A 57,671-nucleotide genomic window follows, 5' to 3' on the forward strand; every position below is an offset into this window, starting at 1 on the left:
TTCTTTCCGCAATGGGAACAAACTACATTCTGACTCTTACATTTCTCTTTTTAGCTTCCCTGAAAAGAAAAAAGTACTTAGCTTCGGCCAGCTTCGCCTGGCTGATTGCTTCCGGGGATGGATCAAAGCTCTTTTCCACTAGCGATTTCTGGTTGTTCCAATCTGTTTTCAATCTGTTCAGCTGCTCCAAAAGCTTCTCATCAAACTCGCTTCGAAGCCATCCTTTCCTGCGAAAAAACATAAATTCCGCCTCCGTACTTAAACTTCTCTTCTGCCTTCTAATGCTTTTGATAGCGTTACTTCATCAGCATACTCTAAGTCTCCGCCCACTGGCAGGCCATGGGCAATCCGGGTAGCCTTTATGCCGGATGGCTTAATCAGGCGGGAGATATACATGGCTGTTGCTTCCCCTTCGATATTAGGATTGGTGGCAAGAATAATTTCCTGTACTGTTTCATCCTGAAGCCTTTTCAATAAATCAGGAATATTGATATCTTCCGGCCCTATTCCATCCATCGGTGAAATGGCTCCGTGAAGGACATGATAAAGTCCGTTATATTCCTTCATCTTTTCCATGGCAATAACATCTTTCGGATCCTGGACCACACAGATTACTGACCGGTCGCGTCTCTGGTCCTCACAAATATAACACGGGTCCTGATCAGTGATATGGCCGCAGACAGAGCAGTAAGATAAATTTCTTTTCGCATTGACAAGCGCCTTGGCAAAATCCAGCACAGTATCTTCTTTCATACTTAAAACAAAAAACGCCAGACGCGCAGCCGTTTTTGGGCCGATTCCGGGCAATTTCATAAAGCTGTCAATCAGCTTTGATATTGGTTCAGGATAGTGCATGTATAATTCCTCCTATATGAAAAGGAAAAGCGCCGCGAGCATGACGGACTGATGAAGATTCCCATCAGTCTATGTTCGCTGGCGCTCAGCCTGTCCGTTCTTTCGTGCATAACTCTATTATAGATAAAACATGCAAGAAAGCACTCGTTCAGGACGTTTTATTAAAACATTCCCGGCAGGTTCATTCCTTTAGTAAATTGGCCCATTGTGTCGTTTGTTAAGTCATCCGCTTTTTTCAGTGCATCGTTCGTTGCCGCCAGAACAAGGTCCTGAAGCATATCAATATCTTCCGGATCAACAACTTCTTCTTTGATGTTTACTTCTAATACTTGTTTATGTCCGGATACAATGACAGTCACCATTCCGCCGCCAGCTGTTCCTTCAATTCTTTTTTCGCCAAGCTCTTCCTGTGCCTGAGCCATCTTCTTTTGCATTTTCTGCATTTGTTTCATCATATTTTGCATATTTCCCATTCCACCGCGCATTTTACATACCTCCAGCTATTTTCTATTCTTTAATTTCAATTAGTTCAGCGCCAAATAATTTGACCGCTTCAGCCACATGGGGCTCTTCCTCATTTCTGCCGAAGCCCTCACCAGACTCATCTCCGTCACGCTGGCTGCGCAGGAAATCCTCCCTGACACTTTGCCATTGTTCATCCGGAATGCCAACCAGCTGCAATCTCTTGCCTAATAGCTCAAACATGACATTCGCCAGTGTATCCAGGAATTTCGCATTATCCATGGCCATCTGACAGTGGATTTCATATTTGAACTTTACGATAAGAGCTGTTTCGGATGCGGCAACAGGTTCTGCTTCATTGAGAAGCGCTGCCTGAGAGCGCATCTGGTTTTGAACAAGCAGATTCAGCATTTCACCCCAGCGGCTTTTTACAGCCACCAGGTCGTTTTTCGTTGCCTGCTTCAGGACTTCATTCACTTTTCCTACTGGTGCCTGGAATCCTTTACGTGAACTTCTCTGCGGTTTTTTCTGTACAGCAGGAGCTCCATCATCTTTTACCGCTATGCCGTTTTTCTTTAATTCCGCCAGCTCATGCTGAAGCTGTTCAATTTTTTGCATCAGCGGCTTGATGTCTGCAGACTGTCCTGATTTCTCTCGCTGTTCAAGCTGGCACAGCTTCACAATCGCCACCTCCAGGAAAATCCTCGGATGGTTGGTCCATCGCATTTCCTGCTGGGCTTTGTTCAGCACCTCAATCAGTTCATAGAGCTCTTCCGGCTCCACTTCCTGGGCAAGCTGCTGGAATTCTTCATCAAGCATGACTCTTTCCAATGATTCCTCCAGCCTTGGAGCTGCTTTATATAAGAGCATATCCCGGTAATACAGGATAAAGTCTTCTATAAAACGGGCTGGATCTTTCCCCTGAAAAAGGAGCTCTTCCAGAAATCCCAGCCCGGATGCGGCATCCCTGTCTTTAACCGCTCTTGCCAGCTTATTCAGAAACCCTTGTGACACAGCACCTGTTACAGACAGGGCATCTTCAACTGTAACACGATCCTGGCTGAAGGAAATTGCCTGGTCAAGCAAGCTAAGGGCATCACGCATACCGCCTTCTGCGGCTCTCGCAATGATCTGCAGTGCCTGGTCCTCATATGCTGCACCTGTTTCATCCGCAATCAGCTTCATTCTCCCTGTTATCGCCTGAGCCGTAATCCGTTTAAAATCGAATCGCTGGCACCGGGAAATTATCGTCAATGGAATTTTATGAGGCTCTGTAGTGGCTAAAATAAATATGACATGCTTAGGCGGCTCTTCAAGCGTCTTTAACAGGGCATTGAAAGCGCCAATGGAAAGCATATGTACCTCATCGACGATGTAAACCTTATACTTTACAGCGTTCGGGGCATATTTCACTTTGTCCCTGATATCCCTGATTTCTTCTACACCATTATTGGATGCAGCATCAATTTCAATGACATCAGGAATAGAACCGTCTGTAATGCCTCTGCAGGCAGCACACTCATTGCACGGTTCAGTAACCGGAGCCTTCTCGCAGTTAACAGCCTTTGCGAGAATTTTAGCTGCACTTGTTTTACCTGTTCCGCGGGGGCCGGAAAACAGATAGGCGTGTGATATCTTCTCCTGAAGCAGGGCGTTTTGCAAAGTCTTTGTCACATGTTCCTGTCCGACGACATCGATAAACTGCTGCGGACGCCAAACACGATATAAAGCTTGATAACTCACTGACACGCCCCCTTCCTATGTATAGTCCTTTATCTATTATAACGTATCTATTTTCCTTTTTACAAAACCTAGAGCGAAATAAATTACAACAAAAAACCCATCCTGCAAAAGGATGAGTTTTATTTACAATATAAACTGCCGTGCACCTTCCGTCGACTGACGCCCATAGGCGTTACTTAAGCAGTTAGCTCGGCCCAGGCAACCCTGCGGCACATGGGAGCTTCCACTTAATGCTGCTTCCTTCCGGACCTGACATGATTCATGGATTCCCATTGCGCAGGACCCGGGCGTCAACACCACTTACTTAAGGCAGGCCCTACAGGACATCAGCCTCGGGAAGGGATTCAGCCTCGCTAGAGCGGATTGCGAGTACAGGGCACCGCTACCTCCCCGCCTAGCACGGCAAAGTTGATACCATATTTAGTTGCGTCTTTGTCCGACGCATTTATAAGTATACTAACATTTAGGTGAAAAAGCAATGCCTAACCATTGTCAATTCCTGTATCAAGTTCCATCTGCAGCAATTGCCTTCTTTTTTTCTCTTCTTTCTTGCGCTTTCGCAACCCTCTGAAAAAGCTCGAAAGCATCTCGCCGCATTCTTCTTCCAACACCCCTGGCACAACTTCACTCTGGTGATTGAACCGCTCATCCTGCAATAGATTCATAAGCGTCCCGGCACAGCCTCCCTTTGGATCCTTAGCCCCATACACCACCTTTTTGATGCGCGAGAGAATAATGGATCCCGAACACATCGGACAAGGCTCTAAGGTAACATAAAGAACAGCATTCTCCAGCCGCCAGGTTCCGAGGTTTTTGCATGCCTGATCAATGGCAAGCAGTTCTGCATGCGCAATCGCAGTCTGATTCACTTCTCTCAGATTATGTGCCCGGGCAATGATTTCCCCTTCCAGAACAATGACTGCCCCAATTGGAACTTCTTCCAGACCTTCCGCCAGCTTTGCTTCTTTAATGGCCTCCTGCATATACAGTTCATCTTCAGTGAATGATGCTTGCCTCATTATATCTTCATTCCTTCTCTTAACATCTGTGTAAAAGCCGCCCCTTTTACAAAAAATAACCTTAAAGGAGCGATACCATGAAAAATCCGCAAGCCTATAGACCGGCTCTTATCATTATTGACATGATTAACGACTTTAATTTCCACCATGGAAGGATCCTTGCTGACAAAGCTTTGAATATCGCAAAACCCATCAATACATTAAAGACCGCTTTCTATGAGCAGGATCTCCCTGTCATTTATGTGAATGATCATTATAATCTCTGGCAGGCTGATCTGGATACAATTACGACTCATTGCCGCAATCCTATCAGTGCACCTATCCTTCATGAGATGCACCCATCGCCGGATGATTATTTTTTAATAAAACCTAAGCATTCCGCCTTTTATGGCACTGCCTTAAATACCCTTCTGCACCAGCTCGGCGTCAATATGCTTGTCATGACAGGCATCGCTGGCAATATCTGTGTCCTATTTTCGGCCAATGATGCCTATATGAGAGAATATAATTTACATATACCGCATGACTGCACCGCTTCTAATGATGACCACGATAATGAAAATACCTTAAAGATGATGGAAAAAGTATTAAAGGCCAATATATCTTCTTTCTCTGAAAACAATTATAACATTTCTTCTATGTTTCCTTCATAAAATGGCAGTAGTGTTCTAAGACGTGTTTTTCAGGGAGGGAGATAGATTGCAGATTCATGTGGTTCAGCAAAACCAGTCTTTGTTCGGCATTGCCCAGGCATATGGAACGACGGTTGAAGATCTGATAGAGGCAAATGAAATTCCCAATCCAAATAATCTGGTGATCGGCCAGACACTTGTTATTCCGATAATAGGACGCTTTTATTGGGTTCAGCCCGGAGACAGCCTTTACTCAATTTCAAGAAGGTTCGGCATTTCTTATCAGCAGCTCGCATCTGTCAATGGGATTTCGGTGAGCCAGCCGCTGCAGGTGGGGTTCCGCCTTTATATCCCGCCACGCCCGAAAACGAACGCAGAGTTCAATGCCTATGTGGAGCCAAGAGGCGATACAGTCGCCCCTGAACTGGTAGAAAGCGCAAGAGAGGCTGCGCCTTATTTGACCTATCTGGCACCTTTCAGTTTCCAGGCCCTTCGAGATGGTTCTTTGAAGGAGCCGCTTCTGAATGATTTCCCGGCCATAGCGAGAGCCAATAATAATGTATTGATGATGGTTATTACCAATCAGGAAAACGATCAGTTCAGTGATGAACTCGGCAGGATATTGTTAAATGATATGGCGATTCAGAATAAATTCCTGGATAACATTACAGCCACAGCAAAAAAATATGACTTCAGGGATATTCATTTTGATTTCGAGTTTCTGCGCCCCGCTGACCGGGAAGCCTATAACAATTTTCTCAGAAAAGCGAAGGCAAGATTCGAGCAGGAAGGCTGGCTGATTTCTACAGCATTGGCTCCGAAAACAAGTGCAGAACAGCAAGGCCTCTGGTATGAGGCCCATGATTATAAAGCCCATGGGGAGATTGTTGATTTTGTCGTGATCATGACCTATGAATGGGGCTACAGTGGAGGCCCTGCAATGGCTGTTTCCCCGATTGGCCCAGTGCGGCAGGTTTTAGAATATGCCATTAGTGAGATGCCTTCTTCCAAAATTATGATGGGCCAGAACCTATATGGTTATGACTGGACGCTTCCTTTTGTTCAGGGCACCACTGCAAGAGCAGTCAGCCCGCAGCAGGCCATACAAATCGCTGCAGAAAATAATGCAGCCATTCAATATGATTACCAGGCGCAGGCGCCATTTTTCAATTACACAGCACCTGACGGCAAAAGGCACGAGGTCTGGTTTGAGGATGCCCGCTCCATCCAGGCCAAATTTGATTTAATCAAGGAACTGAAGCTGCGGGGAATGAGCTACTGGAAACTTGGCCTTTCTTTCCCGCAAAATTGGCTTCTGATTACAGAAAACTTCAACGTGACAAAAAGAGCTTGATCTCTCAGCAGCTGCCGCTTACAGGCAGCTTTTTTATTTTTCAGACTATATGCTCTTATTTTCTTATTTCCAGCTTAAATTCCATATCCCATCCACTCCATACTGTGATAAAATAAGCTTTGTGTCATTTTGGAACGTACCTATAAATGGTTTCTATAGATAAATAAGCAATGCAGGAGGACGATCAATATGGGGGGAATACCTTTTATTACAGTAGAGGGGCCGATTGGCGTTGGGAAAACATCTCTCGCTAAAGCGATTTCTGAAAAATTTCAGTATGCACTCTTAAAAGAAATTGTTGATGAAAATCCTTTTTTGGGTAAATTCTATGAAAACATTGAGGAATGGAGCTTTCAGACTGAAATGTTTTTCCTCTGCAACCGCTACAAACAGCTGGTTGATATCAACAATCACTACCTTGCTCAAAAAAAGCCTGTTGTGGCTGATTATCATATTTTCAAGAATCTTATTTTTGCCCAGCGCACATTAAATCAGAATGAGTATCAGAAGTATTTGAAGATCTATGACATTCTGACAGGTGATATGCCAAAGCCGAATGTCATTATCTATCTCAATGCAAGCCTTGAAACACTGCTCGATCGAATCGAGCTGCGGGGCCGTGAAATTGAAAAGAATATCAGTCCATTATATCTCGAGCAATTATCCCTTGATTATGAAACGGCTATGAATGAGTTCGAGAGGCAGCACCCGGATATTCCAGTGATCCGTTTCAATGGAGATCAGCTGGATTTTGTGAAAAATGAATCAGACTTAATGCATATATTCGATACATTGTCGACATCATTAAAAAAGAGGAGCATACACTTATGAATCTAAGGCAAAAATACGAGATTCCTTCGAACGCAGTGATCACGATTGCCGGAACCGTCGGAGTCGGAAAATCAACGATGACCAATGCGCTTGCGGACGCACTGGGGTTCCGAACCTCTTTCGAAAAGGTTGATACGAACCCTTACCTGGATAAATTCTATGCAGATTTCAACCGCTGGAGCTTCCACCTGCAGGTATACTTCCTGGCGGAACGGTTCAAGGACCAGAAGCGCATCTTCGAATATGGCGGCGGCTTTGTTCAGGACCGATCCATTTATGAAGACACCGGCATATTTGCGAGAATGCATTATGAAAAAGGCACCATGTCAAAGGTAGATTACGAAACTTACACCAGCTTATTTGATGCGATGGTGATGACACCTTATTTCCCGCACCCTGATTTGCTTATTTATCTGGAAGGATCCCTTGATGATATTCTTTCCCGCATCCAGGAGCGCGGCCGTCCGATGGAGCAGCAGACACCTATTTCCTACTGGGAAGAAATGCACCAGCGCTATGAAAATTGGATTAACAGCTTTAACGCATGCCCGGTCCTGCGCCTGAATATCAATGACTATGACATCATTCAGAATGAGCAATCCATTGAGCCGATTGTAGAGCGCATTTCTTACTTTTTAAGACAAACTCAATTATTAAAAAAATAACCGCCATTTAGGCGGTTTTTTGCTGTTTGATTAATGGCCCCGAGTACTTAGCAGAAATGAGAATCGCTGACGAAATTCTTTCCCCGGTCCTCCAAAAAATATTTTTATCTGTCAATTTCAACAGAATGAAATTATATAACAAAAAAACCGCTGATCATCAGCGGTTTTATGTATCTCCAATTTTTATGCGCGTGTTAGATGTCAATTAAAATGGAGGAGGAAAGGGGATTCGAACCCCTGCGCGGTTTGACCCGCCTGTCGGTTTTCAAGACCGATCCCTTCAGCCAGACTTGGGTATTCCTCCGCATCGACAAGAAATACTATATCATTTCTAAATAGGCATGTCAACATTATTTTTATAAAAAAAAGAGCGGATCAAAACCCGCTCTTCAATTAAGGCTTTATAACTTCGCGATTGCCCATATACGGACGCAATACCTCCGGAATGATGACACTTCCGTCAGCCTGCTGATAATTTTCTAGAATAGCTGCCACCGTGCGGCCGATCGCAAGGCCAGATCCATTCAGTGTGTGCACATGCTCCGGCTTGCCTTTTGCCTCGCGGCGGAAGCGGATATTTGCACGTCTTGCCTGGAATCCTTCAAAGTTACTGCAAGAAGATATTTCTCTATACGTGTTATAGCTTGGAATCCAAACTTCGATATCGTATTTCTTCGCAGCTGTGAATCCAAGATCGCCCGTACACATGCTCATCACACGGTATGGAAGGCCAAGCATCTGAAGGACTTTTTCCGCGTGTCCTGTCAGCTTTTCAAGTTCCTCATAAGACTCTTCTGGCTTAACAAATTTCACAAGCTCGACTTTGTTAAACTGGTGCTGGCGGATAAGCCCGCGAGTGTCACGGCCGGCAGAACCCGCTTCAGAACGGAAGCATGCACTAAATGCCGCATAGTTTATCGGAAGCTCGTCTGCATTCAGAATCTCTTCCCTATGCATATTGGTGACAGGCACCTCAGCGGTTGGAATCAGAAAATAATCTTCGCTTTCAATTAGGAATGCATCTTCCTCGAATTTCGGAAGCTGTCCTGTTCCTGTCATGCTTGCACGGTTAACCATGTACGGAGGAAGAACCTCCTTATAGCCATGCTCGTCTGTGTGCAAATCAAGCATGAAGTTGAATAAGGCTCGCTCAAGGCGGGCACCAAGGCCTTTGTAGAATACAAAGCGGCTGCCTGTTACTTTGCTCGCACGTTCGAAATCAAGGAGATCAAGATCTGTCGCAACATCCCAGTGCGGCTTTGGCTCGAAATCAAATTCACGGACTTCTCCCCATTTGCGGATTTCCACATTATCATCTTCTGTTTCGCCGACAGGCACACTTTCATGCGGAATGTTCGGAATGCTCAGCAGCAATTGGTCCAATTCTTCCTCGACTGTACGGAGCTCCTCATCCAATGCCTTGATTTTATCGCCGACTTCTCTCATTTCAGCGATTAAATGGTCTGCATCCTGCTTTTCGCGCTTTAAGGCAGCCACCTGCTGGGATACTTCATTTCTTTTGCTCTTCAGCTGTTCTGCTTCTACAATTAGCTCACGTCTTTTTACATCCAGATCTTCGAATTTTCCAAGATCGGTTAAATCTTCGCCACGGTGCTGAAGCTTGTTTTTCACTTCTTCAAAATTGGTTCTTAAAAACTTAATGTCCAGCATTTTTTAGTACCTCCTGAAAATAGTTTAAAACACAAAAAACTCCCGTCCCCAAAAAAGGGACGAGAGTTACCCGCGTTGCCACCCTAGTTGAAAGCATGAGCTTTCCACCTTAAATCCATAACGGTTTTAACCGAAAGCATTTACTTTTCCCGAGTAGTACCGGGTGTTCCATGCTTTGCTCGAGGATGGATTCACAGGGTTTATTCACCGGTTTCCACCAGCCACCGGCTCTCTTTTAGAACAAAGTCCTGTTACTAGTTCCTCTCATTGCTTTTCAGCTATAAGAATTTTGTAATTCATAATGTACTACAATTATGTTCCATTTGCAACCAAAATATTCAAATTGTTAATTGCTTGGACTCTTTGATCATTTCAACGAAATAGCCTGTCAGGCGATGGTCATCCGTTAGTTCCGGATGGAATGAGCATCCGAGGAATCTGCCTTCGCGCGCCGCCACAATCCGGCCATTGTGCTTGGCCAGGATTTCAACATTCTCTCCAGCCTCCACAATATGCGGTGCACGAATGAATACAGCTGCAAAATCTTCTGCCACTCCGGCAATATCAACATCCGCCTCGAAGCTTTCGCGCTGGCGGCCAAATGAATTTCTTTCCACCTGGACGTCCATCACACCGATATGCGGTTCATCATAGCCAATGATATTATTCGCAAGAAGAATTAAGCCTGCACATGTCCCGAACATCGGCTTTCCTGATTGCGCAAACTCCTTAAGGCTGTCCATAAAATCATATTTATCAATCAAGCGTCTCATGGTCGTGCTTTCGCCGCCAGGCAAGATAAGCCCGTCTACCTCGTCAAGCTGCTCTTTGCGTTTGATGACTACAGCTTCGGCGCCGGATGCTTCTACAGAAAGAACATGCTCTCTGACCGCGCCCTGCAGCCCTAATACTCCAACCTTTATCATGTTCAATTCTCCTTACCAGCCGCGCTCCTGCATACGAGCTTCAGGAGCCAATGAAGAAATTTCAATTCCCTTCATCGGTGTGCCTAGTTCTTTTGAAAGTTCAGCAATTAATTTGTAGTCCTGGTAATGTGTAGTTGCTTCCACAATGGCACGTGCAAATTTCGCAGGGTTTTCAGATTTGAAGATGCCTGATCCTACGAACACTCCATCAGCACCAAGCTCCATCATTAGAGCTGCATCTGCAGGTGTTGCAACGCCGCCTGCTGCGAAGTTTACGACTGGAAGGCGTCCAAGGCTCTTGATTTCCAAAAGAAGCTCATATGGCGCTCCCAGAAGCTTAGCTTCTGTCATTAATTCATCTTCGTTCATGCCGACAACCTTGCGCACCTGTGCATTCACCTTGCGGATATGGCGGACAGCTTCAACGATGTTTCCAGTTCCAGGCTCACCCTTTGTGCGAAGCATGGAAGCACCTTCACCAATACGGCGTGCTGCTTCGCCTAAGTCACGGCATCCGCAAACGAATGGAACTGTGTAGTCTCTTTTATTAAGATGGTATTCTTCATCAGCAGGAGTTAAAACTTCACTCTCATCTATGTAATCGACACCCATCGCTTCAAGCAGACGAGCTTCTACAATATGGCCGATACGCGCTTTTGCCATTACCGGGATTGAAACTGCACCCATTACTTCTTCCATAATACGCGGATCTGCCATGCGTGCCACACCGCCGGCTGCACGGATATCAGAAGGAACGCGTTCAAGTGCCATAACTGCTACTGCACCAGCTTCTTCTGCGATTTTTGCCTGCTCGGCGTTAACAACGTCCATAATAACGCCGCCTTTTTGCATTTCTGCCATTCCCCGTTTAACACGATCTGTACCTGTCTTCATGTTTATCCCCCTTCGTAAATACCATCTGCTTTGGATGGGTTAAATATTATGATAAAAATCATTTTTCAAAAAAAGGAAAATAGATTATTTTACTAGGAATTTTCCCTATTGAAAATATGCAATGAAAAAGGGCTCCTGTCAAGACAGGAAAGCCCTTTTTCTTAAAACCAACCTTTTACAGTTGAGGAAACACTTCCCCAAACATCCCCGAAGAAACCTCCGATGCTGCGCATAGTCAGCACGAACCAGTTTGCTTTTTCAACACTTTCAGCGGCTACGACATCCACTTGAATATTGCCTTTGCCTTTATCGGACAAGAACTCAATCTTCCCGTCCTCTTTCGATTCAATCGTTAGATAGCCGATTTTTTCTCCTTTTTTAATAGGAGCTGTCAATTCGCCGTTTTCATTTAATTTCTCTTTATCAAGAACAAGAACAGGCTTATAGTTTTCTTTTTCCCCGTTTCTTACAACCATTTCGATTGCATCTTTAGAAGAAATCTTTACTTTGTCCTCTTTGCCTTTTGTAACAGGCACTGTTTTCTGGCCTTTCACCTGATAGTTGGCAGGAACGATTTCTTCTTTCGTGAAGTTGCTGAAACCAAAGTCGAACATTTTTTTTGTTTCATCGAATCTGGATTTGTAAGTAGCCTGACCATTCGCACCTTTAGCGTTCATGACAACACTGATGTAGCGGTTGCCATCTCTCATGGCTGTACCGGTAAAGCAGTATCCGGCAAAGTCAGTCGTACCTGTTTTAAGGCCATCTGCACCTTCATAGCCATATACTAGCTCTGGAAGCATCCAGTTCCAGTTTTCCATTTTAATTTCATCATCTGTACCCTCTCTGAACGTCTTTCTAGGGGTACTTGCTGTTTCCAATACTTCAGGGAATCGGTTAATCAATTCCTTGGCCAGCATCGCTGTATCTTTTGCTGACATCACGTTTTCTTCTTCAGGGCCTCCTGCAGGAGGAGATCCCTTTAAATCACGGTTGTTTAAACCGCTGGAATTGACAAATTTATAATCCTTTAATCCAAGCTCTGCAGCTTTTTCGTTCATCATTTTAACAAAGTTTGTCTCAGAACCGGCAATCGTTTCTGCAATTGCGATGGTTGCACCATTTGCAGAGTAGATCGCCATTGCTTCATACAATTCACGGATATTGTATTTTCCGTCTCTTCTTAGTGGGACATTTGATAAATTGCGATCCTGTGAAACTTTCCACACATATTCACTTACTGCATATTCCTGGTCCCACTTCACTTTGCCTTCTTCAACGGCTTCAAGAAGCAGGTATTCTGTCATCATTTTAGTCATACTGGCAATGCCCAGTACTTTATCCGCATTTTTTTGATATAAAATTTTTCCGGTCTCTGCATCTACTAAAATAGCAGCATCTGCATTAATGTTTAAGATATCTTCTGCATGAGCTTTATGTATACCAGGTAAAAGACCTAATATCATGACCAAGGCAAGGAATCCAGCGATAGACTTACGGTAAAATGTTTTCTTCAATTTACTGCCCTCCAACGTTTTAATACACTTTTGTTATTTTATCATAACTCTGGTGCAAAGAATAGATAGAGTAATTACCTATTCCTGCCTGCCCCGTGGCATGATTGTCCCATAGTTATGCATTAGTATTTTCCTAGGTTTGATCCCAGGATATTTTAGGATAAAATGACTCTGTTAAACTGGCTATGATTTCCGCTGCAGGATGCTAAAAAACTGCCATCATCTTTATCAGAGACGAAAAAAAAGCAGAAAAGGTTTCCCTCTTCTGCTTTGTATTGATTATAGTGAGTAGTTTGGCGCCTCTTTTGTGATCTGCACATCATGAGGATGACTTTCTCTTAGGCCTGCACCAGTCATTTTAATAAATTGGGCATTTTCACGGAGGTCGTGAAGATCCTTTGTTCCGCAATAGCCCATTCCAGAACGGATACCGCCGACAAGCTGGTAGATGGTATCGGCTAAAGGCCCTTTATAAGCAATGCGCCCTTCGATTCCCTCTGGAACAAACTTTTTATTATCTTCCTGGAAGTAACGGTCTTTTGAACCTTTTTCCATGGCTGCAACAGAACCCATTCCTCTGTATACCTTGAATCGGCGTCCCTGGAAAATTTCCGTTTCGCCAGGGCTTTCAGAAACTCCTGCAAGAAGGCTTCCAAGCATAACGGCATGTCCGCCTGCTGCCAATGCTTTCACGATATCTCCTGAATATTTGATTCCGCCATCGGCGATGATTGATTTGCCATGCTTGCGTGCTTCTGTTGCACAATCATATACAGCTGTAATTTGCGGTACACCTACACCTGCAACAACACGTGTTGTACAAATGGATCCAGGCCCGATTCCCACTTTCACGATATCTGCGCCTGCTTCAATCAAATCCTTTGTCGCTTCAGCTGTTGCCACGTTACCGGCAATAATGGCCAGGTCCGGATAAGCGTTCCGGATTTCGCGTACGGTATCAAGCACCCCTTTTGAATGTCCATGTGCTGTATCCACTACGATGACATCTACATGTGATTTAACTAGCATTTCAACACGCTTCATCGTGTCGCCGGTTACGCCGACCGCTGCACCTGCCAGCAGGCGTCCGCGCTCATCTTTTGCCGAGTTTGGAAACTCAATTACTTTTTCAATATCCTTAATGGTAATTAAACCTTTTAAAACACCTTCATCATCCACTAGCGGCAATTTTTCAATTTTATGCTGCTGCAGAATTTTTTCTGCCTCATCCAAAGTGGTACCAACTGGAGCTGTTACAAGATTTTCTTTTGTCATCACATCGGAAATTTTTATCGAATAGTCCTGAATGAATCGGAGGTCACGGTTAGTCAGAATGCCGACAAGCTTTTGTTCCTCATTATTATTAACGATTGGCACACCGGAAATCCGGTACTTGCCCATTAAATGCTCTGCGTCAAATACCTGCTGTTCTGGAGTTAGAAAGAATGGGTCAGTAATAACGCCGCTTTCTGAACGCTTTACTTTATCCACCTGATCAGCCTGCTGTTCAATGGACATGTTCTTATGGATAACCCCCAAACCGCCCTGGCGAGCCATAGCGATCGCCATTTCAGCTTCAGTTACCGTATCCATTCCGGCACTGATTACTGGAATGTTGAGTGCAATCTTTTCAGTCAAATTTACTTTAAGGCTGACATCACGAGGAAGCACCTCTGATTTCGATGGAACCAGTAAAACATCATCAAAAGTTAAACCTTCTTTTGCAAACTTAGTTTCCCACATCTTTTTTGACCTCCTGGACTCGAAAATATTATTAGTAGGTTATCAATTGGACAAAATACTGTCAAGGACGGATTAATATGTTGGATTTTTCAAAAGATTCGGAGGTTTCACTGTGATACATTCATTTGACCTTAAAAACTCCTTTTTATACTTCTTTTCTGCGAACACTTCACAGGAATTTTTAAAGAAATGCTACCAAAAGCAAAACCTGGATCAGGCTGAACAAAAGAGCTATGAAAACAGTTACCCTTTTATATACTATCTAGAACACGGACAAGTATACTACGAGCAGGCAGAGAAGGCACCATTGGTTATCAAGCCGATTCTCTTTTTTTATGGACTTGTTCACCTTGTTAAGGCCTGCATTCTGACAGTAGACCCTAATTATCCGGAAACCACTTCTGTTTTGGCACACGGGGTCTCCACCAGGAAAAGAAAAAAGCAGCAATATAATTTTTTTCAGGACGAAGTGAAATTTCAAAAAAGCGGGCTTTTCCCCTATATGGGAGAAAAATTGTTCCACATGAAACATTTGGAAGGCGAAAAAACAACGATGGGAGAGTTATTTGGCCAAATTCCCGAGCTTAACTATTTATACAGCCAGACAGAGGGCCGAACTACTTTTCTTGAAGCAGAGCTGGAAAAGGATGTATTCATTTTGCCAAGAATGATCCTCGATCGCTTTCATATGACCGAGTCCCGCTTTGTTGAATACCTGCAGTCAAAATCAGACTTTAATATATGCTTTCAGGAGTCAGCGGGATTAGACCTTAAATTTTCTGCAAAAAACTTGAATACATATAATTATAAGCCCTTAAGATATAGTCTTGATGCCGGAAAGTTTTTCTTTCCGCTTGCTAAAGACGGTCTGATTGATTTTCCTGAACTTCTTATTCATTTCCTGCTGCTGTATAACTTAAGCATGATTGCCCGCTACGAAACAGAATGGTGGAGCGAACTCATCAAAATGATGCCTAATAAAGACTATCCCTTTATTCAGACTTTTCTACAGATTACATCCTCAAAGGGGCTATATCTGATTTATCAATATTTGGCTGATAAGAAACACTAAGCAGCTGGAAGATGATAGTGATCGCGGATTTCCTGTGCATGTGTAACCTGATTTTTGCGGGCAATTTAGGGATAGCAGAGTGGAAGGATGCTTGCTTGTAGACTGGGGATTTATCTGAGGCATTCCGTAGGGCTTATCTGGCATGAATCGGATTTGATCCATCATGTATTGGATTTTATGTAACAGGTTTTTGATTTAACTAGCAGGAATTCGATTTTATCTCGCATGTTTTGATTTTTATTTCACATTTGGCACACTTCATCTTTGCTGCAAACAGATTTGACTTTTAAAACAGACGGCGGAATAAAGAGTGGCGCATATCATTTAATTTTGGCACATATATGAGTGAAAGTGGCGCATTTTTTTAGCTGAAGTGACGCATATATGCATTTTTCATAAAAAGATGAGTAAGAAGATATTTGGATTCAATAAATCATCCACATACAAAAAAAGAGCACTCATCAGGTGCTCTTTCATATGCCCGGCAGCGTCCTACTCTCACAGGGGGACAGCCCCCAACTACCATCGGCGCTGAGAAGCTTAACTTCCGTGTTCGGTATGGGAACGGGTGTGACCTTCTCGCTATCGCCACCGGACTATTTGGTTGAAGAAACTTCGTTCCCTCAAAACTAGATAATGTATGAAGAAGTATTTGCCGAGTATTCACCAATGACTTGTCTAGCTTCGGCTCCTAACTTCTCGGCCGTTTCGATCCGTCCCTCCAAATCCCAAAACCAGGATTTGAATGGCCGGCTCTCCAACGTCTCTCGAAGTTGAACAGTCGCCTCCGCTTTTCGTTTTGGTTAAGTCCTCGATCGATTAGTATCAGTCAGCTCCACATGTCGCCACGCTTCCACCTCTGACCTATCAACCTGATCATCTTTCAGGGATCTTACTAGCTTGACGCTATGGGAAATCTCATCTCGAGGGGGGCTTCATGCTTAGATGCTTTCAGCACTTATCCCTTCCGCACATAGCTACCCAGCGATGCCTTTGGCAAGACAACTGGTACACCAGCGGTGCGTCCATCCCGGTCCTCTCGTACTAAGGACAGCTCCTCTCAAATTTCCTGCGCCCACGACGGATAGGGACCGAACTGTCTCACGACGTTCTGAACCCAGCTCGCGTACCGCTTTAATGGGCGAACAGCCCAACCCTTGGGACCGACTACAGCCCCAGGATGCGATGAGCCGACATCGAGGTGCCAAACCTCCCCGTCGATGTGGACTCTTGGGGGAGATAAGCCTGTTATCCCCGGGGTAGCTTTTATCCGTTGAGCGATGGCCCTTCCATGCGGAACCACCGGATCACTAAGCCCGACTTTCGTCCCTGCTCGACTTGTAGGTCTCGCAGTCAAGCTCCCTTGTGCCTTTACACTCTGCGAATGATTTCCAACCATTCTGAGGGAACCTTTGGGCGCCTCCGTTACTTTTTAGGAGGCGACCGCCCCAGTCAAACTGCCCACCTGACACTGTCTCCCGCCCCGATAAGGGGCGCGGGTTAGAATTTCAATACAGCCAGGGTAGTATCCCACCGACGCCTCCACCGAAGCTGGCGCTCCGGCTTCTCAGGCTCCTACCTATCCTGTACAAGCTGTACCAAAATTCAATATCAGGCTACAGTAAAGCTCCACGGGGTCTTTCCGTCCTGTCGCGGGTAACCTGCATCTTCACAGGTACTATAATTTCACCGAGTCTCTCGTTGAGACAGTGCCCAGATCGTTACGCCTTTCGTGCGGGTCGGAACTTACCCGACAAGGAATTTCGCTACCTTAGGACCGTTATAGTTACGGCCGCCGTTTACTGGGGCTTCGATTCAAAGCTTCGCTTGCGCTAACCTCTCCTCTTAACCTTCCAGCACCGGGCAGGCGTCAGCCCCTATACTTCGCCTTGCGGCTTCGCAGAGACCTGTGTTTTTGCTAAACAGTCGCCTGGGCCTATTCACTGCGGCTCATCAGGGCTATTCACCCTAATGAGCACCCCTTCTCCCGAAGTTACGGGGTCATTTTGCCGAGTTCCTTAACGAGAGTTCTCTCGCTCACCTTAGGATTCTCTCCTCGCCTACCTGTGTCGGTTTGCGGTACGGGCACCTTTTCCCTCGCTAGAGGCTTTTCTTGGCAGTGTGGAATCAGGAACTTCGGTACTAAATTTCCCTCGCCGTCACAGCTCAGCCTATGTGGTAACGGGATTTGCCTCGTTACCGGCCTAACTGCTTGGACACGCTAATCCAGCAGCGTGCTTACCCTATCCTCCTGCGTCCCCCCATTGCTCAAACGGTAAAGAGGTGGTACAGGAATATCAACCTGTTGTCCATCGCCTACGCTTTTCAGCCTCGGCTTAGGTCCCGACTAACCCTGAGCGGACGAGCCTTCCTCAGGAAACCTTAGGCATTCGGTGGATGGGATTCTCACCCATCTTTCGCTACTCATACCGGCATTCTCACTTCTAAGCGCTCCACCAGTCCTTGCGGTCTGGCTTCAACGCCCTTAGAACGCTCTCCTACCACTGACATCGTAAGATGTCAATCCACAGCTTCGGTGATACGTTTAGCCCCGGTACATTTTCGGCGCGGAGTCACTCGACCAGTGAGCTATTACGCACTCTTTAAATGGTGGCTGCTTCTAAGCCAACATCCTGGTTGTCTAAGCAACTCCACATCCTTTTCCACTTAACGTATACTTTGGGACCTTAGCTGGTGGTCTGGGCTGTTTCCCTCTTGACTACGGATCTTATCACTCGCAGTCTGACTCCCATGGATAAGTCTTTGGCATTCGGAGTTTGTCTGAATTCGGTAACCCGATGGGGGCCCCTAGTCCAAACAGTGCTCTACCTCCAAGACTCTTACTACATGAGGCTAGCCCTAAAGCTATTTCGGAGAGAACCAGCTATCTCCAAGTTCGATTGGAATTTCTCCGCTACCCACACCTCATCCCCGCACTTTTCAACGTGCGTGGGTTCGGGCCTCCATCCAGTGTTACCTGGACTTCACCCTGGACATGGGTAGATCACCTGGTTTCGGGTCTACGACCACATACTCATTCGCCCTATTCAGACTCGCTTTCGCTGCGGCTCCGTCTCATCAACTTAACCTCGCATGTAATCGTAACTCGCCGGTTCATTCTACAAAAGGCACGCTATCACCCATTAACGGGCTCTAACTACTTGTAGGCACACGGTTTCAGGATCTCTTTCACTCCCCTTCCGGGGTGCTTTTCACCTTTCCCTCACGGTACTGGTTCACTATCGGTCACTAGGGAGTATTTAGCCTTGGGAGATGGTCCTCCCTGCTTCCGACGGGATTTCTCGTGTCCCGCCGTACTCAGGATCCACTCTGGAGGGAACGAAGTTTCAACTACAGGGCTTTTACCTTCTCTGGCCGGCCTTTCCAGACCTGTTCATTTACCTCGTTCCTTTGTAACTCCGTGTAGAGTGTCCTACAACCCCAAGAGGCAAGCCTCTTGGTTTGGGCTAATCCCGTTTCGCTCGCCGCTACTCAGGGAATCGCGTTTGCTTTCTCTTCCTCCGGGTACTTAGATGTTTCAGTTCCCCGGGTCTGCCTTCTATACCCTATGTATTCAGGTAAAGATCCTATCCCATTACGGATAGGGGGTTTCCCCATTCGGAAATCTCCGGATCAAAGCTTACTTACAGCTCCCCGAAGCATATCGGTGTTAGTACCGTCCTTCATCGGCTCCTAGTGCCAAGGCATTCACCGTGCGCCCTTTCTAACTTAACCTACTTCGGCCGCTGATCGACTGCGGATCTCTGCGTCAGCTCTCTCGCTCCGCTCCTCACGTACTGAAGTACGCTCCGGTGCTCACTCGGTCGCTTCCTTGATCTCCTTGCCGCTCATCGTCCTCATGGTTTGTGCTCTTACTTATTTTCAAAATAAGAGAAAAAAACTAAGATGGCGATTACTCGGTTATTGCTTCTTCATTAACATTATCTAGTTTTCAAGGAACAAAAAATAACGAATGGATTCGTTATGGTTGGTGGAGCCTAGCGGGATCGAACCGCTGACCTCCTGCGTGCAAAGCAGGCGCTCTCCCAGCTGAGCTAAGGCCCCATTATATGAGATGGTGGGCCTAAATGGACTCGAACCATCGACCTCACGCTTATCAGGCGTGCGCTCTAACCAGCTGAGCTATAGGCCCACATAATAGGTAAAGTATTAAAATGTGAGAGATTGAACTCTCAAAACTGAACGAACAAAACGCGTCACGTTTCATGTAAATATCCTTAGAAAGGAGGTGATCCAGCCGCACCTTCCGATACGGCTACCTTGTTACGACTTCACCCCAATCATCTGTCCCACCTTAGGCGGCTGGCTCCAAAAGGTTACCCCACCGACTTCGGGTGTTACAAACTCTCGTGGTGTGACGGGCGGTGTGTACAAGGCCCGGGAACGTATTCACCGCGGCATGCTGATCCGCGATTACTAGCGATTCCGGCTTCATGCAGGCGAGTTGCAGCCTGCAATCCGAACTGAGAATGGTTTTATGGGATTCGCTTAACCTCGCGGTCTCGCAGCCCTTTGTACCATCCATTGTAGCACGTGTGTAGCCCAGGTCATAAGGGGCATGATGATTTGACGTCATCCCCACCTTCCTCCGGTTTGTCACCGGCAGTCACCTTAGAGTGCCCAACTGAATGCTGGCAACTAAGATCAAGGGTTGCGCTCGTTGCGGGACTTAACCCAACATCTCACGACACGAGCTGACGACAACCATGCACCACCTGTCATCCTGTCCCCCGAAGGGGAACGCCCTATCTCTAGGGTTGTCAGGAGATGTCAAGACCTGGTAAGGTTCTTCGCGTTGCTTCGAATTAAACCACATGCTCCACCGCTTGTGCGGGCCCCCGTCAATTCCTTTGAGTTTCAGCCTTGCGGCCGTACTCCCCAGGCGGAGTGCTTAATGCGTTTGCTGCAGCACTAAAGGGCGGAAACCCTCTAACACTTAGCACTCATCGTTTACGGCGTGGACTACCAGGGTATCTAATCCTGTTTGCTCCCCACGCTTTCGCGCCTCAGCGTCAGTTACAGACCAAAGAGTCGCCTTCGCCACTGGTGTTCCTCCACATCTCTACGCATTTCACCGCTACACGTGGAATTCCACTCTTCTCTTCTGCACTCAAGTTCCCCAGTTTCCAATGACCCTCCCCGGTTGAGCCGGGGGCTTTCACATCAGACTTAAGGAACCGCCTGCGCGCGCTTTACGCCCAATAATTCCGGACAACGCTTGCCACCTACGTATTACCGCGGCTGCTGGCACGTAGTTAGCCGTGGCTTTCTGGTTAGGTACCGTCAAGGTACCGGCAGTTACTCCGGTACTTGTTCTTCCCTAACAACAGAGTTTTACGATCCGAAAACCTTCATCACTCACGCGGCGTTGCTCCGTCAGACTTTCGTCCATTGCGGAAGATTCCCTACTGCTGCCTCCCGTAGGAGTCTGGGCCGTGTCTCAGTCCCAGTGTGGCCGATCACCCTCTCAGGTCGGCTACGCATCGTTGCCTTGGTGAGCCGTTACCTCACCAACTAGCTAATGCGCCGCGGGCCCATCTGTAAGTGATAGCCGAAACCATCTTTCAGCTTTCCCTCATGTGAGGGAAAGAATTATCCGGTATTAGCCCCGGTTTCCCGGAGTTATCCCAGTCTTACAGGCAGGTTGCCCACGTGTTACTCACCCGTCCGCCGCTGACTTCAGGGAGCAAGCTCCCATCTGTCCGCTCGACTTGCATGTATTAGGCACGCCGCCAGCGTTCGTCCTGAGCCAGGATCAAACTCTCCATATAAGAGTTGATTAAGCTCATAAGTTGTCTTTTCAAAAAAGACTAAAGAATTAACGTTGACGTTTTTGTTCGTTCAGTTTTCAAAGATCAATCTGCCGCTTGAGGCGACTTAATTAATATATCATTTCTGATAATCAATGTCAACAAGTTTTTTTATCTCATCAAATGATGATGTTCATCTCTTGCTGACTTGAATTAGTATACCAGCTCTTATCTATTAATTGCAAGCACTTTTTAATAGAATCTATATCTTTTTTCAAAAGTAAGGTCTGTTTAATTTGTCTGTTGTATTCAGCATCGAGTCTTAGCAGAGCCAAATAAAAAAGACCGCGGTATGCAGTCATTTTAATACTTCATCAATATATAACTGGCGGTTTTTCTCTAATTGAATTATTTCGCCGGTTTCTACCAGTTTCACAAGCGGTCTCGTAGGTGATTTACCTTCTATAAAAAGTATTTCTGCCGTCTGGCCATCTGAGAGCTTCACCATACTGCCAATGGAAAAGTTCATGATGCCGGAACCCAGAGCTTGAATGGATGGGATGTCATATTTGCCGAAGCTATCCTGAATCAGCATTTCAAGCACTTTAAATGGAGATTGTTTCCGTCTGTAGAGTCTTTGAGAGGTCATGGCATGAAATGCATCCGCTGCTGCAATGATTCTCCCAGCCTGATTGATTTTGCTGCTTTGTTCTCCAAACGGATAGCCGCTGCCATCCAGCCGCTCATGGTGCTGGATAATGCCGATTTTAGTGCTTTCTCTTAATAGTGATATATTCTGAACCATTTTAAAGCTAAGGGTTGAATGCCTTTTTATTTCTTCAAATTCTTCGGAGTTTAATGAAGTGCTTTTATGCAGGATGGATGGGTTTATCTTCGCCATGCCTGCATCTGCTAGGCAGCCTCCCAGGGCAAGCTGGACAATTTCCCCCTTATTCAAACTCAGTTTTTTCCCTATAAAGGCACTGATCATTCCCACGGCAACAGAATGCTGATATAAATAATCTTCATTCGTAGAAAGGTGATGCAGGGAGAAGATTCCGGAGGGGCTTTTCTCCATTTTTTCAATCAGCGGAATCATAATATTTCTTATTTTTGCAATATCCACCGGAAGACCTGATTGCCAGGACACAAATTCTCTTTTGAAGTTTTGAACACCTGTTAAGAATGTATTTAAAAAACCTAATTCATTTGATTCTGTCAGTTCCTCAGCTTCTTCCAAGCTTCCTGCAGAAGCAAAAGGCTTTCCGTTAACCATGGTGGTTTCAACTTCCGCTTCATCAATCAGGAATATTTTCATAATATCCAGCAGTTCCTTCGTCAGCACTGTTTTTTGGCTGATAATAGGGCGATTCGTCAAACTGAAAACATCCTGTGTTAAAATACAGCCCTCTCTTAATTCCTGTATTGGTACTCGCACCATTTCCACACCCCATATGTAATGAGTCTTTTATACTATTTTACATTATTTGGACAAAAAAAAGGAACACAAATCTGTGTTCCTTAAAATTTATTCTTCGCTATTATCTCCATTTACTTCTTCTTCAGGAAGTGAATTGGCATCTTCAAGAGGCTTTGTTAATTCTTCTTCATCTTTTTCCTCTTCTTTTTCAACTTTTGCTACAGTGGATACCGCTTCGTCAGCATCTTCATTTATACGGATGAGTCTGACACCTTGCGTGTTTCTTCCCATAGTGGAAATATCGTTCACTGCCATTCGGATTAGTACGCCGCCTGTTGTAATAAGCATAACGTCTTCTTCTCCTGTGACAGCTTTCATGGAAACGAGGCTTCCGTTCTTATCTGTGATGTTGCAGGTCTTGATTCCTTTACCGCCTCTTCCCTGAACACGGTATTCTCCGGCAGGAGTGCGTTTTCCATAACCGTTTTTGGTTACGATCAGGATCTGGCTGTCATCCTCAAGGACTTCCATCCCAACAACTTCATCACCGGCACTTAAGCTGATTCCTTTAACACCAGTAGCTGTTCTTCCCATTGAACGAACATCTTCTTCTGGGAATCGGATCAGCATGCCATGGCTGGTTCCAATAATGATCTCCTTGCTGCCATCTGTCAGACGCACCGAAATTAATTCATCATCTTCGCGAAGATTCAGGGCAATTAAGCCATTATTACGGATATTGGCAAAGGATGATAATGGTGAACGCTTGGAAATCCCTTGTTTAGTGGTGAAGAACAGGAACCAATCATCGGCAAATTCTTCAACAGGAATAATTGCATTTACCCACTCATCTTTGTCCACTCCAAGAAGGTTAATGATTGGTATTCCTTTCGCAGTACGGCTGAATTCAGGAATTTCATACCCTTTAGCGCGATACACCTTCCCTTTGTTCGTGAAGAAAAGGATGGTATCGTGTGTGGAAGTGGTAATGAGGTGTTCAACAAAGTCATCCTCATTGGTTCCCATTCCCTGGATTCCCCGCCCTCCGCGTTTTTGGGCACGGTAAGTGGAGACAGGAAGACGCTTGATGTATCCCTTATGAGTTAAAGTAAGAACAATATTCTCACGCGGAATTAGATCTTCGTCTTCAATTTGTTCGATGCCGCCGGCAACTATTTCTGTACGGCGTTTATCGTTGAATCTCTCTTTTACTTCGGTTAACTCTTCTCGGATAATTTCCAATACTTTTTCTTCATCAGCCAAAATAGCTTTTAATTCGGCAATCAATGCGACAAGGCTTGAATATTCGTCTTCAATCTTTTCGCGCTCTAAGCCAGTCAAACGCTGGAGACGCATATCTAGGATCGCCTGGGCCTGCTTTTCAGAAAGATTGAACTTGGTCATTAAGCCTTCACGTGCGATATCGGTTGTTTGAGAACTGCGGATAAGGTTGATTACTTCATCCAGATGATCAAGGGCAATCCTTAAACCTTCCAAAATGTGTGCACGGGCTTCTGCCTTTTTCAATTCGAATTCTGTTCTGCGGCGGATTACAACCTTTTGGTGATCCAGATAATGCTGCAGACACTGTTTGAGATTCAGAACCTTAGGCTGGCCATCTACAAGCGCAAGCAGGTTTATCCCGAAGCTTGTCTGCAGAGCCGTCTGTTTATAAAGGTTGTTCAGCAGAACATTGGCATTCGCATCTTTACGGACCTCGATCACAATGCGCATACCGTTTCGATCTGATTCATCACGCAGGTCGGTAATGCCATCAATTCGTTTATCCCGAACCAGTTCGGCAATTTTTTCAATCAGTTTAGCTTTATTCACTTGGTAAGGAATTTCATTAACAATGATAACTTCTTTTCCGTTGGACTTCTGCTCAATTTCCACTTTGGCCCTTAATGTAATGGAACCGCGGCCTGTTTCGTAAGCTTTGCGGATGCCGCTCCGTCCAAGAATGAGACCGGCAGTCGGGAAGTCTGGACCTGGAATGATTTCCATGAGTTCCTGAACAGTGAGATCCGGCTCCTGGCTGATGGCAAGGACTCCATCAATTACTTCGCCAAGCTGATGTGGCGGAATATTGGTCGCCATACCAACTGCAATTCCAGACGTTCCGTTTACGAGAAGGTTTGGGAAACGCGCAGGCATAACAACTGGTTCTTTCTCAGCACCATCATAGTTATCCTGGTAATCAATCGTGTCTTTATTAATATCGCGCAAAAGCTCCATAGAGATTTTGGACATGCGTGCCTCAGTATAACGCATCGCAGCTGCAGCGTCACCATCGACAGACCCGAAGTTTCCGTGTCCATCAACAAGCATATAGCGATAGTTGAAATCCTGAGCCATACGCACCATCGTGTCATATACTGCGGAGTCACCGTGCGGGTGATATTTACCGATTACTTCCCCAACGATACGGGCTGATTTTTTAAATGGTTTATCAGAATGCATTCCTAAATCATGCATTGCATATAAGATTCTTCGGTGAACCGGCTTTAAACCATCCCGTACGTCCGGAAGGGCACGTGAAACAATTACACTCATGGCATAGTCCAGGAATGATGAACGCATTTCCTGGCTAATATTAATTTCTTTTACTTGAGAATTCGGTGTATCGGCCATTTAAAGGAACCTCCTTTAAAGAGACGCAGGATGAACTGTCATCCGTTTGTCACTTCGTTTAGCTGAAACCTGTATGGTCTTTCCATACAGCTTCTGCTTTTTTCATAAATTAGACGCACTTGGGGCATTAAATAAGAAAGAATAAACCAATTATGTAAAAGCAGGATAGAGAACCTCTATCCTGAAAGAAAGCGAAGGCGCGCTGCCGTGCTTTAGGTTTGCTTTTACAATTAAATATCCAAATTCTTTACATAAACCGCATTTTCTTCGATAAAGTTCCGGCGAGGCTCTACTTTGTCACCCATTAGGATTTCAAACGTTTCGTCAGCTTCGATGGCATCCTCAAGATTTACCTGGAGAAGGGTTCTTGATTCCGGATTCATTGTCGTTTCCCAAAGCTGGCCCGGGTTCATTTCCCCAAGTCCCTTATAACGCTGAATTCCCGGCTTAGGCTGGCTCGGAAGTTCACCAAGAATCTTATCCAGCTCGCGGTCATTATAGGCATATTCAATCTTTTTGCCCTGCTGGATCTTGTAAAGAGGCGGCTGGGCAATATAGATATAGCCAGCTTCAATAATCTGCCTCATATAACGGTAAAAGAACGTTAATAATAACGTGCGGATATGTGCACCATCGACATCTGCATCCGTCATGATGACAATTTTATGATAGCGGGCCCTGGAGATATCAAAATCTTCGCCTATCCCGGTTCCGATTGCGGTAATAATCGCACGGACCTCATTATTGGACAGGATTTTATCCAGGCGGGCTTTTTCTACGTTCAGGATCTTTCCTCTTAGGGGAAGGATCGCCTGGAAATGACGGTCACGCCCCTGCTTGGCAGATCCGCCCGCAGAGTCACCCTCAACCACATAAAGTTCGCTTATAGAAGGATCTTTAGATGAACAGTCAGCGAGTTTACCAGGCAGGCTGGATACTTCAAGAGCACTCTTTCTTCTTGTAAGCTCCCTTGCTTTTTTGGCGGCCAGTCTTGCTCGTGCTGCCATAAGCCCTTTTTCGACAATTTTTCTGGCTACCGTCGGATTTTCGAGCATGAATTTCTCAAGAGCTTCAGAGAAAATTGTATCGGTTGCTGCACGCACCTCTGAGTTTCCAAGCTTCGTTTTCGTCTGCCCTTCAAACTGAGGATCAGGATGTTTAACGGATACAATAGCCGTTAAGCCTTCACGGACATCTTCACCGGAAAGGTTTGCGTCACTCTCTTTAAAGACGCCATTCTTGCGTGCATAGTCGTTGATAACCCTTGTTAAGGCTGTCTTAAAGCCGGATTCATGCGTACCGCCTTCATAGGTGTGAATATTATTGGCAAAAGAATAGATATTGCTTGTAAATCCATCATTATACTGGATGGATACTTCAACAGTGATGCCTTCGCGTTCACCATCAATGTAAATAGGCTCTTCATGAAGAACTTCCTTCGTTCTGTTCAAATGCTCAACGTACGATTTAATTCCGCCCTCGTACATATATTCACTTTTCTTGTTTTCTTCACGCTTGTCCTCAATCGTGATCTTTAATCCTCTGTTTAGGAATGCCAATTCACGGATTCGATTTGCAAGTGTTTCATAATCATATTCAAGCGTTTCAGTGAAGATTTCACTGTCCGGCTTAAAATGGATGGTTGTTCCAGTATGATCTGTTTCCCCAATCACTTCCAGATCGGCACTAGGGACTCCGCGCTCAAACTTCTGATAATATTTCTGTCCATCACGATGAACAAATACTTCGAGCACAGTTGAGAGAGCATTAACTACAGAAGCACCAACACCATGCAGACCACCGGAAACCTTATATCCTCCGCCTCCGAATTTACCGCCTGCATGCAGAACCGTCATAATGACTTCTACTGCCGGTCGTCCCATTTTTTCGTGGATTCCGACTGGAATACCGCGTCCGTTATCCACTACCGTAATACTATTATCCTTTTCGATAATCACATTGATTTCAGAACAGTAGCCTGCCAGTGCTTCATCAATACTATTATCGACTATTTCCCAAACAAGATGGTGAAGCCCTTTGGCACTTGTTGAACCGATATACATTCCCGGACGCTTCCGAACTGCTTCCAGACCTTCCAGTACCTGTATCTGATTCTCATCATAGGATTGTTCCTGCACTGCCTTTTGCTCCATTGCCACATCGGTCACCTACACTTTCCATTTCACTAATCTATAAAAAAGCCTGGCTTTAAGATGAGCCAAACTGTAGTTTTCACTGACTTGCCTTTCGTTCCATCAGGGAAGTTCTTCCGGCAGTCCTGCATTTCTTTAAAATTCGTGAACACTTAATTTATGGGATCGTTTTTTTAATGTACCTGAGGATAGCGGAGAAAAATAGATCTTTTCTGTTGTGACAACCACAGATTTATAGGAACCTTTTGCGAGGTTCACTACTGACTCCTCCAGGTCCTCCTTACGTTCTTCCGCATACTCGGAAGCAAGGGCTGTTTCTTTATCAATAATGGCGACAATATCCCTTGCCCGGACCAACACATCTTCACCTATATGGATGTACATGCGATCACCTCACTGAATCTTCTTGATTCTCCCTGCCTCAACACTGAACGCTGCTGCTTCTTTAAGCGTCTGGTGGTCTATTCCATCAACGCTAGTAGTAGTGACAAACGTCTGTACTTTCCCTTGAATGGTATTTAATAAATGAGATTGGCGATAATCATCCAATTCCGAGAGGACGTCATCCAGCAGCAGAATGGGATATTCTCCAATTTCAGAATGGATCAGTTCGATTTCGGCAAGCTTAACCGACAGAGCTGTCGTTCTTTGCTGCCCCTGTGAACCGAATGTTTGCACATCTCGCCCGTTCACATGGAAAATCAGGTCATCGCGATGCGGTCCAAACATGGTGACACCGCGGTCTATTTCCCTGTTTTTCACTTTCGCAAATTTATCCTGGTATACTTTAACCATTTTCGACAAATCTTGTTCTTCTGATACCTCGGCAGAAGGCTTGTACTCAATTTTCAAGGTTTCAAGCCCTCTTGAAATTCCTTCATGAATCGGCTGTGCCCAATTCTCGAGGAGTCTGAGGAACTCGTAACGCTTTGAAACAATCTTTGCAGCCATTTCAATAAATTGCTCTGTTAAAATCTCAAGCATGGTATGGTCGGTCTGCTTTTTGATCTGGAGCATTTTCAGGTAGTGGTTGCGCTGCTGGAGGATTTTCTGATACTGGCTGATATCATGCAAATAGACAGGTGAAACCTGCCCAATCTCCATATCAATAAAACGACGCCTTATTTGAGGGCTCCCTTTCACAAGGTGGAGATCTTCAGGCGCGAACATCACAACATTCATATTGCCGACATACTGGCTTAATTTCTGCTGCTCTATATGATTGCATTTGGCTTTTTTGCCTTTTTTGCTGATGACTAATTGCATGGGCAGGGATCCTTGCCTTTTTTGGACCCTTCCTTCTATTTTAGCATATTCCTGATCCCAGCGAATAAGATCTTTGTCATTTGATGTCCGATGGGACTTTGCCATGGCCAGGACATAGATCGATTCCATGACATTTGTTTTTCCCTGGGCATTCTCTCCCAAAATTACATTCACTTTATTTTCGAAATTAACTTCAAGCTCTTCGTAATTCCGGTAATTTTTTAATAGCAACTGCTCTATATGCATAGACGCTACATCCTTTTAGATAATAAGAAAAGCGGAGGCGCCTTGCCCACCCACGACAAGCACAAGACGAGCCTCAAGAAAAGGCGTTCTTTGCCTTTTTGGGAGGATTGGCTTGTGACCTCGAGGGGGTAGGCGCCGGAGCTAGACAGTTATCGAAGTTCAAAATTATAAACTTTTTAATTAATTTACTTAGCGGGCTAGACGATCGTAAATTCACCCACATCCGGAATTTCGATTTTATCCCCGGTTCTTAGCTTTCTTCCCCGTCTTTGATCCTGTTCCCCATTGACGAAGACTTCGTATTCACTCAGGAACCATTTGGCCATCCCGCCTGTTTGAATAACATCAGCGGCTTTTAAAAATTGGCCCAGCGTAATATATTCTGTATCAATTTGAATTTCCGTCATATTTTCACTCTTTTCCATTGTCCGACTTAAAGTGCTGCAGTGATTTCTGCACTTTGGCAAAACAATTTCAGAATGGTATCTAATATTCTATTTTACTAAATAAATCACAGATACACAAAGAAAACTCGCCTGCAGCTGGTTATTTTCATTATTCCCCTGCAATTGGCCAATATTCTTGCAGACAGGGGGACAGTTTTAGATATCTGCTTCACCAAAAAAAGTAAGCCGCCGGCACAACCGGCAGCTTTTTTTCTTAATACGTCCTTACTGGCAGGATCAATTGCAGTATTGATTCATCGTTTAAAGGTTTGATGATAAATGGTCTCATAGCGCCGGTGAAGCTGATTGTAATTTCAGAGCCTTCAAGTGCTTTTAGGGCATCCATCATGAATTTCGCGCTAAAGGAGATTTTTAATTCTTCGCCTTCTATGGATTTGCTCTGCACTTCTTCGACAACTTTTCCAATTTCAGGAGTGTTGGATGAAATTTCGATTACACCGCCATCAATTGTTGATAGTTTGACCACATTGTTTCGGCCTTCTTTCGCCAATAAAGATGCACGGTCAATAGCCTGCAGGAACTCCTTTGTATTGACGATAACATCTGTTTTGCTGTCTGAAGGGATCAATCTGGATGTATCCGGGTAATTTCCTTCCAGCAGCCTTGAGAAGAACAGCAGATGTTCGGCCTTAAAGAGAACCTGGTTTTCGGTAATAACGATATCGATTAAATCATTGTTGTCATCAAGAATTTTGCTTAACTCACTTAAGCTTTTTCCTGGAATGACTACATTGTAGCTTTCGCTGGCATTTGTTTCGATTTGAGCTTTTCTTAGGGCTAGCCTGTGACTATCTGTTGCAATACAGGTTAATGTCCCGTTTTCCACCTTCCAGTTTACACCTGTCAAGATAGGGCGTGTTTCTGAGGTGGACACTGCGAATACCGTTTGGCGAACCATTGCTTTTAATAAGTCTGTAGGAATTTTAAACACATTCTCTTCCTCGATTTGAGGCAGATGAGGATATTCCTCAGCATCCAGACCATTAAGATTGAATTCGGATTTACCTGAACGGATGACTGTCTGCAAATGGTTTTCAACGCTGATCTCTACAGTGTCAGTCGGTAGCTTCTTAACGATTTCGCTGAAGAACTTCGCTTGGAGCACAATAGCACCAGCCTGTTTGATCTCGACGATTTCATCTCCGGCTTCTTCTTTAGGTATAAAAGATTCGATTGAAATATCAGAGTCGCTTCCCGTTAATGTGACCCCTTCTTCAGATGCAACGATTTTAATTCCCGTTAAGATGGGAATAGTCGTTCTGCTTGTTACAGCTTTCATAACATCCTGGACGCTTTGGACCAAACGGTCGCGCTGGATAATAAATCTCATTTTTTAAATCCTCCAAGCATATTTTAATGGCGTATTGAATATATATATATTTTTTATAAAAAAATAGTAGAAGTACTAGTAGGGCCTGTTAGTATGTGGATAACTGCATTTTTCGAAAGGAAACACAGCCTATCCACATGTGGACAGACTGTGTGTAAGTTTGGTCAAGTTATACACATTATACCTTGAGCATTTCATTGATTTCTTTCAGCTGCTTCTCAAATTGCGAATCTGCCTGAAGCATCTTTGAAATTTTTTCATGGGCATGAATGACGGTCGTGTGGTCCCTTCCGCCAAATTCCTCCCCTATTTTTGGAAGAGAAAAGTCGGTTAATTCCCTTGAGAGATACATGGCAATCTGACGGGGGAATGCGACAGACTTTGTTCGTTTCTTCGCCTTAAAGTCCTCAAGCTTTACGTTAAAGTGTTCCCCAACTACCCTTTGAATTTCATGGATCGTAATGACCTTCGGTTTGGAGCTTGGAATAATATCCTTTAATGCTTCTGCCGCAAGATCTGCATTAATATCTTTATTTATTAAAGAGGAATAAGCTACTACACGAATCAGAGCGCCCTCAAGCTCACGGATGTTGGAATCAATCTGATTGGCAATGTACAGCATAACCTCATTAGGAATATCAAGTCCCTCCGCTTTGGCCTTTTTGCGGAGAATCGCGATTCGCGTTTCCAGGTCCGGCGGAGTTATATCTGTAATAAGGCCCCATTCAAATCTGGAGCGAAGCCTGTCTTCCAATGTCGGAATTTCTTTTGGAGGACGGTCACTTGAGATGATGATCTGCTTGCTTTCTTCATGCAATGTATTAAAAGTATGGAAAAATTCTTCCTGCGTCTGTTCTTTTCCAGCCAAAAACTGAATATCATCGATAAGAAGAACATCCACATTTCGATATTTATCGCGGAAATCACCCGCTTTGTTATCTCGGATCGAGTTAATGAATTCATTTGTAAATTTCTCGGAAGATAAGTATACGACTTTAGCTGATGGATTATGATCTAATACATAATGGCCGATTGCATGCATAAGGTGAGTTTTTCCGAGTCCAACTCCCCCGTAAATAAATAAAGGATTGTATGCCTTGGCCGGTGCCTCGGCTACAGCAAGTGAAGCTGCGTGGGCGAAGCGGTTTCCGGACCCGATGACAAACGTGTCGAATGTATACTTCGGATTCAGCATCGTTAATGGCAGTTCAGGCTGTTCTTCCTCCGGCTTTTTCTTTTTTGGCGGAAGAGGAAGATCGACTTCTTCTTCACTTTGATTTTGCGGAATGATGAATTTTACTCCTAATTCTTCACCGGTAATGTCATAAAGAATTCCGGAGATCAGCTGGGAATAACGCTCTTCAAGCCAGTCACGGGCAAACTCATTCGGGGCCTTAACGATTAAAGTGTCTCCCTGCAGAGAATGCGCTTTTGTCGATTTTAGCCATGTATCAAAACTTGGTTTGCTGATTTTCTTCTCAATATTGGCCAGAGCATTATTCCAAAGATCCGCAATGTTTTCCAATGATATCCCTCCTTTTCCATCTATATTTGGGAATTTAGATTACTGTCCAGCTCCGGTGCCTTTTGAAGGCCCCCCTCGCTTTTCTTTGTTTCGAGCCACAAAAACGATAGGTTATACACGCTGTATAACCCTTAAGTTTATAAATATACGAAACTGTTTATGTGGAAAAATATATAATAAGGAAGTAAAGTGGAATTTCGACAGTATCCACTGTCTGTGGACAAACTTTTACAAACCCCTTGGATAACCTGTCCACATGTTATCCACAATCTGTGGATAATGAAGATATGCACAATGATTTATTAAGTGTTAAAACACAATTATGATAACAGATAATGCTTTTGTCTGCAATGCTTTTTAAACCTTTATCCACAACATGCCATCCCTGTTCATAAAAATTGTCCACAGCCTCTGGTTGTGTGAAAAACTTGTCAATATGTGATGTGGATAATGAAAATGCTGTCGAAATTTTATCCACAGACCTGTTTTTAGAGAAGATCCAATTCAAAGGGACTTCGGAATATCAGATGGAGAGATGCCATTTTACCATGGCCAGATCGTCTGGCGACCGGAGGAACTTGCAGTCTCAAAAAGTAACTTTTACTATGAACTAATGAGAAAAACGTGGAAAAATGAAATTTAAGGATGACATTCATGCGAAAAGAAGGTAAACTTTCTGAGTGGGTTCTTTCAGATTTGTAAAAAAGAAAAAGAGCAGCTAAGAGAGAAGCCAGGTTCATACTCCAATTTTTTTGCCATTGAAGGCAGATTGACTTATATGCATAGTTGACAATTTTCTAGTTACATCTATATAATTAGAAAGACTGTCTTTAACAGCAATTCCTCAGGGAGGTGTCATATATGAAAAGAACTTATCAACCAAACAAGCGTAAAAGAAGCAAGGTTCATGGTTTCCGCAGCCGCATGAGCTCTCCGAACGGACGTAACGTTCTAGCTCGCCGCCGCCGCAAAGGAAGAAAAGTATTATCTGCTTAGGCCACTGAAACGTCAGTGGTCTTTTTTTCCATGTAAAGATAAATGTTCAAGGCGCTCTGCGCTTTTTTGAAAAGGTGATGACATGAAAAAAGAGTTCCGTGTAAAAAAAAATAAAGAATTTCAAGAGGCCTTTAAAAAGGGAAAGTCATTCGCCAACCGTCAATTTGTCGTTTACATCTTGAGAAAAGAGGAGCAGAATCATTTCCGCATCGGCCTTTCTGTCAGTAAAAAAATCGGCAATGCCGTTATGAGGAACCAGATCAAAAGGTATATCCGCCAGGCATTCTTAGAACTGGAGGAGGAAATAAAGCCGCAATATGATCTGATTGTCATTGCGAGGAAACCGGTGGCAGAAATGGATTTCCATGAAGTGAAAAAGAGTCTGATCCATGTATTGAAGGTTTCGCGGGTTTTGAATAAACCGAGACTTGGAAATACTAAAAATCAATAATCTTTATCTATCTTTATTTTGAAGCACTTCATTTTAAAAGATGTTAAAATAAGATACATATGAGCTTGTGCCCTATGACCGGGGACAAGCAAATGAAATCCATACTATTATCAGGAGCAATTAAGGAGGAAAAAACGGTTGAAGAAACGAATATTCCTATTAATCGGTTTAGTGTTTGTGATGGCCCTTTTATCGGGCTGTACAGAAATCAACCAGCCGATTACGTCTGAAAGCGAAGGCTTTTGGAACGAGTATATTGTCTACCCGCTTTCGCTGTTTATTATTAAGGTAGCAGAATTTGCAGGCGGCAGCTATGGACTATCGATCATTATTGTGACGATCATTATCCGTCTGGTCATCCTGCCATTAATGATTAAACAAACGAGAAGTTCAAAAGCGATGCAGGCGATTCAGCCAGAAATGCAGAAGCTTCGTGAAAAATACAGCTCTAAAGACCAGAAAACCCAGCAGAAGCTGCAGCAGGAAACAATGGCTTTATTCCAAAAACACGGCGTTAATCCGCTTGCCGGATGTTTCCCGTTAGTGATTCAAATGCCGATCCTGATCGGTTTCTACCATGCCATTACACGTACGCGCGAAATTGCAAACCATAATTTCCTTTGGTTTGACCTTGGTTCTCCAGATCCAATTTACTTATTGCCTTTAATTGCAGGTGTGACAACGTTCATTCAGCAGAAAATGATGATGGCCGGCACTCAGCAAACTGGGCAAATGGCTGCACAAATGAAAATGATGCTTTACCTTATGCCGATTATGATCGTTATTTTTGCCATTAACTTCCCGGCAGCTCTTTCTTTATACTGGGTAGTGGGTAATATCTTCATGATCGTTCAAACGTATTTCATTAAAGGTCCGGACCTGAAAGCCGCAGCGGCCGGAAATGCAGGAGGAGCCAAAAAGTGAAACAAGTAACTGCTACAGGACATACCGTCAAGGAAGCAGTAGAGTCAGCTTTAGCTCAATTAAACACAACAGAAGACCGCATAGAGATTACTATTGTTGATGAAGGTAAAAAAGGCATTTTCGGGATTTTCGGATCCCGGCCGGCAGTGGTGAAAGCTGTGAAAAAGCCTGATCCGATTGAGGAAGCCGAAAAATTCCTCAAAGACGTCAGCGGGAAAATGGGCGTGTCCATTGAAATTGAAACATTAAGGGACGGAAAAAATGTTCAATTTATCCTATCCGGTGAGAAGATTGCCCTTTTAATCGGAAAAAGAGGACAAACGCTTAATTCCCTCCAGTATTTGACACAGCTGGTCATTAACCGATATGCCGAGCAATACTTAAATGTGGTGCTCGATGCAGAGGATTACCGAAAAAGACGCCAGGATACCCTGATTCAACTGGCTGAAAGGCTTGCTCAAAAAGCTTTGAAGACGGGAAAAGAAATTGCGCTGGAACCTATGCCTTCATATGAACGCAAAGTGATCCATACCGCCCTCGTAAATAATAAGCGAATCAAGACATATTCTGATGGCAATGACCCGCATCGGCATATCGTCATTGCACCAGCCAGAACAAGATAGCAGGAAAAGCGGAAACGCAGTTATCGACGTTCAAAATATAAAAAATTTCTTATTTTGCAAAATCCCAATCCATTTACGGATTGGGATTTTTTTGTCGCACTTTGTCATCTCCCTGCAAATTATTAAATCTCAATTGGTTTTATTGTTATTCACATGTGGATAAGTTAAAATAGAGCATATTAATTATGAGACGTGTGGATAATTTTTTTCACTGGCTGTATTCAAGCGGGCTGTTGATAAGTATCATGCTGACTGATGGACAAGCCGGAACTGCGGGCTGATATGCTTTTCTAAAAAAAAGCCATGTGATATTCTATTAATTTGGGGAATCGATATTATTATTCATTTTGTATATAGATCAATGAAGTATGAAAAGAGAGGTGAACAAATTGGAATTCGATACAATAGCCGCGATATCTACTCCGATGGGGGAAGGAGCCATTGCCATTGTCCGCCTGAGCGGTGACCAGGCTTTTGAAATTGCGGACCGGCTGTTCAGAGGGGTGGGAGGCAAGCGTCTAAAGGATGTTGCTTCCCATACCATTCATTATGGGCATATTATGGACCCCAAAACCGGACAGATTGCTGAGGAAGTAATGGTATCGGCCATGAAGGGGCCGAAGACATTTACTAAAGAAGATGTCATTGAAATCAACTGCCATGGCGGACTGGTTTCCGTAAACCGCGTGCTGCAGCTTTTGCTGAATAATGGCGCACGCCTGGCAGAGCCGGGTGAATTTACAAAGCGCGCCTTTTTGAACGGGCGGATTGATTTATCCCAGGCAGAAGCGGTTATGGATTTAATCCGCGCCAAGACGGACCGGGCTATGAACATGGCACTTGGCCAGATGGAAGGAAGGCTGTCAAAGCTTATTCAGAAGCTTCGGCAGGAAATTCTGGAGATCCTTGCTCACGTAGAAGTCAATATCGACTATCCGGAATACGATGATGTCGAAGAAATGACCCATCAAATGCTGATGGAGAAGGCTTCTTATGTAAAGCAGGAAATCGAAAAGCTTCTTCAGACTTCACAGCAGGGGAAAATACTGCGTGAAGGACTTTCAACGGTCATCGTCGGGCGGCCAAACGTTGGAAAATCTTCCTTATTGAATAGCCTTGTCCATGAGAATAAGGCGATTGTGACAGATATTCCGGGCACCACCCGTGATGTCATCGAAGAATACGTGAATGTAAGAGGAGTGCCTCTCCGCCTGGTTGATACAGCCGGCATTCGTGAAACGGAAGATATTGTGGAACGGATCGGTGTAGAAAAATCAAGGCAGGTATTAAAGGAAGCAGATTTGATTTTGCTTGTGCTCAATTACTCGGATGAATTGACCTCTGAGGATGAAAATATATTTAAAGCCGTTGAAGGCATGGATGTCATTGTAATTGTCAATAAAACCGATCTTGACCAAAAAATCGACATGAATCGCGTCCGTGAGCTTTCCAAACATCATAAACTGGTTACAACTTCTTTATTGGAGGATCAGGGAGTCGACGATCTTGAGGAAGCTATTGCTTCTCTATTTTTTGCAGGCTCCATCGAAGCCGGGGATATGACATATGTATCCAATACCCGCCATATTGCCCTATTGAACCAGGCGCAAAATGCCATTGACGAAGCGATGCAGGGTGTTGAGATGGGAACCCCAATTGACATTGTGCAAATTGATTTGACGAGAACATGGGAGCTGCTTGGTGAAATTATTGGCGATAGCGTCCATGAAAGCTTGATCGACCAGTTATTCTCGCAGTTCTGTTTAGGAAAATAGATGATTTAAGCAGGCTGTGTCAGCTGACGCAGCGGAAATAGATTTTTTAACTTTTGCAATCGGCCGGCTCAGCCTCTGTTTAGCTTGTGCCTGCCTGATTGCTGCAAAGGAGGCCGCATCATGACATATGAAGCTGGAAGTTATGATGTCATAGTAGTCGGAGCCGGACACGCGGGTGTGGAAGCAGGCCTTGCTTCGGCCCGTCTCGGCGCAAAGACATTAATGATTACAATCAACCTGGATATGGTAGCCTTTATGCCCTGCAACCCCTCAGTAGGAGGCCCTGCAAAAGGGATTGTGGTAAGGGAAATCGATGCACTTGGCGGAGAAATGGGCAAGAACATTGATAAAACCCATATTCAGATGCGCATGCTCAATACAGGAAAAGGCCCTGCAGTCCGTGCCTTAAGAGCTCAGGCCGATAAGTTCACGTATCAGCATGAAATGAAAAAAACGCTGGAAAATGAACCAAATCTGACATTAATTCAGGGAATGGTTGAACGGCTGATTGTCGAAGATGGAGAATGCAGGGGCGTCGTCACCCAGACAGGTGCCGTTTATCATTCAAAAGCAGTAGTCATTACGACAGGAACCTTCTTAAGAGGGGAAATCATCCTCGGTGAGCTGAAGTACTCAAGCGGTCCTAATAACCAGCAGCCATCCATTAAGCTCTCAGAGCATTTGCAGGAGCTTGGCTTTGATCTGGTCCGTTTTAAAACAGGAACACCGCCGCGCGTTAATAGCCACTCCATTGATTACAGCAAAACGGAAATTCAGCCAGGCGATGACGTGCCAAGAGCTTTTTCCTATGAAACCACAAAGTATATTACAGATCAGCTTCCTTGCTGGCTTACGTATACCAATGAAGAAACGCATACATTGATCGACAATAATCTTCATCGCTCGCCAATGTATTCCGGTATGATCAAAGGGACAGGACCTCGCTATTGCCCGTCGATTGAGGATAAAGTTGTCCGTTTTAATGATAAGCCGCGCCATCAGATCTTCCTGGAGCCTGAAGGCCGCAATACACAGGAAGTGTATGTGCAGGGGCTTTCAACAAGCTTGCCGGAGGATGTACAGCAGAAGATTCTCAGAACCATTCCTGGACTTGAAAATGTACAGATGATGCGTGCCGGCTATGCGATTGAGTATGATTCCATCGTACCAACGCAATTATGGCCGACACTTGAAACCAAAAAGGTTAAAAACCTCTATACTGCCGGCCAGATTAACGGGACATCCGGCTATGAAGAAGCTGCCGGCCAGGGGCTAATGGCAGGCATGAATGCCGGATTAAAATCACTGGATAAGGAAGAAGTCATTTTAAGCCGTTCAGATGCTTATATTGGCGTCCTGATTGATGACCTTGTGACCAAAGGCACGAACGAGCCTTACCGTCTATTGACTTCTAGAGCGGAATACCGTCTGCTGCTTCGCCATGATAATGCCGACCTGCGCTTAACAGAGCTTGGCCGCAAAGTAGGGCTGATCAGTGAAGAACGCTATGAAAAATTCCTGATGAAAAAGCAGGCGATTGAAGAAGAGAAAGCACGTCTGCAAGGCATCATCATCAAACCGACTTCTGATGTGCAGGAGCTGATCAAAAGCCAGGGCGGAAGCGAGCTGAAGGATGGCATCCGCGCATCTGATTTGCTGAAGCGTCCGGAAATGACATATGAGCATATCCAGCAGGTAGTTCCGGCTGAGAGCACGCTTGATCCGGATGTAACCGAACAGGTAGAAATCCAGATCAAGTATGAAGGCTATATTGAAAAGTCACTTCAGCAGGTAGAGCGCCTGAAGAAGATGGAAAACAAAAAGATCCCTGAAAACATCGATTATGATGATATTAACGGACTGGCTTCCGAAGCAAGGCAAAAGCTTAAGGAAGTAAGGCCGCTATCTCTCGCGCAGGCTTCACGGATTTCCGGTGTAAACCCTGCCGATATCTCTATTTTGCTTGTTTATTTAGAGCAGGGCAGAATTGCACGAGTTTCAGCGGAGTAAAAGGGAAAATCCGATCATGTCTGAGAACCGAAAGGATTTATAAATGAATACCGAACAATTTACAGAAATGCTGGCGGCGAAGGGGATTGCCCTTTCGCCACAGCAATTGCAGCAATATGACACCTACTATTCCACACTGGTGGAATGGAATGAAAAAATGAATTTAACAGCCATCACGGAAAAGGAAGATGTTTATCTTAAGCATTTTTATGACTCGATAAGCGCTGCTTTTTACTTTGATTTCAACCAGCCGTTAAAGGTTTGTGATGTCGGTGCCGGTGCCGGTTTTCCAAGCATACCGATTAAAATTGCTTTTCCAGGTTTACATATTACGATCGTTGACTCTCTTAATAAGCGCATTGGATTTCTGGAACATTTGGCAAAGAAGCTGGAGCTTGATAATGTGCGCTTTATCCATGACCGTGCGGAAACCTTTGGCCAGAACAAAGAATACCGTGAGTCTTTTGATGTTGTGACAGCACGGGCTGTTGCCAGATTGTCCGTTCTAAGCGAGCTGTGTCTGCCTCTGGCAAAAACAGGCGGCACATTTGTGGCCATGAAGGGTGCCAGTGCAAAAGAGGAACTGGATGCCGGCAAAAAGGCTATCTCGGTTCTTGGCGGAACACTCGTTGATTCCCACACGTTCACCTTGCCTGAAGAAGAGAGTGAGCGGAATATTTTAATCATTAAAAAAGAAAAGAGCACTCCTAAAAAGTACCCGCGGAAGCCGGGGACACCCAATAAAACACCAATTGAATAGGGTGCGCAATCTGCCATTGTATGACATAATGGTTTAAACTAATCGATTTTTCCAGATATTTATATTGCTCCTGTCCAGCAGGATTTGTCATGATGATAGAGAATATGTAATAGGGAGTTTCGTAAAGGTGGTGCAGGGTGATGAAGCATTCTTTCTCACGCTTTTTTGGCCTAGGCGAAAAGGGAGAACAAGTTACAGCGGAAAAACCAGCAGAAGAACAATTGGATATTGAAGACTTAAGCGACAGAGAAGAAGTTAAGAAGATACCTATTGATCAAATCGTCCCCAACCGTTTTCAGCCAAGAACGGTGTTTGATGATGAGAAGATAGAAGAGCTTTCTCGGACCATCCATACACATGGTATCATCCAGCCGATTGTCGTACGGGAATTTGAGGATGGCCAGTTTGAAATCATAGCAGGTGAACGCAGATACCGGGCCATGAAAAAGCTGGGCTGGGAAGAAGCTCCGGCTATCGTAAAAAATTTAAGTGATACAGAAACAGCTTCAGTGGCTTTAATTGAAAACCTTCAAAGGGAAGAACTGTCTCCAATTGAAGAAGCTGTTGCCTACGGAAAGCTTTTAGAACTGCATAATCTGACACAGGAAGCGTTGGCACAGCGCCTTGGAAAAGGCCAGTCAACCGTTGCAAACAAGCTTCGGCTGCTGAAATTGCCGCAGCCTGTCCAGGATGCGTTATTAAACAAATCAATCACAGAGCGGCATGCCCGTTCGCTCATTCCGCTGAAGGACCCAGAGAAGCAGGTCGCCCTGCTTCAGGAGATAGTGGAGAAGAATCTGAATGTGAAGCAGACAGAAGACAGGGTTGTCAAAATTCTCGAACAGAAAAATCCAAAGCCGAAGCCGAAGCGAAAGGCGTTCAGCAAGGATATGAGAATTGCGGTCAATACGATCCGCCAATCATTATCCATGGTTTCTGACAGCGGCATTAATCTTGATTCGGAAGAAGAAGAATTTGATGAATTTTATCAAATTACGATTAAGATTCCTAAAAAGAAATAATTTTTTAACGCGAGAGATGAAGCAGGGCCTCCCTGTTTTGTTTTTCGCGTTTTTTTTGAAGGACGATAAAAAGACTATTAGAATCTTCTTATTTTTTACAAAAAAATTATTCTGTCCTGTTTTTCGTGATAAAATAGACTACGTGATTTAACCATTCTAATAAATTCGCAGATAGATAGATCGTAATACTGATAGATGAAAGCAGGTGACACCGTGGGCAAGATTATAGCCGTTGCGAACCAGAAAGGCGGAGTTGGCAAAACGACCACTTCCGTCAATCTTGGCGCATGCCTGGCATACATAGGCAAGAAAGTGCTGCTGGTCGACATTGATCCGCAGGGGAACGCCACAAGCGGAATTGGCATTGAAAAAGCTGATGTCGATCATTGCATCTATGACGTTCTCGTTGATGATGTGGAAGCATCAAAGGTTATAAAATCAACTTCGGTAGAGAATTTATATGCAATCCCGGCAACCATTCAGCTGGCAGGTGCAGAAATTGAATTGGTGCCGACCATCTCGCGGGAAGTAAGATTAAAGAGGGCTCTTGAAGAAGTAAGAGCAAACTTTGACTATGTTATTATCGACTGTCCCCCTTCTCTCGGATTACTGACAATTAACTCGCTGACCGCTTCGGATGCCGTCATCATACCAGTGCAATGCGAGTACTATGCGCTTGAGGGTCTGAGTCAGCTTCTGAATACGGTCCGCCTTGTGCAGAAGCATCTGAATCATGATTTGAAAATCGAAGGCGTACTGCTGACGATGCTTGATGCCCGTACAAATCTTGGCATTCAGGTCATTGAAGAAGTGAAAAAGTATTTTCAGGATAAAGTATATAAAACAATCATTCCCCGCAATGTGCGGCTGGGAGAGGCTCCAAGCCATGGAGAACCTATCATTACTTATGATCCGAAGTCACGCGGAGCTGAAGTATATTTAGAACTGGCAAAGGAAGTGGTTTCAAATGGCTAAAGGTTTAGGAAAAGGTCTGAATGCTTTTTTCAATAATATTGAAACCGAAAAAGAAGAAACCGTACAAGAAGTCAAAATAAAGGACATCCGTCCAAACCCTTATCAGCCGCGCAAAGTGTTTGAAAAGGAAGCCATCGAGGAATTGAAGCAGTCCATCCTTGAACACGGAATTCTGCAGCCGATCATCGTCCGCAAAAGCATCAAAGGCTATGAAATTGTAGTTGGGGAGCGCCGCTACCGGGCAGCAAAAGAAGCAAATCTTGAAAGAGTTCCTGTTGTCATACGGGAATTGAATGAACAGCAGATGATGGAGCTCGCTGTTCTTGAGAATCTGCAGCGTGAAGACTTAACTCCGATTGAAGAAGCGGCTGCATACCAGCTGTTAATGGAGAAGCTCAAGGTGACACAAGAGGAGCTGGCCAAGCGCCTGGGAAAAAGCAGGCCGCATATTGCCAACCATATTCGCCTGCTTTCCCTTCCTCCGAAAATTCAAGGTTTGATTTCTGACGGGAAAATCTCCATGGGTCATGGCAGAGCCCTATTGGGCCTGCGGAAAAAAGAGAAACTGCAGGCGCTCGTTGAAAAAACAGTTAAAGACGGCTTAAATGTCCGTCAGCTTGAACAGCTGATTCAGCAGCTGAATGATGTTTCACGTGAAACGAAAAAGCCAAATGCTCCAAAAGACATTTTTATTAAGGAACGCGAATCCTCCCTCCGAGAAAGATTCGGAACCACGGTCCATATTAAACAGTCCAAAAACAAAGGGAAAATAGAGATTGAATTTTTCTCAAAAGAAGATTTGGAACGCATTATGGAACTTTTAGAAACCAATTCGTAAGCCATCTTAATGATGGTTTATTTTTTTACAGGTATTCAAAAAAAGATTGTAGGTCAGTACCTTTCGTGGTAATTTTAATAGAAAATAATTCGCATTGCGAAATAATTAGGTGAAGAATATGTTTTTGCTAGGAACGCTTGTGAATGGATTATTGATAATTATAGGAACACTGCTGGGGAAATTGCTTCATCGCATTCCTGAGAGTATGAAGGGGACGGTGATGCATGCGATCGGCCTTGCTGTCATGGTGCTCGGCCTGCAAATGGGTCTTAAAAGCGAGAACTTCCTGGTTGTGATTTTAAGTCTTGTTTTCGGAGCAGTTATTGGAGAATACTTTGCTCTCGAAGATAAGCTGAACAAACTTGGCGATTGGCTCGAAAGCAAAATCGGCTCAAAAGGCCAAGGCAGCATTTCGCAGGGCTTCGTAACGGCTACGCTTATTTTTGTCATTGGTGCTATGGCCATTATCGGCGCGCTCGACAGCGGTATCCGGGGCGACCACTCGGTTCTTTATACCAAATCGATTATTGACGGCTTCACCTCCCTTATCTTAACGACTACATTAGGAATTGGTGTGCTCTTTTCAGCTTTTCCGGTCATGCTTTATGAAGGACTCATTGCCCTTTTTGCCACCCAAATCGACCGGTTTGTCCCCCAGCTTCTTATGGACAGCTTTATCAAGGAAATGACCGCGACAGGCGGAATCATGATCTTTGCGATTGGTCTGAATCTGACAGGGATAACAAAGATCAGGGTTGCGAACCTGCTTCCTGGAATTGTGGTTACGGGGATTATTGTGTCGGTTGTTTATTTTTATGGGCTTTATTTTTAGGTGATGGGGATTTAGTTGTTGGTGCTGTGATGTGAAGCATGTGCACTGGAATTTATTGTGCTAGCGGTAGCTTAACAAATTGGGTGCAGCGCATAAACTAATGAAATTGCGCATGTACCTGATACGAGCGCGAAAATCTGCTATGAGCGCACGAAAAGAAGAGAGAACGGCGCATAAACCGGGTGAGAGCGCAAAAGCATCTTCAGATAGCGCATAAAAAAACCGAATCAGTGCGAAAACCTGTAAAAAGAGCGCGAAAAGATGGTAGAACGGCGCCTAACCGGGTGAGAGCGCAAAAGTATCTTCAGATAGCGCATAAAAAAACCGAAACAGCGCGAAAATCTGTAATAAGGGCGCGAAAAGGCGGTAGAACGGCACATAAACCGGGTGAGAGCGCAAAAGTATCTCCAGCTAGCGCATAAACTTACTGAACCAGCGCGAAAATCTGTAAAAAGAGCGCGAAAAGAAGAGAAAACGGCGCATAAACCAGATTGGGAGTGCTAATGCATCTACATACAGCGCATAAACTCATCGAACGAAACCCTGTCAGAACAGCGCAATGCCAAACCTCCCATCCCCAGCTAACCAAAAAAGCCGCAGGCCCAATTCCCCTGCGGCTTTCCTATTCATTAAGGTGTTTGTTCACGGTTTAGTTCCCACTTGAATGCAGGCCAAGCTGGTGCAGTCTGGTGGGTCAGGCTTGCTTCATAGATGCCGCCTGCGATGGTTTTGGCCATTTTCAGGACGAGGTTGAGTCTTGTGTTCTGGAGGACGAAGAATTCCATAAATCCGCTGACGTTGACGATGCCGGTTATGTGCATGTCCCCTACTTCCGGCAGGTCTTTATTGACTCCGGCGCCAGGCTTGACGGGCCCTTCTCCGATTTGGATGACACCGACGCTTTTTAAGCGGCCCAGGCAGGCGTCGATCCCGATGATAAAGGGATTGAAATGCTTCTTTTTGATTTCGTTCAGTTTTTCTTCCAGGTTTACGGCATGGATCGGGTCCTCCAGTGTTCCGTATACATGGAAAGATGAAATGGATTTTTCCTCGAGGAGTGTGCCGACCAGCGGACCTAATGAATCGCCTGTAGAGCGGTCTGTGCCAATGCAGACAAAAACGATGGGACGGCAGCTGATGCCCGCAGGCAGAATATTCTTTAGTTCAGCAGCCAATTTTTCAGCAGAGTTTGTTTCTTCATGCGAGATTCTGGCAGAAGCCCCGCCTTTTTTGTCAAACAAGTTTGGTTTGAAGTTCATATAGGTCCACTCCCTCTTTATTCCTTGCCATGCCCGAAATACAAGTATTTATACGTTTTTAACAGTATACGGAAATTTTGTGTAATCTATACATACCTGTATTATTTAATCGTTAAACAATCGAGTTTTAAACTGTAAAGTCATGAGAAAAATTGATAAAATTGTTTTGTTTTACAGAGGGATTCGCACTGAGAGGCAAGATGCAGTATAATTTCATACAAAGTAAAGGATTGTAATTTTGAAGGCGATAACTGTCTAGCTCCAGGCGCCATCGGCTCTCGGGTCTAAGCTTGTCTAGTTTCGGCTCCTAGGGACTCGAGGTCATAAGCCGTTCCCTTCCAGAAGGAAAAAACACCTTCTTACAGGGACCGTCTTATGCTAGTCATCCCTGGGCAGTCGCCTCAACTTTTCTTTCAATCCGTCCAAAAGGTTAAAGAACACCTTACAGCCGGCTCGTCTTATGCTTGTCGCCGATAAGCAGGAGCCTTCCGCTTTTCTATATTTTCACTAAAGTAAAGCAGGTGAAATCATGAGTCCTATTGAAAAAATGATTAACAGTATGATAGATAAGCTTTCTAATGAACAGACATGGATAAATATCGGAGAAGGCATCTTTAAAATTTTTGCGATTCTGATCGTTACGAGCATCCTGATCAGGATTGGCAAGCTGGCGATCCGCAATATTTTTAAAGTGAGGGCACCTTCAAGGCTCCGAATCTCAGAGCGCAGGGAAGCTACCCTTCTGAAGCTGCTTGAGAATATGCTTACGTATGTGGTGTTTTTCGTTGCGGCGATCATGATATTATCGGTGCTGACGATTGATGTAAAAGCCCTTTTGGCCGGTGCCGGAATCGTCGGGCTGGCTGTTGGGTTTGGGGCACAAAGTCTTGTAAAGGATATCATCACCGGGTTTTTCATCATTTTTGAAGACCAGTTCTCGGTGGGGGATTATATCCGGATTGATCAATTTGAAGGAACGGTAGAAGAAATCGGATTGCGGACAACAAAGATTAAAAACTGGACAGGTGAAGTTCATATCCTTCCGAACGGAAGCATTATGCAGGTCACTAATTTTTCCATAAATAACAGCGTTGCCTTTGTGGATGTCAGCATTGCTTATGAAGGCGATATTGTGAAAGCTGAAAGAGTTCTTCAGGAATTATTCGAAAAGCTGCCGGGCAAATATGAGGATATGGTCAAGCCGCCGGAAATTCTCGGCATCCAAAATCTGGCTGTTTCTGATGTGGTGCTGCGCGTGGTTTCAGAAACGCTGCCAATGAGGCACTTTTATATTGCACGGCAGCTGCGGAAAGAAATTAAGCTTTGTTTAGATGAGCATGGCATTGAAATTCCGTTCCCGCGACTTGTTATGTATACACGGAATGATCAGGCAAAGGAAAATCCTAAACTGAATGCGGAGGGATAAATATGGAGCAAAAGGAATTTGATCTACACGATGTGGTGGAAATGAAAAAGCCTCATCCATGCGGGGTTAACAAATGGAAAATCATCCGAATGGGAGCAGATATCCGCATTAAGTGCGAAGGCTGCGGCCACAGCGTGATGATTCCAAGAAGGGAATTCGCCCGCAAAATGAAGAAAATTCTTGTTAAGCATGAGGGGTAAATAGATAAATACGGGGAGATGAGGGTTTTGGCGGATACATTCAAGTCAGCCTGTCCCCTTAACTGCTGGGACAGCTGCGGCTTTCATGTAACAGTTGAAGACGGTAAGGTGACAAAGGTAGATGGCGATCAGGACCATCCAATAACAAAGGGGAAAATTTGCGGCCGCGGCAGAATGCTTGAAAGCAGGACCAATTCTCCGGAGCGCCTGCTTCATCCGATAAAGAAGGTGGATGGAGAATTTGTGCGAGTTTCATGGGAGCAGGCTTTGCACGATATTTCCCTGAAAATGAAAGAGCTAAAAGAAACAGCTGGGACCACTTCGGTCCTGCACAGCCATGATTATGCCAATGGAGGCTTGCTGACGAACCTGGGTCAGCGCTTTTTTAACTGCTATGGCGGAGTGACTGAGCTGACGGGATCCATCTGCTGGGGAGCCGGCATCGAGGCTCAGAGCTGGGATTTCGGAGATGCGTATAGCCACGGGCCTGAAGATATTTTAAACAGCAAACATATTGTTGTCTGGGGCAGAAATGTCGCGCGTACCAATATGCACCTGTATCAAAAGCTGCAGGAAGCAAAGAAGCAAGGTGCCAAGCTGTATGTAATTGATCCGATTTTTAATGCGACGGCTAAAATAGCGGACCGCTATTTTTCCATCAAGCCGGGAATGGATGGATGGCTTGCGGCCGGCATCATGAAGGAAATGCTCCGTTTGGGCGCAGAAGATAGAAGTTTCATAGATAAGTATTCTATTGGCTTTGAAGACCTGAATGAACTGCTGAGCAGTGTGACACTTGAGGAAGTGGCAGAAAAAACGGAAGTGCCTGCAGAGGTGATGACCGAGCTTGCGATGGTCTATGGGGACCGCCCCGTTTCCACTTTCTTTGGCCTGGGCATGCAGCGCTACGAAAACGGCGGAAACACGATCCGGCTGATGGATGCTTTAATTGCTGTGAGCGGAAATATTGGCATCCCGGGCGGAGGCGCAAACTATGCCAACAGGCAGGTTGGGCAAAGCTTTGATGGGGCAGCCCTCACCCTCCCTGAACGGAAAACGGCTTTTAGGCAATTTACGATGATGCGGCAGGCAGAGGGAATATTAACAGCAAAAGACCCTGAGATTAACATGATTTTCGTTACGTGTGGAAACCCTTTAACTCAGGTCCCTGACTCATCAAGGGTACGCGAGGCTTTTGCATCTGTTGAGACAGTCGTCGTGATGGATCAGTTTATGACAGATACGGCCAAAATGGCTGATTATGTGCTTCCGGTTACCACAGTTTTTGAACAGGAAGATGTTTATTACTCTTCCATGTACCATCACTTTGTCAATCATGGTCCGAAGCTGGTTGAACCGCCAGGGGAAGCGAAGACTGATTTATGGGTTTGGACTGAGCTTTCTAAGCGTCTTGGATTCGGAGCCGATTTCGATTTTACAAGAGAAGAGTTTATCAGCATGGGCCTCGGTTCACTAAGTGAGCATGGGATCACATTGGATAGCTTAAGGAATTCCCACCATAAGGAACTCCCGGTTGATACGGTGCCCTGGGCAGACCGGCAGTTCAAAACGCCAAGCGGCAAGTATGAATTCACCTCTGCTGCGGCGTTCCGAAAGGGTTCCGAAAGCAGGCTGACACTCGCTCTTCCCCGGGAAACCAAGTGGACGGACAAGGAGCGTGCCAATCAGTTTCCTTATACACTGCTGACGATTCATCCGCTTCGCTCCAATCATTCGCAGCATTATCACCTTTTGAAGCCTGAGCCAAAGGCAAAGGTGGAAATTGCCGACAATATTGCTGAGAAGCTTGGCCTGCAGGAGAACGATTATGTCAAAGTGTGGAATGACCGAGGGGAAATGAAGGGCTTTGTCCATATAATGAAAAAAGCCCATCCGGATACCATCAATATTGATGAGGGCATTTGGTCAAAATTTGGCGGTCCCGTCAATAATCTTACTTCCAGCCGCGAATCGGACAATGGCCTTGGAAGCACTTTGTACGACTGCCTTGTTAATATTGAGAAGATATAAAATTGGGTGACAGGCACCTATACCAGTTCAGCAAAGTGGTATAGGTGCCTGTCACCTTTTCTTTACATTTTAACGGCAACTATCTATAATTGTTAGAGGCTTGTTTAAATGAGAAACAATCGTATTTTTTTAAACATAAGAATCATAACTTTGAATTTCGATAACTGTCTAGCTCCAGCGCCTACCCCCTCGAGGTCACAAGCCAAACCTCCCAGAAAGGTAAAGAACACCTTTCCGTTAGGTTCGTCTTGTGCTTGGGGCCCACAGGATGTGGGTCATGCAGACGTTGCCACAGGACGTGGCGTTCTTAGTCTGCATTCCTTTGGAACCAAGGCGCTTGCGCTTTTCTTATGATGAATTAAAGTTGAGGAGTGACTTGGATGGCTTTAACAGCTGGTATTGTAGGTTTGCCGAACGTCGGAAAGTCTACGTTGTTTAATGCAATTACCCAGGCAGGAGCGGAGTCTGCGAACTATCCGTTCTGTACAATTGATCCGAATGTGGGAATTGTTGAAGTGCCTGATCACCGTTTGAATAAATTAACTGAATTGGTTCAGCCGAAAAAGACTGTGCCAACGGCTTTCGAATTTACGGATATTGCCGGCATCGTAAAGGGTGCGAGCAAAGGGGAAGGTCTTGGGAATAAGTTCCTGTCTCATATTCGTGAAGTAGATGCCATCTGCCAGGTTGTCCGCTGTTTTGCGGATGACAATATTACACACGTTGCAGGGAAAGTTGATCCAATCGACGATATTGAAGTCATCAACCTGGAATTGATTCTGGCTGACCTGGAATCGGTTGAAAAGCGAATTGGCCGCGTGAGCAAGCTGGCAAAGCAGAAAGATAAAGATTCTGTGTTTGAGCTTGAAATTCTGGAAAAATTAAAAGAAGCGTTTGAAGCAGACAAACCGGCGCGTACAGTTGAGTTTACAGAGGAACAAATGAAGCTTGTAAAAGGTCTTCATCTGCTGACAATTAAACCTGTGCTTTACGTGGCGAATGTTAGCGAAGATGATGTAGCTGATCCTTCTTCAAACGAATATGTGCAGCAGGTTAAAGAATTTGCTGCAAAGGATAATGCGGAAGTAATTGTCATCTGTGCAAAAATTGAATCTGAAATTGCGGAGCTTGATGGGGAAGAAAAAGAAATGTTCCTTCAGGAGCTTGGCATCGAAGAATCAGGCCTTGATCAGCTGATTAGAGCAGCCTACAATCTTCTTGGACTTGCAACTTACTTCACAGCCGGCGTACAGGAAGTCCGCGCCTGGACATTCCGCAAAGGCATGAAGGCTCCCCAGTGTGCGGGAGTTATTCACTCAGACTTTGAAAAAGGCTTCATCCGTGCAGAAACGGTTTCCTATGAAGACCTTGTCGCTGCAGGCAACATGACAGCTGCCAAAGAAGCAGGAAAAGTCCGCCTTGAAGGAAAAGAATATATTGTTAAAGACGGAGATGTCATGCACTTCCGCTTTAACGTTTAATTTACTGAGAACCTCTATATTAGGGGTTCTTTTTTTTCTATGCAACAGTATGATGTTGATTTCAAGTGCGGTGACCGATAAAGCAGCCGGTCATCTCTGCTGCAGCGAAATCGATCTTCAGAATTAAAGCTCGAAAAGATATCCTCTCTCAAATAAACTTCCATCTAGCAATTAACTCCAGTGATATTGCTTTTGCATAATTAATGTGCTATAATTTCAACTTGTGAGTAATGAATATATTGCTCCTTGCCCTTTTGAAGGGCCGTTAGACCAAAAGGAGGTGAAAGTGATGAGAAAGTACGAAGTTATGTACATCATCCGCCCAAACATTGAAGATGAGGCTAAAAAAGCCCTAGTTGAGCGTTTCAACACAATCTTAACTGACAATGGTGCGGAGGTTTCTGAATCAAAGGATTGGGGTAAGCGTCGCCTTGCATACGAAATCAATGATTTCCGCGATGGCTACTACCAGCTAATGAACGTTAATGCTGAAGCAAAAGCAGTTGACGAGTTCACTCGTCTAGCTAAAATCAGCGAAGACATCATCCGTTACATCGTTGTTAAAGACGAAAAATAATAGATAAAGCCATTTTTGCCGAGAGGAGTTGATTCTGATGATGAACCGTGTTGTTCTTGTCGGACGTTTGACAAAGGATCCTGATTTGCGGTATACCCCGAACGGAGTTCCTGTCGCTTCATTCACTCTTGCCGTGAATCGTACTTTTACGAATCAGCAAGGTGAACGGGAGGCAGACTTTATCAACTGTGTGGTATGGAGAAAGCCAGCTGAAAACGTAGCGAACTTCCTTAAAAAAGGAAGTCTTGCAGGTGTAGATGGCCGGATTCAGTCCCGCAGCTATGAAGGCCAGGATGGAAAGCGTGTTTACGTGACAGAAGTCCAGGCTGAGAGTGTGCAATTCCTTGAGCCGAAGAATAGTTCTGGCGGCCAGGGAGGCAATCCGAACTACGGCGGTCCAAGAGATCAGGATTTCCCATTTGGAAATAACAGCAATCAGAATCAACGCCAGGATAATCGTAATCAGGGCGGCTATACTCGCGTGGATCAGGACCCATTCGCAAATGACGGCCAAATCGACATTTCCGATGACGACCTGCCATTCTAATAGTGCCTGATTATGAACGGAAATATATAATCAAAAAGCTAAAGGAGGTAACTGACCATGGCTGGAGGACGCAGAGGAGGACGTGCTAAACGTCGTAAGGTTTGCTTTTTCACTGCAAACGGAATCACTCACATCGACTACAAAGATGTGGATCTTCTAAAAAAATTCATCTCTGAGCGCGGTAAGATTTTACCACGTCGTGTAACTGGCACTAACGCTAAATACCAACGTAAACTAACGATTGCTATTAAGCGTGCGCGCCAAATGGCATTACTGCCATACGTTTCAGGTGAATAATAACTATGAAAAGACGCTGGTATCCGGCGTCTTTTTTTATTATGCTTTCTTCTTTAATGCAGGATTGTATTAAAGTGCAAACCTGATGAAAAAGCCGGCATTCCCTCTTCTGAAATCACGAAGGTTGAACCTGCATTTAATACTAGCTACAATAGACTTTATGAGTTGTCTTATTTGGAATGGTTCAAAAAGCAGGGAAAATGATTTCCCCCTTTTTGGATACACAGTTTGAGGGGTGTATCAATGAATAATGTACATAAATTAACAGAGGGTGCAGTGCTTCTGGCTGTTTTTGCAGTGCTTCTTCTGATTTCGCTCTATGTGCCGTTTCTCGGTACCATTTCGGTTTTCTTCCTGGCTCTTCCGTTTATTATGTTTGCAGCAAAAAATAACCGGATGTATGCAATCGTATTTCTAACGGGAGGCATCCTGCTTTCTCTGATTATCGGTTCGTTTATGGCTCTGCCGCTTGTGCTGACATTTGGACTGACCGGGACGGTAATTGGCATTTTTATAAGTGAAAAGAAAGGACGGATGCCTTCCTTTATTGCGGGCACCCTTGTATTCCTTGCAGCCCTGTTGATCCTGTATGCGGCGGCAGTTGCTCTTTTTAATGTAAATATTATTCAAGAAGGCATCGATATGATAGAGGAGTCCATCCAAATTTCAGAAGGAGTGCTTGAAGGCTTTGGCCAGAATGCGGATAAAGCAGTCGAGCAATTTACAGAAGGCCTGAAAATGATTGAGACGCTGACGCCAAGCCTATTCGTCATGACATCGGTTATTTCCGTTTTTGTCATCCAGCTTGTCTCCTTTCCGATTGCCAAAAGATTCGGCATTAAGGTTGAAAGCTGGAAGCCGTTCAGAGAAATGAGCCTGCCGAAAAGCATATTATGGTACTATCTCATTACAATTATAGCTTCTTTCCTTTTTAATCCGTCAGAAGGAAGCTACTGGTTTATGGCGCTTGTAAATATTGCATTCATTCTGCAGATTTTCATGGTCATTCAAGGCCTGTCCCTGATTTTCTTTTTCAGCCATTTAAAGGGGTGGCCGAAAGCTGTGCCGGTCCTGGCCGCTGTATTTACATTTCTTATGCCATTTCTCCTTTATATTGTGAGGATATTAGGTATAATTGACTTAGGATTCGATTTAAGGCAAAGATTAGGAAAAAAGTGATGAACAACACTACTGTTTAGGAGCTGAAAACATGCCTTCGTATTTAGAAAAGCGGTCCATACGCTATCCGATTTTTGGATTGATGGGCATAACAGTGGTGCTTCTCGGTATATTGGCGTACTACAATTGGCTTTTTGCACTAATTGGGCTGTTTCTTGTCATCCTTCCTTTCTACTATCTTTTTCAGCTGATTCAGAAGCATCGGAAGGAGACGGAAGAATACATCTCGACACTTTCCTACAGGGTGAAAAAAGTCGGCGAAGAAGCTCTGATGGAAATGCCGATCGGGATCATGCTCATTAATGATGATTATTACATTGAATGGACCAATCCCTTTTTAGCATCCTGCTTCGATGAAGATACGCTAGTCGGAAGATCGCTTTATGATGTCGCGGATTCGCTTGTTCCGCTGATCAAACAAGAAGTGGAAACCGAAATCATTACCCTGCATGACCGCAAATTTCGGGTGATCCATAAACCGGAAGAGCGCTTATTATACTTTTTTGATGTCACGGAACAGACCGAAATTGAAAAAATGTATCAGGAAGAACGGACGGTTATCGCCATTATTTTCCTTGATAATTATGATGAACTGACTCAGGGGATGGATGACCAGACAAAAAGCAGCCTCAATAGCCTGGTGACCCAAATATTGAATAAGTGGGCACAGGACAATGGGGTCTTCTTGAAGAGAGTCTCGTCTGAGCGGTTTATCGCCGTATTTAATGAACATATTCTGCAGCTTCTGGAAAAAGGAAAGTTCACGATTCTCGATGATGTCCGGGAGACCACTTCCAAGCAAAACGTTCCATTAACATTAAGCGTGGGCGTCGGAACAGGGGTTTCTTCCCTTCCTGAACTCGGTTCGCTGGCCCAGTCCAGCTTAGACCTGGCATTAGGCCGCGGCGGAGACCAGGTAGCCATCAAACAGACGAACGGGAAGGTTAAATTCTTCGGGGGAAAAACCAATCCTGTTGAAAAAAGAACCCGGGTCCGTGCACGCGTGATTTCCCATGCGCTGAAGGAATTGATTTCCGAAAGCGATAAAGTGATTATCATGGGCCACAAAAGCCCGGATATGGATGCGATTGGAGCGGCCATCGGTATTCAGAAAGTGGCTCGCCTGAATCAGCGTGAAGGCTATGTGGTTGTAAATTTCAATGAACTCGATACTGGTGTCAGAAGAATGATGAAGGAAATTGAAAAGAATGAAGAGCTCTTTTCTAAATTCATTACCCCGGAACAGGCGATGGAGATTGCAACAGACGATACCCTGCTCGTGGTCGTTGATACCCACAAGCCATCCATGGTGATTGAAGAAAAGCTGCTTCATAAAATTGAACATGTTGTCGTCATCGACCATCACCGCCGCGCGGAAGAGTTTATCCATAATCCTCTGCTGGTTTATATGGAGCCATATGCCTCTTCCACAGCAGAACTGGTAACAGAGCTTCTGGAGTATCAGCCGAAAAACGGCAGAATCGAAATGCTGGAAGCAACGGCCCTGCTTGCCGGGATTATTGTCGATACGAAGAGTTTTTCGCTGCGGACAGGATCCAGGACGTTTGATGCGGCTTCCTATCTGCGCGGACAGGGTGCAGATACCGTGCTAGTTCAAAAGTTCTTAAAAGAGGATGTAGATACCTACATCAAGCGGGCTAAACTGATTGAAACCGTTCAATTTTACAGAGAAGGAATTGCGATTGCAAAGGGACAGCCGGATCAGATATTTGATCAGGTTCTGATTGCCCAGACAGCAGATACCCTGCTGACGATGGATGGTGTGGTTGCTTCATTTGTCATTTCCAACCGCTCTGAAAACATGATAGGGGTCAGCGCGCGTTCCCTCGGGGATATCAATGTCCAGGTGATCATGGAAAACCTTGAAGGCGGCGGGCACTTAACTAACGCTGCCACACAGCTTCACGATGCAACACTTGATGAAGTTGAGGCCCGATTAAAAGAGGCTATAGATGAATACTTTGAAGGGAGAAAAAAAGAATGAAAGTAATCTTTTTAAAAGACGTTAAAGGCAAGGGCAAAAAAGGCGAAGTAAAAAATGTAGCAGATGGCTATGCACATAACTTTTTAATTAAGCAAGGGCTTGCTGTTGAAGCAAACCAGGCCAATGTCAGCAGCCTGAATGCTCAAAAGAAAAAAGAGGCTAAGCTTGCAGAAGAAGAATTGGCTGAAGCAAAAAAACTAAAAGAAACACTTGAAAAGCTGACGGTTGAATTTACAGCAAAATCAGGTGAAGGCGGCCGCCTTTTCGGCTCCATCACAAGCAAGCAAATTGCAGAAGAACTTCAAAAGAAGCACAGCATCAAAATCGATAAGCGCAAAATCGAAATGGAAGACGCGATCCGCACGCTCGGATACACAAAGGTTCCAGTCAAGCTTCATACTGAAGTAACGGCAACATTAAACGTACATGTAAAAGAAGCTTAAAGTGAAACTGCAATTAGTTAGAATGCGATAAACTAATATTGGAAGTGGCTTTTGCCGATAAACATGTTAAAATAAAAGGGTTGATTAAAAATGTGATCAGTTTCGGCTGGTCACATTTTTTAAAGGGAAATTTAGAGATTTTTATATAGATATAGTATTGCTTTATAGATAACTGTCCAGCTCCACAGGGGACGCTTCGACAGCATTATCATCAAACGACTAAGAGCGTTAGCTTTTAGGAGGGGCGCCTGCCCTCGTGTTCACAAGCCAAGGCAATGAACGCCTTTCCGTGAGGCGCATCTTGTGCTTGGCGGGGGTGACTAAGGCGCTTGTGCATTTCTTATTAGGAGGTTTGAACAGATGAGTGATTTATTTGCGGATCGGCTCCCGCCTCAAAATATTGAAGCGGAACAGGCAGTGCTTGGGGCAATCTTTCTTGAACCCTCCTCTCTTACACAAGCATCAGAGATCTTGATACCCGAAGACTTCTACCGTGCGGCACACCAGAAAATTTTCAATGTAATGCTGAAGCTGAGCGATCAAGGAAAAGCCGTCGACTTAGTGACCGTGACAGAAGAGCTCAGTGCAGCGAAACTGCTAGAGGATACCGGAGGCGTCAGCTATTTAAGTGAATTGGCCGGCTCTGTTCCAACAGCAGCGAATATCGAGTACTATGCAAAGATCGTTGAAGAAAAGTCACTGCTTCGAAGGCTGATCCGGACGGCGACAGGCATTGCCCAGGACGGCTATACACGTGAGGATGAAGTAGAAGTTCTGCTGGGTGAAGCAGAGAAAAATATCATGGAGGTAGCACAGCGCAAAAACGCCGGTGCCTTTCATAATATTAAGGATGTTCTCGTCCGGACCTACGATAATATCGAGGAAATGCATAACCGTAAAGGGGATATTACAGGGATTGCGACTGGATTTACCGAACTGGATCGGATGACAGCCGGCTTCCAGCGAAATGACCTCATCATTGTCGGTGCCCGCCCTTCCGTGGGTAAAACTGCCTTCGCCCTGAATATCGCGCAAAATGTGGCAACGAAAACCGGTGAAAACGTCGCGATCTTCAGTCTTGAGATGGGTGCCGAACAGCTTGTTATGCGTATTCTCTGTGCAGAAGGCAATATTGATGCGCAAAGGCTTCGTACCGGCTCCCTGACGGATGAGGACTGGGGAAAGCTGACCATGGCAATGGGAAGCCTATCAAATGCAGGAATTTTTATTGATGATACCCCAGGTGTCAGAATCACAGATATTCGATCTAAGTGCCGCCGTTTAAAGCAGGAGCATGGGCTTGGCATGATTTTGATCGACTACCTGCAATTAATCCTGGGAAGCGGTCGTTCGGGAGAAAACCGTCAGCAGGAAGTATCTGAAATCTCACGTTCCCTTAAGCAATTGGCCCGTGAACTTCAGGTCCCTGTTATCGCACTGTCCCAGCTTTCCCGTGGAGTGGAACAGCGCCAGGATAAGCGCCCGATGATGTCAGATATCCGTGAATCGGGAAGTATTGAGCAGGATGCCGATATCGTGGCATTCCTATACCGAGATGACTATTATGACAAAGAATCCGAAGATAAAAACATCATCGAAATCATTATCGCCAAGCAGCGTAACGGCCCGGTTGGAACCGTTCAGCTGGCTTTCGTAAAAGAGTATAATAAATTCGTAAACTTAGAGAAACGCTTTGATGATTCCTTTGCGCCGCCTGGTGCATAAAGAGGGCCTGCATTTGCATGTCCTCTTTTTTATTGTCTTGCTCCAGGAATTTCTGATTTTCATATTTTCATGGTTTTACGAACATATTTTTATAATTTTATTAAAAATGTTCGTGTTTTATTGACTATCACACATCACCTTGATAAACTAAAGTGGTTGAAAAAAGTTACTTAATTAAAAATGTATTTATAGAATTTTAAAACCATGGGATTCCCGGAGGTGCTTTTTAATGTCATCAGTAGTAGTAGTTGGAACACAGTGGGGAGATGAAGGGAAAGGAAAAATTACAGACTTCCTTTCTGAAAATGCAGAAGTTATCGCACGCTACCAAGGCGGAAACAATGCAGGACACACAATTAAATTTAATGGTGAAACATACAAGCTTCATTTAATTCCATCTGGAATATTCTATAGCGATAAAATTTGCACGATCGGAAACGGAATGGTTGTCGATCCAAAAGCGCTTGTAAAGGAATTGGCGTATCTTCATGACAAGGGAGTTACAACAGACAACCTGCGCATCTCAAACCGCGCACATGTCATCCTTCCATATCACCTGAAGCTTGATGAAGTGGAAGAAGAGCGCAAAGGCGCTAACAAGATTGGTACAACGAAAAAGGGTATCGGCCCTGCTTACATGGATAAAGCAGCCCGCAACGGAATCCGCATTGCGGACCTTCTTGACCGTGAAGTGTTTGAAGAAAAGCTTGCGCGCAACCTTGAAGAAAAGAACCGCCTGCTTGAGCGCTTCTATGAAACAGAAGGATTCACAATCGAAGAAATCCTAGAGGAATACTATGAGTACGGCCAGCAGATTAAGCATTATGTCTGCGACACTTCTGTTGTGCTTAATGACGCATTGGATGAAGGCCGCCGCGTGCTTTTCGAAGGTGCACAAGGAGTTATGCTTGATATCGACCAGGGGACTTACCCATTCGTTACATCCTCTAACCCTGTGGCTGGCGGCGTAACAATCGGTTCAGGTGTCGGCCCTACAAAAATCAAGCATGTTGTTGGTGTATCTAAGGCCTATACGACTCGTGTAGGAGACGGCCCATTCCCAACTGAGCTTGATAATGAAATCGGCAGCCAGATCCGT

At 44.7% G+C, this 57,671-nt stretch carries 47 protein-coding genes, 3 tRNA genes, 3 rRNA genes, 1 other RNA gene and 1 other annotated feature (1 of these 55 cut by a window edge); of the genes, 28 read left to right on the top strand and 26 right to left on the bottom strand.

Features of this window, described 5'->3' with window-relative positions; all coding sequences use genetic code 11:
• Positions 1-22: 22 nt before the first annotated feature.
• The 6 genes from MKY20_RS03825 to tadA all read right to left on the bottom strand — a co-directional run bounded on the left by MKY20_RS03825 (position 23) and on the right by tadA (position 4,079).
• A complete protein-coding gene (locus MKY20_RS03825; protein WP_009336776.1) occupies positions 23-241 on the bottom strand; it encodes a YaaL family protein in 219 nt (72 codons plus the stop codon).
• 17 nt (positions 242-258) lie between these two features.
• Positions 259-855, bottom strand: coding sequence for a recombination mediator RecR (recR, locus tag MKY20_RS03830; protein WP_009336775.1), 597 nt, complete (start codon positions 853-855; stop codon positions 259-261).
• A gap of 161 nt (positions 856-1,016) precedes the next feature.
• The gene (locus MKY20_RS03835) at positions 1,017-1,340 is read right to left on the bottom strand and encodes a YbaB/EbfC family nucleoid-associated protein (protein WP_009336774.1); all 324 of its coding nucleotides are present in this window, start codon (positions 1,338-1,340) and stop codon (positions 1,017-1,019) included.
• A gap of 22 nt (positions 1,341-1,362) precedes the next feature.
• Positions 1,363-3,060: a DNA polymerase III subunit gamma/tau gene (gene dnaX, locus MKY20_RS03840; RefSeq protein WP_009336773.1), complete on the bottom strand. Its 1,698-nt coding sequence runs from the start codon at positions 3,058-3,060 to the stop codon at positions 1,363-1,365.
• A 138-nt stretch (positions 3,061-3,198) separates the two neighbouring features.
• Positions 3,199-3,463: signal recognition particle sRNA large type (gene ffs / locus MKY20_RS03845), an RNA gene on the bottom strand.
• 79 nt (positions 3,464-3,542) lie between these two features.
• Positions 3,543-4,079, bottom strand: coding sequence for a tRNA adenosine(34) deaminase TadA (gene tadA / locus MKY20_RS03850; protein ID WP_009336772.1), 537 nt, complete (start codon positions 4,077-4,079; stop codon positions 3,543-3,545).
• A gap of 77 nt (positions 4,080-4,156) precedes the next feature.
• On the opposite strand from tadA, the gene MKY20_RS03855 reads away from it, so the two are divergent.
• The 4 genes from MKY20_RS03855 (at position 4,157) to MKY20_RS03870 (ending at position 7,561) form a co-directional block, all read left to right on the top strand.
• Entirely contained in the window at positions 4,157-4,732 is a 576-nt protein-coding gene (locus tag MKY20_RS03855) for a cysteine hydrolase family protein (protein ID WP_071157669.1), read from the top strand.
• A 46-nt stretch (positions 4,733-4,778) separates the two neighbouring features.
• A complete protein-coding gene (locus MKY20_RS03860) occupies positions 4,779-6,065 on the top strand; it encodes a LysM peptidoglycan-binding domain-containing protein (protein WP_009336770.1) in 1,287 nt (428 codons plus the stop codon).
• Positions 6,066-6,254: 189 nt separating this feature from the next.
• A complete protein-coding gene (locus MKY20_RS03865) occupies positions 6,255-6,896 on the top strand; it encodes a deoxynucleoside kinase (protein WP_009336769.1) in 642 nt (213 codons plus the stop codon).
• On the top strand, positions 6,893-7,561 hold the full coding sequence (locus MKY20_RS03870) for a deoxynucleoside kinase (RefSeq protein ID WP_009336768.1): 669 nt from the start codon (positions 6,893-6,895) through the stop codon (positions 7,559-7,561). Before MKY20_RS03865 ends, MKY20_RS03870 begins: the two co-directional genes overlap by 4 nt.
• 211 nt (positions 7,562-7,772) lie before the next feature.
• Here the strand turns inward: MKY20_RS03870 and MKY20_RS03875 are convergent.
• The 6 genes from MKY20_RS03875 to guaB form a co-directional block, all read right to left on the bottom strand.
• Positions 7,773-7,865 (bottom strand) — tRNA-Ser (locus MKY20_RS03875).
• Between the two features lie 89 nt (positions 7,866-7,954).
• On the bottom strand, positions 7,955-9,232 hold the full coding sequence (serS, locus tag MKY20_RS03880; RefSeq protein WP_341000386.1) for a serine--tRNA ligase: 1,278 nt from the start codon (positions 9,230-9,232) through the stop codon (positions 7,955-7,957).
• 52 nt (positions 9,233-9,284) lie between these two features.
• Positions 9,285-9,509, bottom strand: a binding site (T-box leader).
• A gap of 61 nt (positions 9,510-9,570) precedes the next feature.
• Positions 9,571-10,158, bottom strand: a complete 588-nt coding sequence (pdxT, locus tag MKY20_RS03885; RefSeq protein ID WP_009336765.1) for a pyridoxal 5'-phosphate synthase glutaminase subunit PdxT — start codon at positions 10,156-10,158, stop codon at positions 9,571-9,573.
• Between the two features lie 12 nt (positions 10,159-10,170).
• A complete protein-coding gene (gene pdxS, locus MKY20_RS03890) occupies positions 10,171-11,052 on the bottom strand; it encodes a pyridoxal 5'-phosphate synthase lyase subunit PdxS (RefSeq protein ID WP_009336764.1) in 882 nt (293 codons plus the stop codon).
• A gap of 161 nt (positions 11,053-11,213) precedes the next feature.
• Complete coding sequence (locus tag MKY20_RS03895; RefSeq protein ID WP_226280800.1) at positions 11,214-12,518, bottom strand: D-alanyl-D-alanine carboxypeptidase family protein; 1,305 nt, start codon at positions 12,516-12,518, stop codon at positions 11,214-11,216.
• Positions 12,519-12,848: 330 nt separating this feature from the next.
• The gene (gene guaB / locus MKY20_RS03900; RefSeq protein WP_009336762.1) at positions 12,849-14,312 is read right to left on the bottom strand and encodes an IMP dehydrogenase; all 1,464 of its coding nucleotides are present in this window, start codon (positions 14,310-14,312) and stop codon (positions 12,849-12,851) included.
• A gap of 112 nt (positions 14,313-14,424) precedes the next feature.
• On the opposite strand from guaB, the gene MKY20_RS03905 reads away from it, so the two are divergent.
• Positions 14,425-15,384 (top strand): YaaC family protein, encoded by a 960-nt coding sequence (locus MKY20_RS03905; protein WP_341000388.1) that lies wholly within the window; start codon positions 14,425-14,427, stop codon positions 15,382-15,384.
• 479 nt (positions 15,385-15,863) lie between these two features.
• On the opposite strand, the gene rrf is transcribed toward MKY20_RS03905, so the two are convergent.
• The 13 genes from rrf to dnaA form a co-directional block, all read right to left on the bottom strand.
• Positions 15,864-15,980 (bottom strand): 5S ribosomal RNA (gene rrf / locus MKY20_RS03910).
• A 203-nt stretch (positions 15,981-16,183) separates the two neighbouring features.
• Positions 16,184-19,119 (bottom strand): 23S ribosomal RNA (locus MKY20_RS03915).
• A 254-nt stretch (positions 19,120-19,373) separates the two neighbouring features.
• Positions 19,374-19,449 (bottom strand) — tRNA-Ala (locus MKY20_RS03920).
• Between the two features lie 11 nt (positions 19,450-19,460).
• Positions 19,461-19,537, bottom strand: a tRNA-Ile gene (locus MKY20_RS03925).
• An 89-nt stretch (positions 19,538-19,626) separates the two neighbouring features.
• Positions 19,627-21,176, bottom strand: a 16S ribosomal RNA gene (locus MKY20_RS03930).
• Together the 16S, 23S and 5S rRNA genes with 2 tRNA genes alongside form the textbook arrangement of a ribosomal RNA operon.
• Positions 21,177-21,513: 337 nt before the next feature.
• A complete protein-coding gene (locus MKY20_RS03935; protein ID WP_019382468.1) occupies positions 21,514-22,596 on the bottom strand; it encodes an HD-GYP domain-containing protein in 1,083 nt (360 codons plus the stop codon).
• An 87-nt stretch (positions 22,597-22,683) separates the two neighbouring features.
• A complete protein-coding gene (gyrA, locus tag MKY20_RS03940; RefSeq protein WP_009332496.1) occupies positions 22,684-25,209 on the bottom strand; it encodes a DNA gyrase subunit A in 2,526 nt (841 codons plus the stop codon).
• 230 nt (positions 25,210-25,439) lie between these two features.
• A complete protein-coding gene (gene gyrB / locus MKY20_RS03945) occupies positions 25,440-27,362 on the bottom strand; it encodes a DNA topoisomerase (ATP-hydrolyzing) subunit B (RefSeq protein WP_019382469.1) in 1,923 nt (640 codons plus the stop codon).
• A gap of 135 nt (positions 27,363-27,497) precedes the next feature.
• Positions 27,498-27,746, bottom strand: coding sequence for an extracellular matrix regulator RemB (gene remB, locus MKY20_RS03950; RefSeq protein ID WP_009332494.1), 249 nt, complete (start codon positions 27,744-27,746; stop codon positions 27,498-27,500).
• 9 nt (positions 27,747-27,755) lie between these two features.
• Positions 27,756-28,874: a DNA replication/repair protein RecF gene (recF, locus tag MKY20_RS03955; RefSeq protein ID WP_019382470.1), complete on the bottom strand. Its 1,119-nt coding sequence runs from the start codon at positions 28,872-28,874 to the stop codon at positions 27,756-27,758.
• A gap of 197 nt (positions 28,875-29,071) precedes the next feature.
• The gene (gene yaaA, locus MKY20_RS03960; RefSeq protein WP_019382471.1) at positions 29,072-29,281 is read right to left on the bottom strand and encodes a S4 domain-containing protein YaaA; all 210 of its coding nucleotides are present in this window, start codon (positions 29,279-29,281) and stop codon (positions 29,072-29,074) included.
• A 253-nt stretch (positions 29,282-29,534) separates the two neighbouring features.
• Complete coding sequence (gene dnaN / locus MKY20_RS03965; protein ID WP_009332491.1) at positions 29,535-30,671, bottom strand: DNA polymerase III subunit beta; 1,137 nt, start codon at positions 30,669-30,671, stop codon at positions 29,535-29,537.
• 178 nt (positions 30,672-30,849) lie between these two features.
• Complete coding sequence (gene dnaA, locus MKY20_RS03970; protein ID WP_009332490.1) at positions 30,850-32,196, bottom strand: chromosomal replication initiator protein DnaA; 1,347 nt, start codon at positions 32,194-32,196, stop codon at positions 30,850-30,852.
• 861 nt (positions 32,197-33,057) lie between these two features.
• Between dnaA and rpmH the strand changes: the two genes are divergently transcribed.
• From rpmH to MKY20_RS04025, 11 genes are all read left to right on the top strand, one after another.
• Complete coding sequence (gene rpmH / locus MKY20_RS03975; RefSeq protein WP_019382473.1) at positions 33,058-33,192, top strand: 50S ribosomal protein L34; 135 nt, start codon at positions 33,058-33,060, stop codon at positions 33,190-33,192.
• Positions 33,193-33,274: 82 nt separating this feature from the next.
• The gene (gene rnpA / locus MKY20_RS03980; protein ID WP_019382474.1) at positions 33,275-33,643 is read left to right on the top strand and encodes a ribonuclease P protein component; all 369 of its coding nucleotides are present in this window, start codon (positions 33,275-33,277) and stop codon (positions 33,641-33,643) included.
• A 138-nt stretch (positions 33,644-33,781) separates the two neighbouring features.
• Positions 33,782-34,567: a YidC family membrane integrase SpoIIIJ gene (gene spoIIIJ / locus MKY20_RS03985; protein WP_019382475.1), complete on the top strand. Its 786-nt coding sequence runs from the start codon at positions 33,782-33,784 to the stop codon at positions 34,565-34,567.
• Positions 34,564-35,190 carry an RNA-binding cell elongation regulator Jag/EloR gene (gene jag / locus MKY20_RS03990; RefSeq protein WP_009332487.1) on the top strand — a complete coding sequence of 209 codons (627 nt, stop codon included), beginning with the start codon at positions 34,564-34,566 and terminating at the stop codon, positions 35,188-35,190. Before spoIIIJ ends, jag begins: the two co-directional genes overlap by 4 nt.
• A gap of 389 nt (positions 35,191-35,579) precedes the next feature.
• Entirely contained in the window at positions 35,580-36,965 is a 1,386-nt protein-coding gene (gene mnmE, locus MKY20_RS03995; protein ID WP_009332486.1) for a tRNA uridine-5-carboxymethylaminomethyl(34) synthesis GTPase MnmE, read from the top strand.
• Between the two features lie 120 nt (positions 36,966-37,085).
• Positions 37,086-38,975: a tRNA uridine-5-carboxymethylaminomethyl(34) synthesis enzyme MnmG gene (gene mnmG, locus MKY20_RS04000; protein ID WP_009332485.1), complete on the top strand. Its 1,890-nt coding sequence runs from the start codon at positions 37,086-37,088 to the stop codon at positions 38,973-38,975.
• 43 nt (positions 38,976-39,018) lie between these two features.
• Positions 39,019-39,735: a 16S rRNA (guanine(527)-N(7))-methyltransferase RsmG gene (rsmG, locus tag MKY20_RS04005; RefSeq protein ID WP_009332484.1), complete on the top strand. Its 717-nt coding sequence runs from the start codon at positions 39,019-39,021 to the stop codon at positions 39,733-39,735.
• A 140-nt stretch (positions 39,736-39,875) separates the two neighbouring features.
• Positions 39,876-40,757 carry a nucleoid occlusion protein gene (noc, locus tag MKY20_RS04010; protein ID WP_009332483.1) on the top strand — a complete coding sequence of 294 codons (882 nt, stop codon included), beginning with the start codon at positions 39,876-39,878 and terminating at the stop codon, positions 40,755-40,757.
• Between the two features lie 213 nt (positions 40,758-40,970).
• Entirely contained in the window at positions 40,971-41,732 is a 762-nt protein-coding gene (locus MKY20_RS04015; protein ID WP_009332482.1) for a ParA family protein, read from the top strand.
• On the top strand, positions 41,725-42,570 hold the full coding sequence (locus MKY20_RS04020; RefSeq protein WP_009332481.1) for a ParB/RepB/Spo0J family partition protein: 846 nt from the start codon (positions 41,725-41,727) through the stop codon (positions 42,568-42,570). The genes MKY20_RS04015 and MKY20_RS04020 overlap by 8 nt, the downstream gene beginning before the upstream one ends.
• Before the next feature lie 118 nt (positions 42,571-42,688).
• Entirely contained in the window at positions 42,689-43,402 is a 714-nt protein-coding gene (locus MKY20_RS04025; protein ID WP_009332480.1) for a DUF554 domain-containing protein, read from the top strand.
• Between the two features lie 629 nt (positions 43,403-44,031).
• On the opposite strand, the gene yyaC is transcribed toward MKY20_RS04025, so the two are convergent.
• Positions 44,032-44,661: a spore protease YyaC gene (yyaC, locus tag MKY20_RS04030; protein ID WP_206841016.1), complete on the bottom strand. Its 630-nt coding sequence runs from the start codon at positions 44,659-44,661 to the stop codon at positions 44,032-44,034.
• Positions 44,662-45,190: 529 nt separating this feature from the next.
• On the opposite strand from yyaC, the gene MKY20_RS04035 reads away from it, so the two are divergent.
• The 12 genes from MKY20_RS04035 to MKY20_RS04090 all read left to right on the top strand — a co-directional run.
• Positions 45,191-46,087, top strand: coding sequence for a mechanosensitive ion channel family protein (locus tag MKY20_RS04035; protein WP_251266762.1), 897 nt, complete (start codon positions 45,191-45,193; stop codon positions 46,085-46,087).
• Between the two features lie 2 nt (positions 46,088-46,089).
• Positions 46,090-46,287 (top strand): DUF951 domain-containing protein, encoded by a 198-nt coding sequence (locus tag MKY20_RS04040; RefSeq protein ID WP_009332477.1) that lies wholly within the window; start codon positions 46,090-46,092, stop codon positions 46,285-46,287.
• A gap of 27 nt (positions 46,288-46,314) precedes the next feature.
• Positions 46,315-48,318 carry a molybdopterin-dependent oxidoreductase gene (locus tag MKY20_RS04045; RefSeq protein WP_251264370.1) on the top strand — a complete coding sequence of 668 codons (2,004 nt, stop codon included), beginning with the start codon at positions 46,315-46,317 and terminating at the stop codon, positions 48,316-48,318.
• A 380-nt stretch (positions 48,319-48,698) separates the two neighbouring features.
• Complete coding sequence (ychF, locus tag MKY20_RS04050) at positions 48,699-49,799, top strand: redox-regulated ATPase YchF (protein ID WP_009332475.1); 1,101 nt, start codon at positions 48,699-48,701, stop codon at positions 49,797-49,799.
• A gap of 289 nt (positions 49,800-50,088) precedes the next feature.
• A complete protein-coding gene (gene rpsF, locus MKY20_RS04055; protein WP_009332474.1) occupies positions 50,089-50,376 on the top strand; it encodes a 30S ribosomal protein S6 in 288 nt (95 codons plus the stop codon).
• A gap of 37 nt (positions 50,377-50,413) precedes the next feature.
• Complete coding sequence (ssb, locus tag MKY20_RS04060; protein WP_009332473.1) at positions 50,414-50,923, top strand: single-stranded DNA-binding protein; 510 nt, start codon at positions 50,414-50,416, stop codon at positions 50,921-50,923.
• A gap of 57 nt (positions 50,924-50,980) precedes the next feature.
• On the top strand, positions 50,981-51,220 hold the full coding sequence (gene rpsR, locus MKY20_RS04065; RefSeq protein ID WP_009332461.1) for a 30S ribosomal protein S18: 240 nt from the start codon (positions 50,981-50,983) through the stop codon (positions 51,218-51,220).
• Between the two features lie 243 nt (positions 51,221-51,463).
• Entirely contained in the window at positions 51,464-52,399 is a 936-nt protein-coding gene (locus tag MKY20_RS04070; protein WP_251266763.1) for a YybS family protein, read from the top strand.
• 31 nt (positions 52,400-52,430) lie between these two features.
• Positions 52,431-54,404 (top strand): DHH family phosphoesterase, encoded by a 1,974-nt coding sequence (locus MKY20_RS04075; RefSeq protein ID WP_009332459.1) that lies wholly within the window; start codon positions 52,431-52,433, stop codon positions 54,402-54,404.
• Positions 54,401-54,847, top strand: a complete 447-nt coding sequence (gene rplI, locus MKY20_RS04080; protein ID WP_009332458.1) for a 50S ribosomal protein L9 — start codon at positions 54,401-54,403, stop codon at positions 54,845-54,847. The genes MKY20_RS04075 and rplI overlap by 4 nt, the downstream gene beginning before the upstream one ends.
• 360 nt (positions 54,848-55,207) lie before the next feature.
• Positions 55,208-56,572: a replicative DNA helicase gene (gene dnaB, locus MKY20_RS04085; protein ID WP_009332457.1), complete on the top strand. Its 1,365-nt coding sequence runs from the start codon at positions 55,208-55,210 to the stop codon at positions 56,570-56,572.
• Positions 56,573-56,801: 229 nt separating this feature from the next.
• Positions 56,802-57,671: the 5' portion of an adenylosuccinate synthase gene (locus tag MKY20_RS04090; RefSeq protein WP_009332456.1), read on the top strand. 423 nt of this gene lie beyond the right edge of the window; only the first 870 of its 1,293 coding nucleotides appear in the window; the start codon lies at positions 56,802-56,804; its stop codon lies off the right edge, out of view.

Source organism: Cytobacillus sp. FSL W8-0315 (assembly GCF_038002905.1).
Lineage (GTDB): Bacteria > Bacillota > Bacilli > Bacillales > Cytobacillaceae > Cytobacillus > Cytobacillus pseudoceanisediminis.

Bases quoted from the DNA above. Each gene is read 5' to 3' on its own strand.
- MKY20_RS03825 (WP_009336776.1), bottom strand. From the start codon at position 241: ATGTTTTTTCGCAGGAAAGGATGGCTTCGAAGCGAGTTTGATGAGAAG.
- recR (WP_009336775.1), bottom strand. From the start codon at position 855: ATGCACTATCCTGAACCAATATCAAAGCTGATTGACAGCTTTATGAAA.
- MKY20_RS03835 (WP_009336774.1), bottom strand. From the start codon at position 1,340: ATGCGCGGTGGAATGGGAAATATGCAAAATATGATGAAACAAATGCAG.
- tadA (WP_009336772.1), bottom strand. From the start codon at position 4,079: ATGAGGCAAGCATCATTCACTGAAGATGAACTGTATATGCAGGAGGCC.
- MKY20_RS03855 (WP_071157669.1), top strand. From the start codon at position 4,157: ATGAAAAATCCGCAAGCCTATAGACCGGCTCTTATCATTATTGACATG.
- MKY20_RS03865 (WP_009336769.1), top strand. From the start codon at position 6,255: ATGGGGGGAATACCTTTTATTACAGTAGAGGGGCCGATTGGCGTTGGG.
- MKY20_RS03870 (WP_009336768.1), top strand. From the start codon at position 6,893: ATGAATCTAAGGCAAAAATACGAGATTCCTTCGAACGCAGTGATCACG.
- serS (WP_341000386.1), bottom strand. From the start codon at position 9,232: ATGCTGGACATTAAGTTTTTAAGAACCAATTTTGAAGAAGTGAAAAAC.
- pdxT (WP_009336765.1), bottom strand. From the start codon at position 10,158: ATGATAAAGGTTGGAGTATTAGGGCTGCAGGGCGCGGTCAGAGAGCAT.
- pdxS (WP_009336764.1), bottom strand. From the start codon at position 11,052: ATGAAGACAGGTACAGATCGTGTTAAACGGGGAATGGCAGAAATGCAA.
- MKY20_RS03895 (WP_226280800.1), bottom strand. From the start codon at position 12,518: ATGATATTAGGTCTTTTACCTGGTATACATAAAGCTCATGCAGAAGAT.
- guaB (WP_009336762.1), bottom strand. From the start codon at position 14,312: ATGTGGGAAACTAAGTTTGCAAAAGAAGGTTTAACTTTTGATGATGTT.
- MKY20_RS03935 (WP_019382468.1), bottom strand. From the start codon at position 22,596: ATGGTGCGAGTACCAATACAGGAATTAAGAGAGGGCTGTATTTTAACA.
- gyrA (WP_009332496.1), bottom strand. From the start codon at position 25,209: ATGGCCGATACACCGAATTCTCAAGTAAAAGAAATTAATATTAGCCAG.
- gyrB (WP_019382469.1), bottom strand. From the start codon at position 27,362: ATGGAGCAAAAGGCAGTGCAGGAACAATCCTATGATGAGAATCAGATA.
- remB (WP_009332494.1), bottom strand. From the start codon at position 27,746: ATGTACATCCATATAGGTGAAGATGTGTTGGTCCGGGCAAGGGATATT.
- recF (WP_019382470.1), bottom strand. From the start codon at position 28,874: ATGCATATAGAGCAGTTGCTATTAAAAAATTACCGGAATTACGAAGAG.
- yaaA (WP_019382471.1), bottom strand. From the start codon at position 29,281: ATGACGGAAATTCAAATTGATACAGAATATATTACGCTGGGCCAATTT.
- dnaN (WP_009332491.1), bottom strand. From the start codon at position 30,671: ATGAGATTTATTATCCAGCGCGACCGTTTGGTCCAAAGCGTCCAGGAT.
- rpmH (WP_019382473.1), top strand. From the start codon at position 33,058: ATGAAAAGAACTTATCAACCAAACAAGCGTAAAAGAAGCAAGGTTCAT.
- rnpA (WP_019382474.1), top strand. From the start codon at position 33,275: ATGAAAAAAGAGTTCCGTGTAAAAAAAAATAAAGAATTTCAAGAGGCC.
- mnmG (WP_009332485.1), top strand. From the start codon at position 37,086: ATGACATATGAAGCTGGAAGTTATGATGTCATAGTAGTCGGAGCCGGA.
- rsmG (WP_009332484.1), top strand. From the start codon at position 39,019: ATGAATACCGAACAATTTACAGAAATGCTGGCGGCGAAGGGGATTGCC.
- noc (WP_009332483.1), top strand. From the start codon at position 39,876: ATGAAGCATTCTTTCTCACGCTTTTTTGGCCTAGGCGAAAAGGGAGAA.
- MKY20_RS04020 (WP_009332481.1), top strand. From the start codon at position 41,725: ATGGCTAAAGGTTTAGGAAAAGGTCTGAATGCTTTTTTCAATAATATT.
- MKY20_RS04025 (WP_009332480.1), top strand. From the start codon at position 42,689: ATGTTTTTGCTAGGAACGCTTGTGAATGGATTATTGATAATTATAGGA.
- yyaC (WP_206841016.1), bottom strand. From the start codon at position 44,661: ATGAACTTCAAACCAAACTTGTTTGACAAAAAAGGCGGGGCTTCTGCC.
- MKY20_RS04035 (WP_251266762.1), top strand. From the start codon at position 45,191: ATGAGTCCTATTGAAAAAATGATTAACAGTATGATAGATAAGCTTTCT.
- MKY20_RS04040 (WP_009332477.1), top strand. From the start codon at position 46,090: ATGGAGCAAAAGGAATTTGATCTACACGATGTGGTGGAAATGAAAAAG.
- ychF (WP_009332475.1), top strand. From the start codon at position 48,699: ATGGCTTTAACAGCTGGTATTGTAGGTTTGCCGAACGTCGGAAAGTCT.
- rpsF (WP_009332474.1), top strand. From the start codon at position 50,089: ATGAGAAAGTACGAAGTTATGTACATCATCCGCCCAAACATTGAAGAT.
- ssb (WP_009332473.1), top strand. From the start codon at position 50,414: ATGATGAACCGTGTTGTTCTTGTCGGACGTTTGACAAAGGATCCTGAT.
- rpsR (WP_009332461.1), top strand. From the start codon at position 50,981: ATGGCTGGAGGACGCAGAGGAGGACGTGCTAAACGTCGTAAGGTTTGC.
- MKY20_RS04070 (WP_251266763.1), top strand. From the start codon at position 51,464: ATGAATAATGTACATAAATTAACAGAGGGTGCAGTGCTTCTGGCTGTT.
- MKY20_RS04075 (WP_009332459.1), top strand. From the start codon at position 52,431: ATGCCTTCGTATTTAGAAAAGCGGTCCATACGCTATCCGATTTTTGGA.
- rplI (WP_009332458.1), top strand. From the start codon at position 54,401: ATGAAAGTAATCTTTTTAAAAGACGTTAAAGGCAAGGGCAAAAAAGGC.
- dnaB (WP_009332457.1), top strand. From the start codon at position 55,208: ATGAGTGATTTATTTGCGGATCGGCTCCCGCCTCAAAATATTGAAGCG.